We start from the raw sequence: 42694 nt of genomic DNA on the forward strand, positions 1-42694 counted from the left end.
TGTTCCTGCAGGGTCGTGGTGTCGGGCACGAACCAGGGCCTCGAGGCGATCTTCATCACATCGATCTTGGAAAAATCGTTGCCGACTTCATTGAGCGCGCGCAGCAGGTCCTTGGCGTGCAGCACACCGACGATGTTGTCGAGCGAGCCCTTCCACAGGGGCATGCGGGTGTGCGGGCTCTGCAGGATCTCGCGCACCACCGCTTCCGGCGGATTGTCGGCATTGACCGAACGCATGTTGGTGCGGTGCACCATGACGTCGGAGACTTCGAGCTCTTCGAGGTCGAACAGGCCACCGACACGGTCGCGATCCTCGCGCACCACCTGGCCGTCGCGGCGGAAATCGTCGACCGCGCCGCGCAACTCGTCCTGGCTCGACCGCTGCGGCTCGATGCGCAGCAGCTCGTAGCCGAACGCGGCGAGCAGGCGCGTGCGCAAGGCAACGGCCAGCAGGATGAGGACGGCAAGGACAGCAACGACGATCCAGCCGGTCCCGTTGTCCATCTCAGCCGGCTTTCCTGTTGCCCGGATGGTTCTCTTTCAGGAACAACAGCACCTCCGACGCCGGCACGTCCTTGGCAATGAACGCCTGGCCGATGCCGCGCGTCAGGATGAAGGTCAGCGCGCCGCGTGACACTTTCTTGTCCTGGGTGATGAAGGCAAGCAGCGCGTCGGCATCCGGCAGATCGCCCGGAATATCGGCCATCCGCCACGGCAGGCCGACGGCGCGCAGATGCGCCTCGACGCGCGCCGCGTCGTCGGGGCTGGCCAGATTGAGCCGCGACGAGAACCGATGCGCCAGCGCCATGCCGATGGCGACCCCTTCGCCATGGACGAGACGGGTTCCGTCATAATGCGTGGCGGCTTCCAGCGCGTGGCCGAACGTGTGGCCGAGATTGAGCAGCGCGCGGTCGCCGGTCTCGAACTCGTCGCGGGCGACCACGTCGGCCTTGGCGCGGCAGGCTTCGGCAACCGCCTGCGCCCTCTCCGGCCCGCCGGCGAACACCTTGCCCCAGTTCTGTTCCAGCCAGCCGAAGAACTCTGGCCGATCGATCAGCCCGTATTTGGCAAGCTCGGCATAGCCGGCGCGGAATTCGCGGATCGGCAGCGTGTCGAGCACCTCGGTATCGGCCAATACCAGCTTCGGCTGGTGGAAGACGCCGACGAGGTTCTTGCCGCGCGGACTGTTGATGCCGGTCTTGCCACCGACCGAGGAATCGACCTGCGCCAGCAGCGAGGTCGGAATCTGCACGAAATTCATGCCGCGCCGCACGATACCGGCGGCAAAGCCGGCAAGGTCGCCGATGACGCCGCCGCCCAGGGCGATGACGATGTCGCCGCGCTCCAGCCTGGCGGCCAGCACGCTGTCCACCACCTCTTCGAGATGGGCAAAGCTCTTGGTTTTCTCGCCGGCCGGCAGCGTGATGACGGCTGGCTGGATGCCGCTCTTTTCGAGACCTGCCTTCAGCGCGTCGAGATGCGCCGCCGCGACATTGGCGTCGGTGACGACGGCAGCGCGCGTGCCTGGCAGGCGGCGCGAAATCTCGGCACCGGCGCGCAACAGCAGCCCCGAGCCGATCAGGATGTCGTAGGTCCGGTCGCCAAGCCCGACCTCGACAACAACGGGTGCATCGGCGCTCACGATCGTACCTCGCCTGTCGCGGCAATTTCATCGATGCCGAAATGCCGGCCCAGCGCCTCGATCACCTCGGCGGCGATAACCTCCTTGCGGTCGTCGCGGGTCGGCACGGTGACGTCCGATGTCGCGTAGACCGGATAGCGCTCGCCCATCAGCCGTTCCAGCACGGCGCGGGGATCGGCGCTTTTCAACAGCGGCCGGTTCTGCTTCTTGGAGACGCGGTCCATCAAAAGGTCGAGCTCAGCCTTCAGCCATACCGACACGCCGTGGGCGGCGATGGCCTCGCGCGTCTGCGCGTTCATGAAGGCGCCGCCGCCCGTCGACAGCACCTGCGGGCCGTTTTCCAGCACGCGCAGGATGACGCGCTGCTCCAGGGCCCGGAACTCGGTCTCTCCATAGCGCTCGAACAGCTCCGGAACGGTCATCCGCGAGACACTTTCGATCTCCTGGTCGCTGTCGATGAACGGCAGCGCCAGCATCGTCGCCACCTTGCGGCCGATCGCCGTCTTGCCGGCGCCCATCAGCCCGACAAAGACGATGGAACGACCGCCCAGCCGGCCAAGCAGCGCGGCGTGGCTCTCGCCTGGAGGATTTGCCGGTAGCGCGTTCATCAGATGTTTCCACGGCCCTCTTTGCCGGCGTATCGACATGAAAAGCCCGTTTGCGTCAAGCTTGGCAAGCACCCGAGCCTGATATGGGCTGGCAAGGTCTGATCAGAAGTTGCTGACAGGCCTCAGCTTCTTCCTTGAATTGGCCGGATTGGCGTCCCATAAGGGGACAGGGTTTGGAAACGCAGAACAAGTAGACGGGCGAAAATTGATGCCGACACTGTTTCGCTTTGTCGTGACACTCGCGATTCTGGCTGGCATTGCCTATGGTACGATGTTCGCGCTGGTGATGTTCGTCGAGCCCAAGAAGGCGGAAATGAGCGTGCGCATCCCGCCGGAAAAGCTCAATCCCAAGAAAAGTTGACTGACAAGAAAAGCTGAATGAACAGCGCCGCCCGCATCGAAGCCTTCCTGGAAATGATGAGCGCCGAGCGGGGCGCTGCCGAAAACACGCTTTCCTCCTATCGCCGCGACCTCGAGGATGCTTCGAACGAGATCGCTGGCGGGCTCGCCGGCGCCGCCGTCGCCGATATCCGCGCCTATCTCGACGATATCGCCGCGCGCGGCTTTGCGCCAACCTCGCAGGCACGCAAGCTGTCGGCGATCCGTCAGTTCTTCAAATTCCTCTATGCCGAGGGCCTGCGCGGCGATGACCCGACCGGCACGCTGGACAGCCCGAAAAAAGGCCGGCCGCTGCCCAAGACGATGAGCGAGGCCGACACCGGCCGGCTGATCGACCGCGCCGCGACCGAAGCCGGCGATGCCGGGCTCGACGATAGCGACAGTCTGGCGGCACTGCGCCTGCATGCGCTGGTCGAGGTGCTCTACGCCACCGGCCTGCGCGTTTCCGAACTGGTTGGCCTGCCGGTGACGGTGGCGCAGCGCGACGACCGTTTCTTCATGGTGCGCGGCAAGGGCGACAAGGAGCGGATGGTGCCGCTGTCGGCCAAGGCGCGCACGGCGATGAAGTCCTGGCTTGCCGCCCGCTCCAGGGTGCCTGCCTTCGCCGACAGTCCGTTTCTGTTTCCGGCCGCCTCCGACAGCGGCTATCTCTCGCGCCAGGTCTTCGCCCGCGACCTGAAAGGGCTGGCCGCGAGGGCCGGCATCGCCTCGGCCAAGATATCGCCACACGTGCTGCGCCATGCTTTTGCCAGCCACCTGTTGCAGAACGGTGCCGATCTCAGGGCCGTGCAGCAACTGCTCGGCCATGCCGACATATCGACGACACAGATTTATACCCATGTGCTGGAGGAGCGGCTGGTGCGGCTGGTCAACGATCATCATCCGCTTGCCGACTAGGCCTCATATCGCTATGTGAGGACGACGTTTCACCGCCCGGAGCCTCGCATTTCACGGTTCCGTCAGCCATTGCCTTCCGACGTATCGGTCCGCTCAAGCATGTACAATTACCTCGATTTCGAAAAGCCGGTGCAGGACCTCGAGGGCAAGATCCTCGAGCTGAAGAAGCTTGCCGAGAACGGCGAGGCGGTCGATGTCGGCGACGAGATCAGCCGTCTCGAGAAGCGCTCTCGCGATGCGCTGCGCGACGCCTACAAGGCGCTGACGCCGTGGCAGAAGGTGCAGGTGGCGCGCCATCCCGACCGGCCGCATTGCGTCGACTACATCAAGGGCCTTTTCAACGATTTCACGCCGCTCGCCGGGGACCGCAATTTCGGCGAGGACCAGGCGATCGTCGGCGGTTTCGCCCGCTTTCGCGGCGAGCCGGTGGCGATCATCGGCCAGGAAAAGGGCTCCGACACGACCAGCCGGCTGAAGCACAATTTCGGTTCGGTGCGGCCGGAAGGCTACCGCAAGGCGGTGCGTCTCATGGAGCTTGCCGACCGGTTCAAGATTCCGTTGCTGACGCTGGTCGACACCGCCGGCGCCTATCCCGGTGTCGGCGCCGAGGAGCGCGGCCAGGCGGAAGCCATTGCCCGTTCGACCTCGGCCTGCCTCGGCCTCAAGGTGCCGTCGATCTCGGTGGTCATCGGCGAAGGCGGCTCGGGTGGCGCCATCGCGATCGCCACCGCCAACCGCGTCTACATGCTCGAACACGCCATCTATTCGGTGATTTCGCCGGAAGGCGCGGCCTCGATCCTGTGGCGCGACACGACGCGCTCCAAGGACGCGGCGACCAACATGAAGATCACCGCGCAGGATCTTCTGGAGCTGAAGATCATCGATGCCATCATCCCCGAGCCGCTCGGCGGCGCGCATCGTGGCGCCGAAACCGTGATCGCCGCGACCGGTGACCTCATCGCCAGGACGATGAAGGAATTTTCCGGCGCCAACACTGATTTCCGCGAGCAGCGCCGCGAGAAATACCTGGCAATGGGCCGCAGTCTCTGACCACAAGCGCCCTTGCCCGCCGCAATGTGGCGGCGCGGAGCATTTTTGCCACAAAAATGCCGCTGCATTCGGCTCAATGAGACTGCCGCATGGGGACGCATCGACACTTGTGGTAAGGAATTTTCAAGGTTAACGGGCTTAGGGTCCGTCCACGTTCAGTGCAGTAGCCGTGGCATGAATCGCCCTGGCGCCAGAGAAAAAGACGATATCCGCAGCCATGTTCGCAAAGCTTGCCCGCACCGGAATCCTGATCGCCGCCCTCGGCGTTGCCGGCTGCAACGATTCGTCGATGAAGGATTTCGCGCCCGAGGCCAACAAGCCGCTGCCCGACAAGATCCTCGCCGATATGAAGGCCAAGGGCATGGTCCGCACCTCGTCGGTGATGGCCCGCATCTTCAAGGAAGAGGGCAAGCTCGAAATCTGGAAGGCCAAGACCAACGGCCGCTACGACATGGTGGCCAGCTACGATATCTGCAAATGGTCGGGCAAGCTCGGGCCGAAATACACCGAAGGTGACCGTCAGGCGCCTGAAGGCTTCTACACGGTCCGCCCGTCGCAGATGAATCCGCGCTCGAACTACCATTTGTCTTTCAACATCGGCTTTCCCAATGCCTATGACCGGGCCAATGGTCGCACCGGCGCCAATCTGATGGTGCACGGCGCCTGTTCGTCGTCCGGCTGCTATTCGATGACCGACGCGCAGATCGAGCAGATTTATGCCTTCGGCCGAGACGCCTTCCAGGGTGGCCAGACCGAATTCCAGATCCAGGCCTTCCCGTTCCGCATGACTGCCGCCAACATGGCGCGCTACCGCAACGACCCGAATTACGACTTCTGGAAGATGCTCAAGGTCGGCTACGACAATTTCGAAATCACCAAGGTGCCGCCGAAAGTCGACGTCTGCGAAAAGCGCTATGTCTTCAATCAGGTTGCAGCCGACGGCCAGACGTTCGATCCGACGGGTCCCTGCCCGGCGACGACGCAGCCGGATTCGCTGAAAAGCGCCTACAACTCCTACATGAGCACCTATGACGCGGCGTTCAACGGCGCGATCAAGGCCAGCGTGCCCCCGCCCAAGCCGACCATCGCCGGCATCAAGGAAGCCAGCATCGTCTCCGACTGGTCGAAGCGCCGCGCTCGCGGCGAGCGCGTGCCGATCGATCCGCCGTCGCTCAATTCCGACGGTTCGGTGACCGAGACGGCGCGCATGGGCCGCATCGATTCGCCGGCCGGGCGCAAGATGGCGGCACTCGAGGCCGAGAAGGCCGCCAAGCAGAAGGCCGAGGAGCAGAGGCTGGCTGCCATAGAGGCTGCCAAGGCGGCCAAGGAAGCCGCTAAGGCACAGGCCTTGGCCGAGAAAGAAGCGGCCAAGGCCGCCAAGGAAGCCCCTGTCGCCACCGCTACCATTGCTGCCCCCACCGAGGCCGCGCCGGCAGCCGAAACGCAGGCTGCGAGTGCCGATGAGAGCAAGGTAACAAGGCTGAAGAACAAGCTGCTCGGCATGTTCGGCGGCTGAGTTCCCGCCGTGACCAAAAGCGATGCTGTCTATGACCTCAAAGGGCTGAACTGCCCCTTGCCTGTACTGAAAGCGAAGAAGCGGCTGGCCGGAATGCGCCCGGGCAGCCGGCTGTGGATCGAAACCACCGATCCGCTGGCCGTTATCGACATCCCCGCATTCTGTTCCGATAGCGGCCATCGCCTCGTCGAAACGGCGGCGCTCGCCGGCGGCCATCGCTTTCTGGTCGAGCGCGGCGAGCAACGATCTTAGAATTTAGAGCAATTCCAGGAAAAGTGTGAAACGGTTTTCCCGGGAGAAGCGCGTAGCGCTTTCCCTGGGGAATTGCGTCAAAACAAAGAGTTAGAGCGGTTAGCGCCCGGCGATCGCCAGCGGATTGTTTTCCAGCGCCGCGCGGTCGGGCGTGTCGATCGATGGCCGGTTGGTGAAGGCTGCGAACAGCCGGCGCACATAGTCTTCCGGCATGTCGAGCGTGATCAGCACCAGCCGCGTGCCGCGCTGGCCATCCGGCCAGGACGGCAATTGCACCGGCGGATGCAGGATCTTCTGCACGCCATGCACCACCAGCGGCCGTGACGGGTCTTCCTGCAATTCGATGACGCCCTTCATGCGCAAAAGGCGTTCGCCATGCGCCGAGCGCAAAAGGTCGAGAAACATCTCGATCGCTGAAAACGGCACCGGCCCATCATGGACCAGCGAATAGGAGCGCACGCGCTGATCGTGGCGATGGCCATGGTCATGGCCATGCGCGTGATCATGGCCGTTATGATGGTGATGGTCGTGATCATGCGCCGCTTCTTCGCCAAGCCAGCGCCGCACATCGGCGGATTTGGTCGCGGGATTGTAGAGGCCGCAGTCAAACAGCGCCGCCACGCCCGTCCCCGTGTCCGCGGCATCGAGCAACTCGGCGCCCGGATTGATTTGCCGCAAGCGCGCCCGCAGCGTTTCCAGTTCACGCGGATCCGTGACCAGATCGGCTTTGCTCAGCACGATGCGGTCGGCCACGGCGACCTGCTTGACCGCCTCGACATGCGCATCGAGCGTGGCATTGCCATTGACCGCGTCGACCAGCGTGATGACGCCGTCGAGCCGGAAGGCCTGCACCAGCGCCGGATGCGCCATGATCGACTGCAGCACCGGCGCCGGGTCGGCGAGGCCGGTGGTCTCGACGATGACACGGGCGAGACGGGCAATGCGGCCGGTCTGCAGCCGGTCGACAAGGTCGGCCAGCGTGTCGACCAGTTCGCCGCGCACCGTGCAGCACAGACAGCCGTCCGAAAGCTGGATAATGCCGTCGGAAGCCTGCTCGACCAGCAGATGGTCGATCGCCACCTCGCCGAACTCGTTGATGATGACGGCCGTGTCGGCCAGTGCCGGATCTTTCAAGAGCCGGTTGAGCAGCGTCGTCTTGCCGGCACCGAGGAAGCCGGTCAGCACCGAGACGGGGATCGGGAAGTCCGCCATTAGGCTCCGACTTTTTGCTTGAACATGATCTCTGGACGAACGGAACCGTTCGTCCGAGAAAACCGGAGTCCAAGTTTCGCTGGCGCGGACTTTCGGTTCGGGATCATGCTCTAATTCGCGACCTTGACCGGCTGGTCGCCCTGGGCCGCCGAGCCCGTCACAGTCGGATCGCCGCCGGCAGGTGCCGGCCGGTCGGGCCGCCAGCTCGGGATCGGCACGTCGGCATATTCCTGGCCGCCTTGGTCGAGCATGGCCTTCGGCGCCGGGCCGGTGGCGCCGCCGAGGCCGACGGCAACCAGCGTCGGCACATGGTCGAGCTTTTCCTGGTAGGGCGACTTCGGCACGTTTTTTGGAGCGGCAGCCGGAGGCGCCTCGGACTGCTCGTCCGGCGCCTTCTTCTTGCAGATCTCGTCATGCATGTCGTTGGGCGAGACGGTGTCGCCGTAAGGCGCCAGCGTGGCAATGGTCGCTGAGCCGGCAGCCGGCGTGTCAAACCCCTGGTCGAGCAGTTTCGCTGCCGTTTCAGCGCGGCTGACCGCCGATTTCTCGCCAAGCACCACCGCGACCAGCGTGCGCCCGTTGCGCGTCGCCGAGCCGATCATGTTGAAGCCGGAGGGACAGACGAAGCCCGTTTTCATGCCGTCGGCGCCCGGATAGCGGCCGATCAGCAGATTGTAGTTCGGGATCGCCTTCTTGCCGACGGCCAGACCCTCGATCGAGAACCATGGCGCATATTGCGGGAACTCCCGGCGGATCGCCATGACCAGCACGGCGAGATCGCGCGCCGTCGTGTACTGGTCGGGCGAATAGAGCCCGTTCGGATTGACGAAATGCGTGCCGGTCATGCCGAGCCGAGCCGCTTCGGCATTCATGCGGTCGGCGAAGGCGGCCTGCGAGCCGCCGACATTCTCGCCGACGGCCATGGCGATGTCATTGGCCGACTTGACCAGCATCATCTTCAGCGCATTGTCGAGCCGCATCACCGAGCCTGGCTTGAAGCCCATCTTGCTTGGCGGCTCGGCGGCGGAGTGTTTCGTCACCTTGATCGGCGAATCAAGCTGGACCTCGCCGGCCGCGAGCGCCCGGAAGGTCACATAGGCGGTCATCAGCTTGCTCAGCGAAGCCGGATACCAGCGCTTGAAGGCATCCTGCTGTTGCAGGATCTTGCCGCTGTTCAGGTCGAACAGAACCACTGGATTGGCCAGCGCCGGCCCGGCCACGGCGGAGAGCACGATTGCGCCAGCCGAGAATAGTTTGAGGAAATGCCTGTGCCGCATGATCAAATCCGAAATCGCCTCTTGCCGTAGTCGCCCCTGGCTCCGTAAGATTTCGTTACACGATCGCCAGCATAATGGGTCCGACCCTCAAAAACCGGACCGCATCGTTGCGGTGCTATTTACCCTATGTGACGCCAACATGGCAAAGTGCCTGACGATCACAATTGCAAGGTGGCGGGCAATACCCGCCTGCTCGAACAGCGAGATGGAACCATCATGCCAATCCTGAACCGTGCCGCCGAAATGCAGGACGAGGTCGCCGGCTGGCGCCAACATCTGCACCAGACGCCAGAACTGAACTTCGACGTCTTCAAGACCGCCGCCTTCGTCACCGAGAAACTGAAAGCCTTCGGTTGCGACGATGTGGTGACCGGCCTCGGCAAGACCGGCGTCGTCGGCATCATCCGCGGCCGCCAGGGCGAAGGCCCCACTATCGGGCTGCGCGCCGACATGGACGCGCTGCCGCTCAACGAGATCACCGGCAAGCCTTACGCTTCGACCATTCCCGGCAAGATGCATGCCTGCGGCCATGACGGCCACACGGCGATGCTGTTGGGTGCCGCAAAATACCTCGCCGAGACACGCAACTTCACCGGCTCGGTGGCGGTCATCTTCCAGCCGGCCGAGGAAGGTGGCGGCGGCGGCAACGAGATGGTCAAGGACGGCATGATGGAACGCTTCGACATCTCCAAGGTGTTCGGCATGCACAACATGCCGGGCTTGCCTGTCGGGCAATTCGCCATCCGCCCGGGTCCGATTATGGCGGCGACGGCCGAGTTCACCATCACCGTGAAAGGCAAGGGCGGCCACGCGGCGATGCCGCACGGCACGATCGACCCGATCGTCATCACCAGCCAGCTGGTCGGCGCCTTGCAGACGATCGCCTCGCGCAGCACCGATCCGGTCGAGGCCGTGGTGGTGTCGGTGACCAAGTTCCACGCCGGCGACGCCTACAACATCATCCCGGAATCGGCCGAAATCGCCGGCACGGTGCGCACCTTGAGGAAGGAAATCGCCAAGAAGGCGGAAGAACGCATCCGCGCCATTTGCGACGGGCTGGCGACCGCGTTTGGAGCCAAGATCGAGGTCGACTACCAGGCAAATTACCCCGTGACCTTCAACCATGCGGAAGAGACGGTGTTTGCCAGCGACGTTGCGGCGAACGTCGCCGGCGATGCCCATGTGCACCGCGGCATCCAGCCGGTGATGGGCGGCGAGGATTTCTCCTACATGCTGGAAGCCCGCCCGGGCGCCTTCATCTTCATCGGCAATGGCGACACCGCCGGTCTCCACCACCCGGCCTATGACTTCAACGACGAGGTCATCCCGCACGGCATGAGCTATTGGGTGAAACTGGCGGAAACCGCACTCGCGGCCTGATGCCATCCGCCGAAAGGGCTGGCCGATTTGCGTTCGGCCGGCTCTTGGCGAAACGATCCGAAGCGGCTATGTGTCGGGCCGCGTGGTCCCGTAGCTCAGTAGGATAGAGCGGCAGATTCCTAATCTGTAGGTCACAGGTTCGATTCCTGTCGGGATCACCAACGTTTTCAATTACTTAACGAATTGGTGCCGTACTTTTTTTGCGAAATAGGTGCGGTGAATTTCGTAGCTCTTCAAACTTGGGCACGGGTGCCCAAGAACGAAGCGGCCCAGATCCGCTGAGAAGCGGGACACTACGATGCCCAAAAATTGAGTAGTCGTCGGGTGTTCCCGATCACCACCCTTGCGTGCTTTTGACGAACCGGGACTAGGCCGTGAACCCATAAAACGTGAAATGACCGAGATCGGGCGACAACGGCCTGTCCGCTTCTGGCGATCAGGAGCAACAAGCCGCCGTCCAGCGGTACTATTTCAGCGGCAGGAACAGCTCCGCGACCGTCTCATGCTCCGGCACCTCCGGGAGGAAGGCGAGGCGTTGGCAGTAGAGAGGGAAATCCCTTGCTTCTTCGCCGCTGGCCGGCAGCCAGTCGCGATAGAGGTAGAGAGCGGCGGGCTCCAGATTGTCGGTATTGCCGACGACGCGCAGCACAGCGCAGCGCCCGCCGGGGATAAAGCCAGCCGACACGCCCTCGTCATTCGGTCCTATCGGGCAATCGGTGCCCGCACACAGGTCCATCCGGTATTCGGCTGGGGATGCGGGCCGCCGCTCGGAACGGAAGACGTTGAAGATTGGGCTGGTCTTTGGCGATGACAGGCCAGCGGCCTTTCGCCAGGCGATGAACCGCTGGATGGTATCGCCAATCGTCGCGGGGTCACCCCGATGCTCCATGATCGCCACCGGCGTCGGGGCCACATCGCGGATCGTCACATCTTCATGGCTAAAAGTCTTCTGCATGAGCTTGCTCCTGGCGTTGTCGAGAGGCCCGAGGGCCGCAAGCCACGGCTCCCATTCGGGAGACTTTCGGAACGACGAAGGCGATTGTCCGAACCGTTGCCGAAAGGCGCGGGCGAAGGCATCCGGTGCGTCGTAACCGGCATCCATCGCTATGTCCGTGACGCTTTGGGCGTCTCTGTAGGCCAGCCGGTACGAAGCGCGCTTCATGCGGGCGAGTTGGACATAGCGATGCACGGACAACCCAAAGGTGGACGTGAACTGCCGGTGAAAATGGTATTTCGAGAACGCCGCGACGCCGCTCAACGCTTCCAAGCCCAGATCGTCGTCCAGATGCTGGTCTATGTGGTCCAGCACCCGCTGCATCCGGACATGGTAGTTTTCAAGTGGCGCCTTCACCGTCTCTTCCTCCGTGGCGACACCAGCTAGGCCCTTCCGGATATGTCGCGCTCGACCGATCTTGCGATTTGGCAAGGATCGGCAGGTGACTGCCAGCAACGCAGCTGTTCACGCCATCGCCCACAATCCCCCCGCAACGATCACCGCATAGCGTGCGGCCTTGCCTATTGCGACAAGAGCGACGAACACACCGAGGTTCACGCGGGCCGCGCCCGCCGCAATGGTGAAAGCATCTCCGACGACCGGCAGCCAGGCAAACAGCAGTGTCCATTCGCCAAAGCGCCGGAAGATTCGGCTTGCCTGCTCATAGCGATCGGGAGTGACGGGGAACCAGCGCCTGTCCCGGAGCGATCCGATGCCACGCCCCAGAACCCAGTTCACCACGGAGCCGAGCGTGTTGCCGACCGTGGCGACCACAAGGAGCAGTCCCGGATCCCCGCGGCCCGCGACGATCAGGCCAGCGAGCACCGCCTCCGATGAGACCGGCAGGATGGTTGCGGCGAGGAACGCGCTGAGGAACAGCGCGCCATAGAGCGCCACCACGCCGGACTATGCCTGCACGTCGACAATGCCCATCATGCCGAGCTGCTCGTGCTCGAGGATATGGCAGTGATACATTCTCGGCCCCGGCCGGTCCTGCCGCAGCAGCAGCCGCACCGTCTCTCCGCGCGCGACGTTGACGGTGTCTTTCCAGGCGCGATAGGCCGGCTTCGATATCTCGCCGCCGCGCTCGTACTCGACCACCTGGAACTGCGTCCCATGCACATGGAATGGGTGATCCATGTCTGCCTTGTTGACGATCTCCCAGAGTTCGACCTGTCCAGCCTTGGCGACGATGTCGACGCGGCTCATGTCGAAAGCGGCGCCGTTGATCAGGAACCCCATCTCCATGCCGGTGACGTTCATGGTCATGGTTTCGGTGAAGACGAAGCGCCGGCTGACGGCAGGAGCGCCGAGTTGCGCGATCGGCCGCAGCCTGTCGGGCAATGGCGGGACCGGCTCGGCCGGCGTCTCCGAAACGTTGACCGTGAACAGCGTCAGCCCGGCATCGGCGGGACGTCCAGCACCCATCCAGCCGCGATCGTAGTCGAGCGTGGACAGCGTCGCGGGACCGGGCTTCTCGAAGGAGACAATCAGTTCAAGCCGTTCCGCCGGGCTTAGCAGGATATCGTCGGCCGCGACCGGCGCCTCCAGCAGACCGCCGTCCGTCCCGATGATCGTCATCGGCGCGCCGTCGAAGGAGAGCCGCAAGAAGCGCGCGTTGGTCGCATTGTAGAACCGGAAGCGCCGCTTCGTGCCGAAGGGGACCGTCAGCACCGGATTCTTCTGTCCATTGACCAGCACATGGTCGCCGACGCGCCCGTTCATCAGGTCCGTCATCGTGTTGTCGGGCAAGCTGCCATCGGCCGCAAGACGAAGGTCGGTGAACACCAGCACGGTGTCGCCATAGGCCGCCGGGATCGGATCGGCCTTCGGCTTGACCACGAACGCTCCGGCAAGGCCGCGATAGACCTGCTCGGCCGTCTTGCCGTGCGGATGCGGGTGATACCAGTAGGAGCCGGCGCTGCCTTCCGGCAGGTCGAAGCTGTAGGTGCGATCGGTGCCCGTCGCGACCGGGTCCATCGGATTGCCGTCCTGGTCGGCTGGCACCGGCATGCCGTGCCAATGGATGGTGCTCGCCTGGTCCGCAATCCGGTTGGCGAAGGTGATCTCGACCCGGTCGCCCTCGACCGCCTCGATCAGCGGCCCGGGGCTGGTGCCGTTGTAGCCGAGGATGGGGGTGTCCAGCCCTTCCGCAAAACGCGCCGTGGTGGACCCAGCCGTCAGCTTCGCCTTGAACAGGCCGGGCGTATCGGCTTCGTTGGCGAGGCGGGACAAGTCGCGAAGGGCTTCTCCTTCCGGCAGCACGACGGTGGCCTGCGGCGCAGCGCCCATATCCATGCCGGGCATGTCGTCCATCTTCATCTGGGCGATCGCACGCTTGCTCCCGAGAACCGTCGCAAGACCTGCCGCCAGAAAACCGCGTCGATGCATCTGTCGTCTCCTCGATCAGCCATTGAACGCCAAGCTTGATCCCAAGAAGACTGCCGATGCCCAGCCGGGTCAATGCGGCGTTTGGGCTGCTTGTTCGGCCCAGCGTCATGGCCGTTGGAAAGCTCTTCGATGACCAGGCAGTGCGGGCGACCATCGCGCCAAAAATCCGCTATGGGCGCCGACCATCAGCAGCCCATGCGAACAGGCCGTTTCAGCCAACCCGAACGACAAAATGCTTCGTCACCGGCTCGACGATCTTCCAGGTTCCCTTGAAATCGGCTTCCACCACGAAGGCGTCACCAGGACCCACCTCGACCGGTGCGCCGCCGTCGGGCGTGATGATGATGCGGCCGGCGATCATGTGCACGAACTCGTAGTCGGTGTAGGTCGCATGATAGGTGCCGGGCGTCGCCTTCCATGTGCCCGACATCACCTTGCCGTCTTCGGTCGTGTGCTGCACCGCGGTCTTCATGGTCGGCTTGCCCTCGACCACGACCCAGCCGGCCAGATCGCCGGCTTCCGCGTTCTCGACGGTGCCGAATTTGAGGATCGTCTCGTGTGTCATGCCCTGGGCTCCGTCATTGTGCTGGCATCATGTGCCTGGACGGTCAGATAGCCGATGCCCCTGCCGCGGGCAATGGCGCCGCCGTGTACCGCGCGGCGCTACATCCGGTTCGACGGCGGGTTACGGTTTATGTTGTGCCGAGACAAGCTCGGCCTTGCGACGCGCCGTCTCCAGTCCGAGGCCGATGAAGGCGCGCGCGTGCTTGGCGAGCGCCATGTTGTCGGTCCACAGATTGCGCCAGATGGCGGTTTTCTTCGACAGGTTCTCGTCGACGATTTCCGAGGAAAAGGATTCGAAGCTGAGGTCGTCGCTGTAGCCGATGGCCGTCAGCGCATCGAAGATCGCCGCGAAGTCGATGTTGCCGGTGCCGAGGAAGCCGCGATGGCTCTCGCCGATATGGACATAGCCGATCTTATCTGCGGCGTGGCGTATGGCCAGCCCGACATTGGCCTCCTCGATGTTCATATGGAAGGTGTCGAGATGCAGGAAGATGTTGTCCGAGCCGGTATCCTGGATGAAGGCCAGGCCTTGCGCGGCTGTGTTGAGCAGGTTGCTTTCGAAGCGGTTGACGATTTCGAGGTTGAGCGTGACGCCGGCCGCCTTGGCCGTATCGGCGACCTTCGCCAGCGCGGCAGCGCTGCGCTTCCATTGATCGCGCGTCGGTGCCTCGACCTGCAGTCCATGACTGGCCGAGAGGATACCGCCGACCTTCTGGCCGCCGAGATCGCGCGTCAGCGCGATGGTGTTGTTGAGGATGTCGACACCGTGCCCGGCAACCGCCTTGTCAGGGCTGGAAATGTCGCCGTCGGCCGGCAGGCCGATGCTGATCGCGACGCCGAGCCCGAGATCGGCGATCCGCCTGGCGAGCCTGCCGATATCGACATTGGCGGGATCGAGATAGGAGAATTCGATCAGGTCGAAGCCGGCCTCCCTGGTGTTGGCCAGCGTCCGTTCGAGCTCGGCCTGCGCCGAACTTGCCGACCAGACGAAAGAATGGATTCCGATGCGCGACATGATCGTCTCCGGTTTGCGGATGGGAACGGCGCGGCCGGGTCAAACCGGCCGCGCCCGTGTTGGACGGATCAGCGGGCCGCGGTCCAGCCCTTGTAGTCCTTCAGGTTCTCGGCGGTGATCAGCTTCGGGTCGAGCAGCACGGTTGCCTCGGCCGGTTTCTTGCCGGCCAGCAGGTCGGCCGCCATCGTCAGCGACTGGCCGGCCATCACATAGGGGTCCTGCGAGGCGGAGGCCTTGATCATCGACGTGCCGGAAGCGAGTTCCTTCTCGATATCCGGGGCGCCATCGACCGCGGTGAAGATGAACTCGGAGCGGTTGAGCTGCTTGGCGGCGAGCTGGGCGCCGATCGCCGTCGGATCGTTGATGGCAAACACGGCATCGATCTTGTCGAAGCGGGTGAGCAGCGACTGGAACACCTTCAGGCCGCCGTCGCGCGAGCCTTCGGCATTCTGGTCGTCGGAGAGGATCTTGATGTCCGGATGCTGCGAAAGCACGTTCTTGCAGCCCTTGACCCGCTCCAGGATCGACGACGATGCCGGGCCGTTGAGGATGACGTAGTCGCCCTTGCCGCCGGTGTGGTCGACCAGATACTGGCAGGCCTCTTCGCCGGCCTTGACGTTGTTGGTCATCACCGTGACATCGGCGCCCGGAGCCGAAACGTCGAAGGCGGCAACGATAATGCCGGCCGCCTGTGCCTTCTTCACCGCCGGCGCGATCGCCTTGGCATCGACGGCATTGAGCATGATCACGTCGACGCCGGCGGCGATGAACGAATCGACCTGCGAGACCTGCTTGTTGAGGTCATAGTCGGCTGACACCGACGTCACTTCGACCTTCGGATTGATCTTCTTGGCCGCGTCCTCGATGCCCTTGATGGTGGCGACGAAGAAGGGGTTGCCGAGCAGGCCGACCGAGATGCCGACCTTGTTCAGGTCCTTGGCCGAAGCAGGCGCGATGGCGACAGCCGCGAGTGCGACGCCGCAGAGCAGTTTGGCGATGGTCTTCATTTCTTTCCTCCGATTGCCCCGCGCCTCTCACGGTGCGTTACACACAAACCGGCTCGTTGACGCCGGCGACTAAGGTCAATCACGTTCTTGCTCCGGCCTGGAGCCTGTAGCGGTCGAGGGCGACTGCCACGATGATGACCAATCCCTTGATGATGTACTGCCAGATGTCCGAAACCCCGGCCAGGATGAGGCCGTTGGAGAGCACCGCGATGATCAGGCCGCCGATCAGCGTGCCCCAGATCGAACCGACGCCGCCGACGAAGCTGGTGCCGCCGAGGATGACGGCGGCAATGGCGTCGAGTTCGTAGGACTGGCCGAGTTGCAGCCCGTTGGCGGCATAGAGCCGGGCCGCCGACATGGCGCCGCCAAGGCCGGCCAGAAGACCGGAAACGCCATAGACGAAGAGCAGCACCAGCGGCACCTTGATGCCGGTCAGCCGCGCCGCCTCGGCATTGCCGCCGACGGCATAGATCCAGGTGCCGAGCACGGTGCGCTTGAGCACCAGCCAGGACAGCACGACGACCGACAGCGCGATGATGACCAGCCACGGAATGCCGAACAGCGAACCGTTGCCGATGAAGTCGAACGGCAGGTCCGAATTGAACACCGTCGTGTCCTGCCCGAGCAGGCGGGCGACGCCGCGCACCGCTGTCAGCGAACCCAGCGTGACGATGAAGGGGGGCAGCCTGATATAGGCGATGAGCAGCCCGTTGATGAGGCCGAAGCCGAGACCGACCAGAATGGCCGCCGGAACGCCGAGCAGTCCCCAGTCCGGCACCAGCGACACCATCACCGCCACCATCGCCGAAGCCGCCAGGATCGAGCCAACCGACAGGTCGATACCGCCGGTCAGGATGACGAAGGTCATGCCGGCCGCCAGCACGATGTTGATCGACGACTGCTGGGTAACGATCAACAGGTTGGTCTCGGTGAGGAAGCGCGGATTGAGGAACTGGAAGCCGGCCGCCAGCAGGATCAGGATCGGCAGCATGCCGAGCGCGGCGAAGGCGGTGCGCAGCCGCCGGCTTCGCCCGGCCGCCTGCTCACCCGCGCTCGTCGTCCCGATCGCCCCGGTCTCAATCGACTTGTCGGTCATCGCTGAGCTGCTCCCGTTGCAAATTCCATGATCGCTTCCTGGCTGAGCGGTCGGTCCTTCGATGCCGTCACCTCGCCGGCAATGGTGCCGTCGCGCATCACCAGCACGCGATCGGCAACGCCGATCACCTCCGGCAACTCGCTGGAGATCATCAGGATGGCGATGCCCTTCTTGGCGAGATTGTCGATCAGCCGGTAGATTTCCGACTTCGCCCCGACATCGACGCCACGGGTCGGCTCGTCGAGGATGACGACTTGCGGCTCGGTCTCGAGCAAGCGGGCGAGCAGCACCTTCTGCTGGTTGCCGCCCGACAGCGAGCCGGCATTGGCCTGTACGGACCGGGCGCGGATGGACAGGTCGGCGATGGCCCCGGCGGCCCGTCGCTGCGCGGCAGCGAAATCGCGCAGTCCCCCTGCCCGTGCGTCCCTGGCGAGCACGCCCATGCTGATGTTGTCCGAGATCGACATGTCGAGGAACAGGCCGAGTTCCTTGCGGTCCTCGGTGAGATAGGCAATGCCGGCATCCAGCGCCTCGCGCGGCGAACCGATCGAGATTGCCTTGCCGTCGAGTTCCAGCGTGCCCGATGTGCGCCTGTCGGCGCCGAAGATCAGCCGCGCAAGCTCGGTGCGACCAGAGCCAACCAGGCCTGCCAGCGCCAGCACCTCGCCCTTGTGCAGGTCGAAGGAACAGTTCTTCAGCAGACGTCCGTCGGACATGTCTCGGACCGACAGCGCCACCGCGCGCTTTTCGTCCGGCGGGCGATGGTCCTTCTTGTAGAAAGCCGACAGATCGCGGCCAACCATCATCGACACCAGGCGCGAGGCACTGAGATCGGCGCGCTCCAGCGTGCCGACATAAGCGCTGTCGCGCAGCACGCTGACGCGGTCGGCAAGCTGGTAGACCTCTTCCATGCGGTGGCTGATGTAGATGATGGCGATGCCTTGCGACTTCAGCGTCGCGATGACCTCGAACAGCCGGTCGGTCTCGCGCGAGGTCAGCGACGTGGTCGGCTCGTCCATGACGATGATGCGCGCATTGGTCGACAGCGCGCGGGCGATCTCGACCAGCTGGCGTTCGCCAAGCGACAGGCTGGAGACCGCATCGCGGGCCGAGAAGGAGACACCGAGCCGCGCGATGATGTCCTTGGCGCGCCGGTCGCACTGGTCGCGGTCGACGATGCCGAAGCGTCGCGGCTCGTTGCCGAGGAAGATGTTCTGCGCCACCGTCAAATTGGGCGCCAGCGACAGCTCCTGATAGATCACCGCGACGCCGCTGGCGCGCGCCTTGATCGGATCTCCGGTCGCGGCCGGCATGCCATCGATCAGGATCTCGCCACCGGCATCCGGCCGATAGGCGCCCGACAGCACCTTCATCAAGGTCGACTTGCCGGCACCGTTTTCGCCCATCAGCGCGTGGACTTCGCCGGCATGGACGCTGAGCGAGACGTCCTGCAAGGCGCGGATTGCGCCGAACGTCTTCGAGATGTGCCGCATTTCCAGCACCGGCTGGCGCGCCGTCTCGACCTTGGCGGCGGCGCTCATCGGGCGCCTCTCGCTGCCGCGCCGGCGATGCCGCGGTCCATGGCGAGAGCGCGCCAGTCATCCCGATAGCCAGCCAACCCCGTGAAACCCGAAGCGCGCACCGGCTCCGGCGCTTCGGCGGCGAATTCGCGCCCGACGCTCTCGAAGGCGAGCGCCGCGGCACCCGTGGCGCTGCCTTCCAGCGTGGCGCCCTGCAGGAAGGCTTGGCCGGGACGCAGTTGCGCCAGCAGGCTGGCGAGCAGGCCGCCATTGTTCAGCCCGCCATCGACGATGACGGTGTTTTGCGAATGGATGAGATCGAGCGACAGGTCGACCATCAGCGCCACGTAGAGCAGCGCCACGGCCGCCCGTTCCTCGGCGCTGGGCGGGCGGCCGATGATTTCGCCGGAATGGCCGGACATCGGTCCGCCCGGCGCAAAGCTCGGCAGCGCCATAGTGCCGGCGTCGATCATCCGCTGGATCGCGGACAGCGCGATCGCGCCTTGCCAGCCGCCGCTGATCACAGCGAATTCGCGTCCGCCCATGAAGCGGATGGTCGGCACCGGGCCGCCATCGACATCGACATTGACCAGCATGTCGCGGTCACGGTCGAGCGCGTCGAGCGGGCAATCGGGATTGAGCACGATGACCCAGGTGCCGGTCGAAACGACGGTGACCGGGCCAAGCTCTTGCCGGCGATAGGTATGCAGCGCCGCATTGCTGTCATGGACGCCATTATGGATGGCGATCGGTCGCGCCGTATCGCCGAGGCGCCGCTCGCCGATGACGGTACCGGCACGTTCGAAGGAAGGCATCCGGTCGCGCCATCCCTGGGCATCGACCAGCGAGGAGAAATCGCGTTTGCGTGGCGCCCACAAATGCGAATGGCAGCCGAGATAGGACACTTCCGAGACCGGCCGGCCGCCAAGGCGCCAGCTCCAGTATTGCGGATAGCCGAGGACCGCTTTCGCCGTCGCGAAAGCGTCGGGCTCGACCTCCTGCAGCCACAGCATGTGCCGGCCATAGTTGAAGCCGAGCGGCAGTTGCGGCGAGAAGGTTTCGGTGAAATCCGGAATGCGGCGATCGATCCGCGCGGCAATCTCGGCTGGCGGCTCCTGTTCGTAGTCGAGGATCGGATGCGTCAGCACCGTCTCGTCGACCAGGGCAAAGGTACAGCCATGGCCCGACACCATCAGCCCCTCCACCCCGTGGCTGTCGACCGCGTCGGCGACGGCACTGAGCGCCCAGTCGTGGAGCTCGGCCTCATCGAGCACGCTGAAGCCGCCTTGGCGCACCCATTTCGGCTGCGTCCGGCGCTCGTCGAGGATGCGTCCGTCCTGACCGAAGACAAACAGCTTCGAATTGGTCTTGCCGAAGTCGAGCACCGCCACGTTCACTGGAGTGCTCCCGAGGACGGAGCGATGCGCACCATCACACCGGCGTCCTCCAGCATGCGCGCATCGACGTCGGAGAGGCCGTCATCGGTGACCAGCGTGCCGATGCGGGAGAGCGGCAGCGCGACATTGCGGGCGTGGATCGAGAGTTTGCGGCTGTCGGCCAGCACCACGATCTGGTCGGCGCACAGGCTGAGCTCGACGATGGAGCGCACCAGCAGCGGATGCGATTCCAGCACGCCTTCCTGGCTGAGGCCTTGCGCGCCGAGAAAGAATTTCGAGGCATAGAAGGGGGTGGCCTGTGTGAGCGAGTGGATGATGCCGGGTTCGCGATGCAGCTCGCCGCCGGCAACCGTCAGGCTGCAATGGCCGTGGTCGCTCAGATAGGCCGCGAGCGGCATCGAGTTGGTATAGAGGCGGATGTTGCGCTCGGCGAGCTTGACCCCAAGGTGGAAGCAGGTCGAGCCGCCATGGACGATGACGGCGTCGCCATCGCGCACCATGGTCGCGGCAAGGGCGGCGATCTGCCGCTTGGCCTCCACCGCGAGATCGCGGTTCTCATCATAGGGCTTTGCGTAGGCGACGCCGGCCTGTGAAGCGCCATCAAGCGCCGAGATGCCGCCATAAACCTTCCGCGCTTCGCCGGCCTCGTCGATCTTGTCGATGTCGCGCCTGACCGTCGCGGCCGAAACGCCAAGCCGCTCCTGCAGCTCGCGCACCGAGGCGAACGGGCGATCCCGCAGCAGTTCGACGATCTGACGCTGGCGGCCGGACTCGCTCAACTCTTTCCTCCCAGATGCCATTTTCCACGGCAATTGGCGCAACTTACTCAACATTAGTCAGATTGCAAGCCAGTTTTGATGATAGTAGATCACAGTTGACGTAGATCGCTCGTATCTGCGATATCAGCGCCGACATCGATCCCGGTGACGGGATTTCGTGCGAGACACGACCTGGCCGTTGGAGGAAAGGCACCATGGCGACCCAAGCTGATGCGCAGGAACTGGCTGCCTTGCGGACGCTTTCGGCCAGCATCGGTCGGAGCCCGCACCTGACCCAGGCTGCGGGCGGCAACACCTCGCTGAAGGCCGACGACACTCTGTGGATCAAGGCCTCCGGCACCTGGTTGAAGGACGCGCTCACCGAGGACATCATGGTGCCGGTGGCAATGCCGCCGCTGCTCCAGGCCGTCGAACGACGCGACCGCGCCGCCGACCAGCCGCAGGCCTTCACCATTGCTGCGCTCAACCCGCGCGGGCTGCGCCCGTCGATCGAGACCACGGTGCACGCCTTGATGCCACAGCGCGTCGTTTTGCATGTCCACTGTGTCGCCACGATCTCGCTTGCCGTACAGGCCAACGGCGAGTCCGAGGTTGCCAGGCGGCTCGCCGGCATCGAATGGGCCTATGTCCCCTATTTCCGGCCGGGCCTGCCGCTTGCGCGCGGCATTGCCGAAAAACTTCGGCCTGGTGTCGACGTGCTGATCCTTGGCAATCACGGGCTGGTCGTCGCCGCCGAAACCGTCGCCGAAGCGGAGTTTCTGCTGCGCCGCGTCCGGTCGCTGCTGGCACGGCCGGCGCGCGCGACTGCCGAGCCCGACATTGCCGCCTTGACGGCGCTTGCCGGCGACAGAGGTTACCGATTGCCGGCGGATGCCGAAGCGCACGCCGTTGCACTCGATCCGGAAAGCCGTCGCATGGCGGAGGCCGGCAGCCTCTATCCCGACCACGTCATCTTCCTCGGCCAGGGCTCCGTCGTGGCAAGGCCTGGCGAGGATGTGGCGCGCGTTGTCGCGCGGCTGGGCGCGGCGCCAGCGGCGATCCTGTTTCCCGGCGCCGGCGTCCTGATGCGCGGCGACGCCAGTGCCGGCGCCGACGCCATGCAACGCTGCCTTGCCGACGTGACGGCGCGGGTCGATGTTACAGCGACGTTGAACTATCTCACCGACGCGGAGAACGACGAGCTGGTCAACTGGGATGCCGAGCAGTATCGCCAGAAACTGAATGCCGCAGGCGGCTAGCAAAGGACAGATGACATGATGCCACTTGTCATCGGCATCGATATCGGCACGTCGGGCGCGCGCGCCGTCGCCATGCATCCGGATTTTTCCATTGCCGCGCGTTCCGCCGTTCCGCTCGACAGGTTCGGCCAGAACCCCCGCGATCCTGCAGTCTGGTGGGCAGCAGTTGGCGCCGTGCTGACGGAGCTGCTTTCAACCATCGACCGCTCCACGGTCCGCGCGATCGCCGTCGATGGCACGTCCGGCACGCTGCTGCCGGTCGACGGTGCCGGGCGGCCCCTTGCCGAACCGCTGATGTACAATGACAAGGTCGCCGATGACGCCATCCTTGCCGTGATCGCCCGCGAGGCGCCGGCCGCGAGCGCCGCACACGGAGCGACATCAGGCCTCGCCAAGGCCCTGCGGTTCCAGCAGCTACCCGGCATTGCGGCGGTGCTGCACCAGGCCGACTGGATCGCCGGAAACCTTTCCGGCCGTTTCGATGTCAGCGACGAGAACAATGCGCTGAAGACAGGCTATGACGTCGAAGCCCGCCGCTGGCCGGACTGGATCGCGGCGACCGGAATGCGCATGGAATTGCTGCCGCGCGTCGTCGAGCCGGGTGACGTCACCAGCGCCCTCACCGCGGCCGTCGCGGACCTGTTCGGCTTGCCGCACGATGTGATCGTGGTCGCCGGCACCACGGATGGCTGCGCCTCGTTCCTGGCGACGGGTGCTGCGACAGCCGGCGACGGCGTCACCGCGCTGGGCTCCTCGCTGACCATCAAGATCCTGTCCGACCGGCCGATCTCGGCGCCGCGCTACGGCATCTACAGCCATCGGCTCGGCAACGCCTGGCTGGCCGGTGGCGCATCGAATTCCGGCGGCAAGGTTCTGGCACAGCACTTTCCGCTGGCGCGGATCATCGAACTCAGCGCCGCGATCGACCCCACGACGGAAACCGGCCTCGACTACTATCCGCTCAGCACGACCGGCGAGCGTTTTCCGATCGCCGATCCGACGCTGCCGCCACGCCTGGTGCCGCGGCCAGCGGATGACGCCGACTATCTCAAGGCGATGTTCGAGGGTATCGCCGCGATCGAAGCGCTTGGCTATCACAGGCTTGCCGAACTCGGCGCGCCTGCGCTGACATCAGTCAGGAGCGTCGGCGGCGGCGCGGCGAACCCGGCCTGGACGGCGATCCGTCAGCGCAAGCTCGGTGTCGATTTCCTGGCAGCACTTTCCGATGAAGCCGCGGCCGGCACGGCGCGGCTGGCGTTGATCGGCGCAAGCAAGGCGGGGCTCCTATGAGCGCTAAAAAGGTCGTGCGTCTCGATGACATCGGGCCGCTGGCGGAGCGCTACGAGGTTTTCCTGCTCGACCAGTTCGGCGTGCTGCATGACGGCTCGGCCCCTTATCCAGGCGCGGTTGCGGCGTTGTCGGCGCTGAAGGACGCCGGCAAGACCGTGGTTTTGATTTCCAATTCCGGCAAGCGTGCCAGGCCCAATGAGGACCGCCTTCTGAAGCTCGGCTTCGCAGCCGGAAGCTGGGACCATTTCGTCTCCTCCGGCGAGGTGGCGTGGCGATCCTTCCAAGAAATGGCAGCAACCGGAGCGTTGCCTCCCGGCACGAACTGCCTGCTGATCAGCCGCGACGACGACCGCTCGGCGATCGATGGCCTGCCTTTTGTCCTGACCGGCGCCGGCGACAAGGCCGAACTGGTGCTGATCTCGGCTAGCGAAGGCGACCGCTATGACCTCGACCATTATCGCCGGCTGCTTGCCCCGGCGGCGGCGCGGCAGGTGCCGTGCTTCTGCACCAATCCCGACAGGATCATGCTGACGGCGGTCGGACCTCGCTTCGGTGCTGGCGAGATCGCCGATCTCTACGAAAACCTCGGCGGCACCGTCACCCGCATCGGCAAGCCCTACAAGGCGATATACGACGCGGCACTTGTGCTGGCCGGCAAGCCGGATCGCGGCACCGTGGTCTGCGTCGGCGACAGCGTCGAGCACGACATAGCAGGGGGAAATGGCGCCGGCATCGCCACGGCGCTGGTGCTGAGTGGAATATTGGCGGACACGCCCGATCTCTCCGTCGTTTTCGACGAAGAGAAGGCCTGGCCGGACTATATCACGACTTCCTTCAGCCTGCGCTGACCGCCTCGAGCATGCGCTTGGCGCTTTCCTCGTCGGTGATCAGGATCGTCGGCGCGACGAGGGTCATGGCGCCGAGCAGCGCTTCGATCTTCTCCTCGCCGCCGGAGGTCAGGATTCGGATCGGCGCCTTGCGTAGCCGATCGACATCCACCGACATCACCAGGCTGTTGATCGGATGGTCGACCAGGTCGCCATTGCGGTCGAAGAAATGGAACAGAAGGTCGCCGACGGCGCCACGCGCAAGCAGGGCTTCCCGGTCGGCTTCCTTGAGAAAGCCGCCGCGCGAGAAGGTCGTGGCCGAAGCGATGCCGCCGACGCTCAGCAGAACGGCATCGAGCACGTTGGCCATTTCAAAAACCTCCTGCAGGCCGCAACGCTCGACCAACGCGATCTTGGTTTCGACGCTATCGACGACGGCCGGCGTCGGGATTAGATAGCCGTCGCCCTGAAAGATTTGGGCGAAGCGCCAGGCGAACTCGGCCGGGTTGAATCGGCGCACGACGCCGACACCGCCAAGCAGCGAAATGACCTTGAAGTCGGTGAGCGATTTGGCGCTGATGAAGGGCAGGCTCGAGAACAGCGTTCGGCCCCAGCCGACGCCGACGCGCATATCGGATTTCATCATGTCGGACAGAAAACTGCCGGTTTTGGCACTGATTGCCAGTAGCGGATCGGCGTCGGGTGCGGAAAGCGGCGCCACCAGCGCCTGCTGCAGCCCGAACGTCTTTTCGAGCGCCCGCTCCAGCCGCACGATTTCCGACAATTCGCTTTCGATGCTGATCTTCACCTCGTTGCGCGAGCGGGCCTCCGCCAGCATGCGCACGATGGTGACGCGGCCGACGCCGAGCACGTCGGCGATCTCGTTTTGCGTCATCTGCTCGACGAAATACATCCAGGCAGCGCGAATCCTGAGGCGATCCGTCCGGCTTTCGTTGACAACCTGCTCGGTCGCCCCGGTTCCTGCCCGACCGTCGTCGCTTTCGCTCTGTCGCCGCCTGGCCAAATCCAACCCTCCCCCGCGGCGATGGACGAGCCCGCCGTCGCCGATTCTGCCTGCTGGTCTAATATCCCCTATTGATCTACCAATCGATAGGAACAATGTAGAGTAGGTGACTGGCCTCCTGCTGGCGGCCATTCGCATGAATTCGAGGCGATCCGCGATGCTCCGACAAATCTCCGAAGATGTCCGCGTCAACCTGAAGGACCGGTTGCGGGAAGTCCGCGATGTCATCCGTCAGAGCCGTCACGATGGCACTGGCGACGCCAGTGTCTTGCGCGAAGCAACCAGCCATCTGCCGCCGTTTCCGGGCAAGGGCATCGAAGACCTGCTCAGCCATGCCGCGAGCGCCGTCGACGAGGCGCTGTCGATTGCCGAATCGTTTGTTCCGCATGAGCGTCCGACAAAGGTGGACGGCACGACCGCAAAAGGCCTCGGCACCTATTTCCCGGTCGGCAACGAGGACCGCCAGCTGAGCGCGGAGCGGCTGTTCCGGCGCGATATGTATTATCTGACCAAGGCGGTCCTTGCCGGCCTGAACATCGACAATGCCCGCATTCACGAAGCCGACTTTGCCGCCGTCCATGCCACGATGCGCAAGCGCCACGGCGATCTGCTGGTTGCACTGACCGCGCCGGGCGCCGGGCTGCAGGCGATTGCGGCCACCTGTTCGGCGCTGCTGGTCGAGTGCCTCAACCAGCGCCCTGTCCGTTTTACCGAAACCGCATTGGAACCACCGGCGGCGATGAGTGGCCGGGCGCTCGACATCAGCTGCCTGGCGCCGCTCGTTCTGGCCTGCGGCCTGGCGACCACCAGCCGGGACGGTTCGCCCGAGCCGGACATGCTGGAGATCGCGATCCTGGCGGCCGATATCCGTCACGATCGCATTGCTCAGGCCTGCGCCAAGGCGAATGCCATCGATGAACTGACCTCCGTCTTCACCACCTTGCTCGCGCACTTGCCGTAAGCTCAGCCAGCGGCGAGGAGTCAGTCCTCGCCCGCCATCGCCATGATCGTCTTCTTGGCGCGCTGGATCGAGGCCGGGCTCATGCTGAGCTCGGTCAGCCCCATCTTGACGAATGTTGCAATGAGATCGGGCCGACCGGCGGCCTCACCACACATGCCGACCATGATGCCGGCGGCGACGCCCGCTTTGGCCGTCATTTCGATCGCCGACATGACAGCCGGATTGGTGACGTCGTTGAGCTTGGCCACGGTCGGGTTGAGTCGGTCGGCGGCCATGATGTACTGGGTCAGGTCGTTGGTCCCGATCGAGAAGAACGACACCTCTTTTGCCAGCGCCGGGGCGATCAGAACGGCGGCCGGGGTTTCGATCATCACGCCGAGATCGAATGTCGCATGCGGCACGCCTTCGGCTTTCAGATCCGCCGCGCATTCCTCGACCAGGCCGCGTGTCCGCCTCACTTCCGATATGTCGGACACCATCGGCAGCATCACCTTGATGTTGCCATGGACGGCCGCCCTCAGCAGTGCCCGCAACTGCTGCTTGAAGATGTCGGGCCGGTCGAGACACATGCGAATGCCGCGCCAGCCGAGGAAGGGGTTTTCCTCATCGGGAAACTCGATGCCGGCAATAGGCTTGTCACCGCCGATATCGAGCGTGCGCACGATGACCGGGTATGGGGCGAATGCCTTGGCCAGCGCCGCGTAGGTTTCCGCCTGCATGTCCTCCGAGGGAAGGTGCATATGGCGCATGAACAGAAGCTCGGTGCGGAACAGGCCAACGCCCATGGCGCCGGCTTCCTGTGCCGCCTCGATTTCCTCCAGCGAGCCGATGTTGGCGGCGACTTCGATGATCGTGCCATCGGCGAGCTTCGGCGTCACCGTCTTGAAGACGGTCAGCCCGGCGCGCTCCTTTGCCGCCGCTTCAACGCGGTTGGCGAAATCGGATCGGGTTGCCGCATCGGGGTCGATGATCACATGGCCGGCATTGCCGTCGAGTGCCACTTCGCGCGCCGTGCGCAAGGCATTGACCTGGTCGCCGAGGCCAAGCACCGCCGGAATGCCGTGCGAGCGGGCGATGATGGCGATGTGCGAGGTGGCGCCGCCATGGCCGCACACCACGCCGCCGATGCGTTTCAGCGGCGCACGCGCCAGATCCCAGGCGCCGATGTCGTCGGCGATCAGGATGGCCCCTTCGGGGATGTTTTCGAGGCTGACGTCGTCCTGCCCGAGCAGCACGAGGCAGATCTGGCGCCCGACCGCATGGACGTCGTCCGCCCGCGCATTGAGATAGTGATCGTCGACGGCGCTGAAATCGGCGGCGATGGTGGAGGCGGCGGTGATGACGGCCGAGACCGCGTCGTTGCCGCCCTTGACCAGTTCCTCGGCCTCGCTGGTCAGGCTGTCGTCGGCGGCAATATCCCTGAGTGCCGCGATGATGCCGCGGTCTCCCGCCGACAATGTGTCCTGCGCCAACGCCCGGTCCATGCGCGCCTGGACGGCGGCGACGGCGGCGCGGAACCTGTCGACCTCGCCCGTGATTTCTTCAGCCCGCAACATGCGGCCTTGTCCGGCGATATCCGGCGGGAAATGCGCGAAGGCCGGCCCGATGGCGAACCCTTCGCTTGCCGCCACGCCGCGTAAGCCGCTTGCTCCAGCAGGTGCCGCCGGCGCGGTTTCGGACACTGGTGCGGGTGCCGTTTTCTGCCCGGCATCATTCGCCGGGCTCGACGACTCGGCTTCATCGTCGAGGCCCGCCTTCGGATTCTCGAGATAGCCGATCAGCGCCTCGATGGCCTCGATGGCGTCGGCGCCGTTCGCCCGCACCGTGACCTCCTGGTTTTCCTTGACCGCCAGCAGCATCAGCTTGACGGAGCTTTTGGCGCTGACCGCCTTGCCGTCCTTGACCAGTTCGACATCGGATTCGAAACCCTTGGCGAGCTTGACGAACCGCGTCGCGGGACGGGCGTGCAAACCTTCATGCACTCTGACGATGGTCGAGCGTTCCATGGCAATACTCTGGTTTTGGGCGCCGCTCCCAACATAGGCCGCGGCGCGAATGCTGTCAGGCGGCGATGGTGATGATCGCGCCCGTCTTCAGGGCGGCCACGAGCGCTTGGCTGTCGACTTGCGATGCGCAGATCTCGCCCGGCCTCTCGGCCTCGGTGGCGCCGTTGAACGAGATGACGACATGGCCCATGTCGAGCACCTTGCTCCAGGCGCTGGAGCCGACCGCCGTGATGGTTGCGGAAACCGGTCCAAGGGTGATCGACGCGCCCTTGGCGGGCGCGCCGTCGCTGGGTCCGTGCTCCGTCTTGTGGAGCACGGAAACCTCGGCAAGCTCCGGCGGCGAGCCATCCGCGAACAGGATGACCACGCCCCCTTCGGCAAGGTCCGCCACTTCGGGCCCGATGGCAGTGACCCGTGTTCTCAATAGAACCGTCATATGGCGAACCTCATTTCGTGCTTTTCTCTAGAAAACGATCAGGCTGACGACCCAGGCGATCAGCACCGAGATCGGGCCCATGATCTGGCGGCTGATGAGCACCGCCGGAACGCCGATCTCGATCGTCTTCGGCTTGGCCTCACCGAGCGCCAGACCGACGGGAACGAAGTCGCAGCCCACCTGGGTATTGTAGGCAAACAGCGCCGGCAGCGCCATCGCCGGCGAAATCGTGCCATTGGCGATCTGCGGACCGATGATGGCCACGCCGATGACCTGCGCGATGACCGCGCCCGGTCCCAATATGGGCGACAGGAACGGCAGGCCGCAAATGGCCGAGATGATCAGCAGGCCGACGATGTTGTTGGCCAGCGGACCCATCGGCTGTGCCAGCACATCGCCGATGCCGGTGTACAGGATCAGACCGATGAGCATGGTCACGAAGGCCATGAACGGCAGCACGTTGCGCACGACCTGGTCGATGGTGCGGCGGCCGGCATTGAAGAAGATGCCGACGACACGACCCATGACGCGGCCGATCGAGCTGATCAGCCCGATCACGCCGCCCTCGCTTGGCAGCGCCTGCGGCGCCGTGGGCGCATTGTTGTTGCTTGAACTCATCGATGCTGCTCCCCCCGCAGTGGTGACCGCCTCGGATCCGTCCGCCATTGTGACGTTGGCCGGCTTCACGCCCGAAACGTAGATGTCCTCGGTGATGAACTGGGCGAGCGGCCCAGCCTGTCCGACCGGCGTCAGATTGACGGTCGGGATGCGTTTGCGCGGATAGACGCCGCATCGTGCGGTGCCGCCGCAGTCGACGACGACCACCGCCATCTCGCTTTCGATCGGCGGCGCCCTGAAGCCGTCGACGGCTTCGGCGCCGGTCATGTCGGCGATGAGCTGCGCTACCGGGTGAATGCCACCCCCGGTGACGGACACGACCTTGCTGCGCTGTTCGGTCGGCTCGATGACGAGCGGACCGCCCCAGCCTGTGTTGCCCCTGGAGATACGGACGGCTTTGTATGTCTTGGCCATGATGTCCTCCCCGCCCTTACAGCTCGACGCCCTGGCGGCGTGCCATGATGGCAGTAATGCGCTCGGTCAGCATGCCCTTGAGCAGGATGACGACGAGACCGACGATGGCGTACCAGATCGCCACCTTGACGTGGTAACCGGCGACGACGGCGCCCTTCTTTTCCAGCTCCAGCAGAGCGACGAGAATGCCGCCCCAGACGAAGTACTCGCCGGGGTTGATGTGCGGGAACAGGCCGAGCGGCGGGTGGACGTAGGACACGGCCGCGTCATAGAAGGCCGGCTTGTGCTTTTCTTCCAGGAACGATCCGAACGTGTAGGCCATCGGGTTGGTGAGGAAGAACACCGCCAGCAGCGGCAGCAGCGTATAGCGCGTCAGCGCGATCCGGCCGGCGCCGCGCGCCAGACCGTGGACACGCTCCTCGCCGACCAGTTCGGTGACAGCATAGAAGGCCGTCATCAGCACCACCAGCGTCGGAATGATGCCGGTGACAAAGCCGGCGAAGACCTCGCCGCCCTTCTGGAAAATGCCGATGAAGTACTTGCCGATGGCGGTCAGCCAGCCGAGCTGCTCTTCCTGCTGGACCTCTTTCAGCTTTTCCTTGAACTGATCGACGGTGATCGGTCCGCTGTCCGCTTGCGCCAGGACAACGAGATGGTCAGAGGCATGCTCTACGGCGAGCTTGCCATGCAATGCGGCATCCGAGACCATGGTACCTGCAACATGCAGATTGTGCACGGCCATGTCGGCATGCTGCGCCAACAACGAAAATACAGACATTTCTCCTCCTTATGCCGTCCCGCCGGTTATCCCAGTCGGCGCACGGCGTCCTCTAGGCCCTTGCTACGTTCAAGCCGGACAGGCCCGGCCTCTTCCCCGGCTCCGACCGTGCTTTGTCGATCTGTTCGATCGCCCGCTTCACGGCCTCGGCCACACCGGGTTCCCCCTCTCCCATGATTGCAGGATTGGACCGGAGTCTATCGAGGGGAACGCCCTCGAATTCTTGATGTCGTTTGAACTTGGTGAAGACGGACCGGCCGCTCATCACCATCAGGCGACGCACGATCAGGTCAGGCGTCACCACGACCAGCGCGATGGTTCCCTTGGCAAATCGACCGCGAAAATTGCCGGCGCCGACGAAGCCGTCCTTGTATTGATCGGTTACGCCGCGGAAGACGTCCGAATAGTGCCGCATCTGCAGCCAGACGCCGAGCGATTGCAGCGCCCACACAATAACCAGCAGAAGCAGTCCCCACTGCCAAATCGCCATTCGGTCTCCTCCCGAAGCCTCCGTCGCACCGCACCTTGGCCCGGCGCGTGACAACAGCAAAGTGAGAACATTTGTTTCCGAGAATGTCAATATGTATGATATTAGCGTTTGCTGTCGTCATCCACAGGGGACGCTGATCGATTTCGGCGGCGACGCTGTTGTGCTAGTCTGGCCGGGAAACAGGAAACGAGGAACATGGATCTGCCCTTCAGGGACGAACTGGCCCTTATGCCCGACCTTCGCCACCGGTTGCGGCAGTTGCGCTGGTTCCGCGCCACCTTTCGCGGCAGCGCCAAAGTGGTATCCGACACGTTCGGCGTGCGCTTTGAAATCGATGAGGCCAAGCTCACCAGGGCCTTTCTCGACTGGGTCGAGATCATGGAGGCGCAGAAACGCTTCGCCGCGATCGACCGCGCCGACTTCATCGTCTTTGCCGCCGGCCTGGTGCTGCGCGAACTGATAAGACAGGCCCCAGCCAGGGAGGTCTCCGGCCTTACCCAGCTGATTGAAACGGATTCGAATGCCGGCACGCTGGAAATCGTCCGCTTCTGGCCGGAAGGATTCCTCTACACCAACTACTGCGTGTCGGTGATTTCGGCGATTTACGAGCAGGAGTTCGGCAGCGCGCCGAGCATCGACAAATGCGCCGACGACCTGCGCACCTGGTGGTCCTATCGCGAGAATGTGACCGAGATGCCGGCCTATGCGGTGGCTTTCCTCGACCGCTTCCTTGGCGCGGAGCCGAACTGGATCACGCCGGACCGCGCGCAGTCCCGGCAAGCCATGCAAAGGGCGCTTGGTTCGTCGCGTGCGAGCGATGCGCTGCGCCAGCTTTGAGTCTCGCCGGTTTCGCTCCACCGAAACACCGCGCTATTGAACATTTGATTTTTTCTCGATAGCGATGTGCGAAATTGACTCCGGGGAGATCCGCGTGGCGCGATCAAGGCCTATCATTTTCGATTGCGACGGCGTTCTCGTCGACAGCGAGCCCCTGGCCGCCAGGGCCTATGAACGTGTCTATGAAAAGCATGGCATGCCCGGCGTTCATGGCGGCATCATCGCCCAGTGCATCGGCATGAAGCAGTCCGACATCATCGTCAGGATCAGGGAATTGACCGGCCATCAGTTTCCGCCGGCGGCGGGCAGCGACATCTGGGCCGAGACCAAGATCCTGTTCTCAGAGGAACTGAAGCCGACGCCCGGGATCACCGCATTTCTGGAGACACTTGCCGGCGACCGCTGCGTTGCCTCGTCATCCTCCGTCGAGCGCATAAACCACAGCCTTGCCGTCACCGGACTGGCGCGCTTCTTCGGCGACGCGATCTACAGCTCCTCCATGGTCAAGAACGGCAAGCCGGCGCCCGACATCTTCCTGTTCGCAGCCGACAAGATGGGCGCAAATCCCGCCGACTGCATTGTCATCGAGGATTCGCCCTTCGGCATCCAGGGTGCGGTTGCCGCCGGCATGACGGCCATCGGCTACACCGGTGGCGGGCATACCTATGCCGAGCATGGAGCGCGACTGACAGCGGCCGGTGCCGATTTCGTCTGTGCCGACTGGCATGAAGTTAGCCGGCAACTGGCCGGGCTCGGCGTGCCGGCCTAGACTGGCAGGCTAAAGAGGCCGCGGCCATTCGCTGCGTGGAATCTCAGCGCCGACACGGAAATCGAACGACAAGACCCTCGTCGCATCGGTGTCGACCTCGCACCGGAAGCTCAGATGGTACCATGCGGTTGTCGTGCTGAAGGCGGTATCCGAGCCGTCAACAATGTTGCCCGCTTTCAGCGGAATAGATGGCACCCATTTGGGAAGATAAGAGGCATCCAGCAACTGCTGCTGCAACGCGTTGGCGCAAAGCATGGCAGCACGCTGACCGCGACGCACCCCGTCCATCGCGGTCGTGGCCAGTGCATCGCTGGTAGCGCCTTGCGAGAACAGCCTGCGAACACCCGGAAGGCTCGAATGGTTCCGCGATGCAGACTTCGAGACCTTTGAAGGGCCGGGCTTCGGCGCATTTGCCGGTTTGGGCTTCGGCGCTTCCGCCGACGTGGGAAGCTCGATCTCGCCCACGTCGCCGACGGTAGCTGGTGACGTGGGAGCAGCGGCTGTTTGCTCGTCGGCGTCGTGCGCTTCCGCCGCCGCCGAGGACTTATCCTCCGCGGGCTTCGGCGCAACAGGCGGCTTCGAATTGTCATCCTTGGCCGGCGCTGGCGAACTGTCCTGAGCGCTGGCCCCATCCAGGGATTTCCTCGGGCCGGTATCCTTGTCGCCGAACTGAAAGACAGGCTTCAGGCCGTCGACCGGCGGGGGGTTCTGTGCCTGCTTTTGCGGCGGAGGCGGCTTTTCAACCTTCTGTTCGGGTGGTTTTTCAACCTTCGGCTCCGGGGGCTTAGAAGGCGGCACCGGAGCAGGTTTTGGTTTCGGCTGATCGGGCGGCGGCACGAGCGCGACGTTGACCGGCTGCTCCTCCTGCGGTTGTTGGGGCGGCACGGGCAGGCCAAAGACCAAGAGCACCGCGACAAGCACGTGCATGATCAGCGATGCGGGGATACCCCACAACAGATTCCGACGCCGTTCTCGTGCCTCGTCCTTCATCCCGACCGATGTGGAATGAAATAGCGGCGGCTTCAAGCATAGGCATTGGATTTGCGCAATCTAGCCGCTGACAGCTTGTCGATTTGGATCACCACACCCAAGGGCAGCCCGACCAAGACGCTGGGGCGGCTCAACGAGCGGCTGCCCACGATCAGGCAGTTCGCCGCCGCCAGGACGGGTCCCAATCCGGCGTACTGGCCTAATTTAGCGGATACTTAGTGAATCCGCGGCTGGCCCATTCGCCAGGCGGGACTAATGATCCCACACGGAAGTTGAAGGATAGGACCCTCGTCGCATCGGGGTCGACTTCACATCGGAAGTTTAGATTGTACCAGGTGTTTCTGGTGCTGAAGGCTGCCTGAGCAGGATTGAGAACATTGCCTTTGTCCAGCGTAATGGTTGGCACCCATTTGATCGAATAGTCGGCTGTTTGCAATTCCTGGCTCAGAACGTTGCCGCAAAGGTTGGCCACGCGTTGACCGCGCGGTACGTTGTCCATGGAGCTTGTGGCGAACGCATTGCCGGTTGCGCCCTGCGAGTAAAGCTTTCTGACGCCCGGAAGGCCGGAATAGATCGGCGATCCTGCAACGTCATTGTTGGTGGGATTTGACCTTCCAGCATTCCCGATCGGCGCTTTGAAGGCTCTTACGGGTTTGAATGTCATTGTCTTGGCAGGTTTGGGCTTTGCCTTTCCAGTTGAGGCTGGAGGCGCCGGCTTGTCACCGGTCTCGGCCGCCAACGGCTTCGGCGTCACAACCGCTTGCTTTTCGGCGGGTTGCGGTGCCGGCTCCTGTTTATCCGGCTGCTGTTTGTCAGTGTCCTCGGTCGCCTGCTTCTCCTCGCTTTGCTCGGGCTTTTCCTCTGGCGCAACGGTGGCCGGTTTCTCGTCAGGCTTGCTGGGCTCTGCCTTCTGCTGTGGCGTTGCAGCCGGGGCGGGCTGGGCCGGCGCGGGTGTCGGCGTTATAGCCGGCTTCGCCGCCTCATCCTTGGCCGGCAACGGCGTGTTGGGTTTGGCGCTGCTTCCGTCGAGCGATTTCTCCGGCCCGGTATCTTTCTGGCCGTACTGGAAAACGCGCTTCAGAACCTGGTCGTCTGGCGGTTTGGGCGGTTCCGGAGGCGGCTTTTGTTCAGGCGGCTTTTCAGCCTTCTTTTCAGGTGTCGGCTCGGGTGGCTTTGGCGCAGGTTTCGGCTTAGGCTTCTCGGGCGGCGGCATGATCGCGACATTGACCGGTTGCTCCTCCTGCGGCTGTTGGGGAGACCGCGGCAGGCCGTAGATCACGAATGCTGCTACTACAAGCGCATGCAGGATCAGCGATGCGGGGATGCCCCACAACAGATTCTGACGCCGTTCTCCTGTCTCGCCCTTCATCCCAGTCGATGTGGAATGAAATAGCGGCGGCTTCAAGCATAAGCACAGGATTGGCGCAATTTGGCAGCTGACAGCTTGGTGATCTGGATGATCCCGCGCAGAAGCTCAGCCCAGAATCCCGTCCATAAACCGTTCGTCCAGCCGCGATTCGCCAAACCAGTTCAGCCGGTTGATGCTGACGAAGCCGGCATCGATCGCTTCGTTTTCATCCCCCGGCTCACTGGCATGAGCCCGCCCGCGCGGCACGGTGATGACGGTGCGATCGTCAACGCTTTCCACGATTTCGGCCGTGCGGCCGATCTTGTCACGGCCGATGCGCGGCTGCCGGATCTCGGCTGGCAACGCGGTCGGCAGGTTGACGCTCAGCCAGTGGCCTTCCGTCGCCCAGTCCCCGCGGGATTGCCACAATGAGGCGATCAGTGCGCCCAGCCACGCGTCGTCGCCATTAGTGAAGTCCGGGTTTTTCACCCGCGAAAAGCCGATCGCCGGCACGCCCCAGAAGCTCGCCTCCCGGGCAATGCCAAGCGTGCCGGAATAGGCGAGGTCCTCGGCAACATTGCGACCGTCATTGACGCCCGACAGCACGAGGTCCGGCTTCTGCGCGTCGGCGAACAGCCATGTCATCGCGCTCACCACGCAATCGGCCGGCGTGCCGGAACAGGAATACCAGTTCCCCTTGACGCGCCGCATCGTCAACGGCCTGGCGATCGTCAGCGACGAGCCGGCGGCGGTGCGCTTGCCATCGGGCGCCACGACCCACACATCGTCGCTCAAACCGCGGGCGGCGTTGACCAGCCGGGCAAGGCCCGGCGCTTCGATGCCGTCGTCGTTGCAGATCAGGATTCTCATGTTTTTCTCACCTCCGGCACCGTGATGCGCTGGCCGGTGCGGCATTGCGTGCGCAGCGACGGAATGTGGTTTTGCAGGTCACCCAGAAGATCGCTCGCGCAGGAATGACCGAGCGCTGCGGGTCGCCCCGCTTTCTCCCAGATATCGACATTGCCCGACAGCGTCGGATGTGTCGGCATGCGCACCCAATCCGCCCGGCCGGCTTTGTGCAAGAGATCACCTGGGGAACCCGATGGCAGATGCCCGGTGAGCAGCACCGGAAAACCGGCCTGGCCGGCGCGCGGCAGAAGGCGCGATGACGGGCCGGCCTCACCCATGCCGTCATCGGCCAGCAATGGCATCGGCGGCAGCGGGTCGGCATCGGTCCAGTCGGCTGCGTCCAGCAAGCGGCGCCACAGCAGTTCGGAAACACCTGGCAACAAGGCCGCAGTGGCGCCGACCTGCGTTTCGAGGGATGAACGCATGCCGGCATGGATGGCAAACGGCCCCGGCAAGGCCGCGATCAGCTCCAGCGACCGGCCCGACAGCGGCGTTGGCAACAGGCATCCGTTTGAATGTCTCGCCACCCACTGCGAAATTTCTCGCGCCCGCGCCGCCCCAGATACGGGATCGGCGCCGTAGGAAGCATCGAGTACAAGCAGATCGCAGTACGGAATCGTGTCCATGACAAACACGTTGCTGTCCGGCACGACGTCGGCCGAATAGGCAACACGGCTTTTCCCGTCCTCCACGGCAAACCAGACGCCGCCCACGACATGCCCAGACCGCCCCGTCCTGATCGCGAGACTGCCGCTTTTCAGCGTGTCGCCGGGTTCGAAAAGCGTGATGCGGTCGCTCGGAAAGGGGAACTTACTGAGGTCCCCGGGATCGGCATAGGCGGCAAGCGTGGCCGGGGCCTCGTCGTAGGTCTCGGCGGTCATGAAGATCGGTCCATCATATCCGCGAGACAACAGCCAGCTCAGCGCGCCGACATGATCCTCATGGGCATGCGAAACAAAGAGCGCGTCAATGTCGGCGAGCGAACCATTCAGCGCCGGATAGTATTCCGTCCCTGAGGCGCCCACCTTGATGCCGACGTCGAGCAGGATGCGGTCGTTGCCGCTGCTGACGGCGAGGCTGGTGCGGCCCTTTTCCCCAAAGCCGCCAAGCAAATCGAGCATCATCACGGGGCCGCTCCCATCGCCGGGATGAGCCAGCCCGATCGTATCCGCAGGCGCGCCTGCGCTCCGCTCTCCAGCACGACCGGGTCGGCCTGTTCGAAATGCAAGGTGAGATTGGGCGCGTTGGAAGGCGCGAATTCGATGCGCGCCGCGCCGCCCTGGTAGATTACCCTCTTGACCAGGCCGTCGAAGCCGGGTCCGTCGGGCGACATATCTAGATCCGCTGACCGGCAGCAGACTTTTGCACCGGTCCGTGGCCGCTCGCCTGGCCGGCAACGGACGACCAGCTCGGTCCCGAGAACCCTGACCCTGCAGTGACCGGCCTCCTCCGCGCTGAGCACATCGGCCGGGAGAAGAATGCCTTGCGAAATGAAGGAGGCCACCATTTCATTTGCCGGCTCATGATAGAGCTCGCGCGGCGTCGCCAACTGCGCCAGGCGACCGCCATCCATCACCGCGATCCTGTCGGCCAGCGCCATCGCTTCGGCCTGGTCATGGGTGATGTAGACGATGGTTGTGCCCGTGCGCTTGTGAAAGGACGCGAATTCATCCTCCATCGAGGCTCTCAGATGCACGTCCAGATTGGCCAGCGGCTCGTCGAACAGCACCAGCGAAGGCGCCGCGACAAGGCAGCGCGCCAGCGCCACGCGCTGGCGCTGGCCGCCGGACAGATTGGCCGGCCTGCGGTCACCCAGCCCCTGCAGATTGACCAGGGCCAGTGCGTCCTCAACCTTCTGGCGCGCGACGGCCCTGTCCAGCTTGGCCACCTTCAGCGAATAGCCGATGTTCTCGGCGACCGTCATGTGCGGCCACAGTGCATAGTTCTGGAAGACTATGCCGACGCGCCGCTTTTCCGGCGCGACACTGCCGCCCTTGCTCGACACGGTCTCGCTGCCGATGCGGATCTCGCCTGATGTCACCTTCTCGAATCCGGCAACCAGCCGCAGCAACGTCGTCTTGCCGCAACCGGAGGGCCCAAGCACCGCCAGGAATTCGCCGTCGGCGACATCGATCGACACGTCCTTCACCGCGTCGAAGTTGGCGAAGCTCTTGGTCACATGGTCCAGGCTCAATCGCGCCATGGCAGCACTCCGCTGGGAAGGTAGGGGGCAAGCAGATTGGTCACCAGCATCAGCACGAAGGTGACCGCCACGGTGATGACGGACATCGCCGCCGCGTAGTTGGAATCGCCGCCCTGCTCGAAGGAAAACATCACCACGCCGATCGTTTCCGACCCCGACGACCACAACAGCGCCGAAACGGTCAGCTCGCTGAGCGCCGTCATGAAGATCAGCAGGCCGCCGGCGATTGCCGCCGGTGCGACCAGGGGAAAGATGATGGTGCGCATGCGCATGAACAGGCCGGCGCCCGCCACCTGCGCTGCCTCCTCCAGTGCCCTGTCGATCTGGTGATAGCCGCTGATGGTCGGCCGCAGCGCCAGCACCAGGAAGCGGGCGAGGTAGGCATAGAGGATGATCCAGACGGTGTTGTAGAGCTGGATGCCGGTCAGCGGGATCGGCCTCAGGAACAATAGCAGCGAGGCGATCGCCAGCACCACGCCGGGCAAGGCATAGGGCAGTTCGACCGACAGGTTGAGCAGCCGCACCCAGCGCTGCTTGCCCCAGGCGATCAGATAGCCGATCGGCACGGCGACCAGGACCGCGAAGAAGGCGGCCGCGATCGACAGCCAGAAACTGTTGAAGAAGGCGCGGCTGGCCGCGTCATGCTCGAACAGCACGAAGCGATAATTGTCGAGCGTTGCCGTCCTGGCGTTGAGCGCAATGCCGTAACCCGGCACCAGCGACGTCAGCACCAGCCCGAACAGCGGCAGGAACAGCACCAGGACGATCAGCAGCCACATACCGGCCTGGACCGCGGGCCGCCACCGGCCGAGTTCGTAGGGCTCGGCGGGCAGCGATGTCGAGCTGATGCGATAGTCGCGGCGGCGGCTCATGACCTCCTGGGCGAAAATGCCGGCCATGGCGATGATGCCGATCAGCACCGACAGGAACGCGGTTTCGCCGAGCACGGCCGGACCGCCGCCGGCCAATCGCTGGTAGATCAGGGTCGGCAGCACGAGGTAGTTGGCGGGAATGCCGAGGAAAGCGGGAATGCCGAAATTGCCGACGCAGGACACGAAGGCGAGTGCTGCGGCCGCCATGATAGACGGCGTCATCAGCGGCAACACTATGGTGACCAGCACGGTGAACCAGCCGGCGCCACCGGCGCGCGCCGCCTCGACCAGTTCGCGCGGCAGCTTGCGCAGGCCGGCGCGCACCAGCAGGAAGACCAGCGGGCCATACTGCACGCCGAGCAGCAGGATGATGCCTGACGTGGAATAAAGCGGGTTCTTCGTGCCGAGTGGGGGTGCCGCGCCGAACAGCTTGAGGAACGGGCTTGCCGGGCCGAACAATTGCAGCCAGGCCAGCGCCGTCACCTGCGGCGCGATCATCAGCGGCATGACGTAGCAGAGCACCAGGGCGCTGCGGCCGCGAATGTCGGTCAGTGTGATGAGGACGGCCACCAGCGTCCCCGACAGAACCGCAAGGATGGTGCCGCCGATGCCGACCACCAGCGTGTGCCAGGTCGCGATCCAGGTCGCCGGACTGGCGATCCCGGCCTTTATCGCTGCAGTCGACAGCGTGCCGCCAGGCGCTACGATCTCCTTGATGAGCCGCAGCATCGGCAGCAAGGAAAGCAGCACGATGACGACGGCCACCGCCGCCGTCAGGGCCATCTCCTGGCCCCGACTCTCCCTGATCGATGTTGACATGATTGCTTTTCCTGAGATCGATCAGCCGCTGCGATCGAGTTTCGCCCGAAGCGGCCGGGATGCCGGTGAGAAAGCATCCCGCCGCTATTGCCGGCTCAGCCGCCGAACAGTTCCGAGAATTTCGCCTTGTCTGCGTCGGTCCTGGCAACGATCGCCTTGGTGTCGAACGGCATCACCTTGACCTTGACGCCTTCCGGCAACCATTCGGGGCGGCCAACCGAGGCCCGCGCCGGCAGGTAACCCATGGAAAGCGCCAGCTTCTGGCCTTCGTCCGAAAGAATGAAGTCGACGAACTTCTTGGCGCCATCGACATTCTTGGCGGTCTTCATGATGGCGACCGGTTCGGTCACCGCCGGCACGCCTTCGCTGGGGAACACGAATTCGACCGGCGAGCCCTTCTTCTTGGCGTTCATCGCCATGAAGTCGACCAGGACGCCATAGGGCTTCTCACCCGATGCCACCGACTTCAGCACGGCACCATTGCCGCGCACGCTGACGGTGTTGTTGGTCTTCAGCTTCTGGAAGAAATCCCAGCCATAGTCGGCATCGCCGACGAAGCCCGAGAGCAGGTAGGCGGCCGCGCCCGAATAGAGCGGGCTCGGCATGACCAGGCCGTCGGCATAGGCCGGCTTGGCGAGATCGGCCCAATGCTCCGGCTTTTGCGCCGCGGCGGTGTTGTAGACGATGCCGGTGGTGATCAGCTTGCTGCCGAAATAGGTCTTGTCGGCGTCATAGGCATCCGCCTCGATGCCGTCGAGCTTGGCCTCGGGATAAGGCAGCAGCCGGTCGTCCTTCTTCAGCAACTCCATCGAGACCGCGTCGGCGATCAAGAGCACGTCGGGCTGCGGGCTGCCGGCGGCGAACTCGGCTGCCATCTTGGTGAGGATGTCGCTGGTTCCGGAGCGATAGATGGTCACGTCGATGCCGGGCTGCGCCTTCTTGAAGGCATCCACGGTCTTGGCCGCGTCGGCTTCGGGCTGGGATGTATAGAGCGTCAGTGTTTCGGCGCCGGCTGAGCCGGCAAACAAAGTTGCCGCGAGCGCAATCTGGCTGGCCAGCAGCTTGATGAATAGCGTCTTCATGAGACCTCCTGTCTTGTCTGTGCACGACCGGTCCGGCCCCTGGCCAGTTCCCCGTCTCTTCCTCCCTGCACGGCGCATATGACTGGTGGATGACATTGCGCGTGAAACACACAAAATATGTTCATATGTTCATTGTCAATTACAAATGAACAGGACTGTGCGACAATCGACGTGCCGATGATCCGGCATCAGTTGACATCCGGCCGGCGTTTCTCCGAAGAGGGCGATGCGGCCAGGCCATGGCTCATGAGGGACGAGAACCGATGCCCACGGAAAAACCCAGACCAGCGAGCCTGCCGATGGTGTCGTCGGACCTCAACGTCAAGACGGCCTGGCTCTACTATGTCGAAGGGTTCACGCAGGAGCAGATCGCCGAAAAGCTCGATGTCAGCCGGGTGAAGGTCATGCGCACCCTGGCCGCCTGCACCGCCGAAGGCATCGTCGTCACCATGATCAACGCGCCGACCGCCGAGCAGGTGGCGCTCGAACGGGCATTGGAGAAGCGCTGGAACCTCAACGCCGCCGTCGTCATCCCGACGCCTTCCGCGCATGAGCATCTGGAGAAGGCGATCGGCCATGCCGTCGCGGCCTATCTCGGCGAGCAGATGCGGGACGGCATGACGCTGGCGATCGGTGGTGGCGCGACGCTGCATGCCAGCCTCGGCTTCCTCGCCCGCCGGCAACTGAAGCGCGCTTCGGTGGTGGCGCTGGTCGGCAGCCTGCCGCATTCGCAATGGATAAATCCGTCGATCGTCGCCGCCAAGGTCGCCGATGTCTTCGAGGTCGACAGCTATCAGATCACCGCGCCGGTGACGGTCGACAATTCCTCGCTTCGCGATCTCCTCTGGGCACAGCCGACCTTGCAGGACGTGCGCCGGCGAGCGGCCGCGGCCGACATCGCGCTGCTGACGGTTGGCGACATGTCACCCGACGCCACCATCTTCCGGCACGGCATCGTGCCTTCATCGCTGATCCCCTCGCTGAAGGCGAAGGGCGCGGTCGCCAACATCCTGTGCTATTTCGTCGACGCCGCCGGCAGGCTGGTCGATCACGAGGTCAACGGGCGCATCATGGCCATCGATCTCGATGTCGTCGGCCAGGTGCCGAATGTGGTGCTGGCCGCGGGCGGCAAGCGCAAGATCGCGGCGATCCTCGCAGCGCTGAAAGCCGTCAGCACCAATGTACTGATCACCGACAGCGATACGGCCGCGGCGCTGCTGGCCAAGGCTGGCTGAGACTCGGCGGTGTGGTCAGATCAGGCCGCGCTCGCGCAAGAAATCCTCGACGCCGACATGGGTCATGGATTCGAATTCGGCGATCGCCTCGGCCACCCGCTTGCGCTGGGCCGCCAGCAGCGTGAACACCTGCTTCATCTCGCCGGAAACGCCAAAACGGCTCCACCGCTCGGCGATATGCGCCGGCAGGCCGATATCGGCACAGAACGCATCCAGGCTGGCATAGCCGAGGCTGACGACAAGCTGCCTGGTTTCCTCCGCCGACATGCGCGGCTCGAAGGCGTGATCGTGCAGGCGCTGCGCCACCAGCTTGATGTCGGACGGCGACGCGCCCATGACCTTGCTGAACAATGCTCTGACATCAGATGGGTCGAATGCGGGCATGTTTGACCTCCCTGGATCGCAATTCACCTGGAAGATGGGTCAAGGGTTCGCACCTGACAAGTCGTTCCCGTTGTAAGCCGACGCATCATTTGGCGTCGGCTCTCGACAGGAGGCCCTACACCAGCATGCCCATCGGGTTCTCGATCAGCCGCTTGAAGGCGACCAGCAG

42 protein-coding genes and 1 tRNA gene (1 of these 43 cut by a window edge) are annotated in these 42694 nt (G+C 64.2%); 14 read left to right on the top strand and 29 right to left on the bottom strand.

What is annotated here, in order from left to right; translation table 11 throughout:
- The 3 genes in view from NR193_RS16320 to NR193_RS16330 are tightly spaced (at most 1 nt apart) and all read right to left on the bottom strand, a layout consistent with a single transcriptional unit that may run on beyond the window.
- Window positions 1-503, bottom strand: partial view of an HlyC/CorC family transporter gene (locus tag NR193_RS16320; RefSeq protein WP_256751809.1) — the 5' portion only. It extends 400 nt beyond the left edge of the window; 503 of the gene's 903 nt are visible here — the first part of the coding sequence; the start codon lies at window positions 501-503; its stop codon lies off the left edge, out of view.
- A gap of 1 nt (window position 504) precedes the next feature.
- Window positions 505-1641, bottom strand: coding sequence for a 3-dehydroquinate synthase (gene aroB / locus NR193_RS16325; protein WP_256751810.1), 1137 nt, complete (start codon window positions 1639-1641; stop codon window positions 505-507).
- Complete coding sequence (locus tag NR193_RS16330; protein ID WP_256751811.1) at window positions 1638-2249, bottom strand: shikimate kinase; 612 nt, start codon at window positions 2247-2249, stop codon at window positions 1638-1640. Before NR193_RS16330 ends, aroB begins: the two co-directional genes overlap by 4 nt.
- A gap of 208 nt (window positions 2250-2457) precedes the next feature.
- Between NR193_RS16330 and NR193_RS16335 the strand changes: the two genes are divergently transcribed.
- The 5 genes from NR193_RS16335 to NR193_RS16355 all read left to right on the top strand — a co-directional run bounded on the left by NR193_RS16335 (window position 2458) and on the right by NR193_RS16355 (window position 6363).
- Window positions 2458-2610 carry a histidine kinase gene (locus NR193_RS16335; RefSeq protein WP_256751812.1) on the top strand — a complete coding sequence of 51 codons (153 nt, stop codon included), beginning with the start codon at window positions 2458-2460 and terminating at the stop codon, window positions 2608-2610.
- A gap of 17 nt (window positions 2611-2627) precedes the next feature.
- Entirely contained in the window at window positions 2628-3545 is a 918-nt protein-coding gene (locus tag NR193_RS16340; RefSeq protein ID WP_256751813.1) for a site-specific tyrosine recombinase XerD, read from the top strand.
- Window positions 3546-3644: 99 nt separating this feature from the next.
- The gene (locus NR193_RS16345) at window positions 3645-4595 is read left to right on the top strand and encodes an acetyl-CoA carboxylase carboxyltransferase subunit alpha (RefSeq protein WP_256751814.1); all 951 of its coding nucleotides are present in this window, start codon (window positions 3645-3647) and stop codon (window positions 4593-4595) included.
- Window positions 4596-4812: 217 nt separating this feature from the next.
- Window positions 4813-6111: a murein L,D-transpeptidase family protein gene (locus tag NR193_RS16350; protein ID WP_256751815.1), complete on the top strand. Its 1299-nt coding sequence runs from the start codon at window positions 4813-4815 to the stop codon at window positions 6109-6111.
- A gap of 9 nt (window positions 6112-6120) precedes the next feature.
- Complete coding sequence (locus NR193_RS16355) at window positions 6121-6363, top strand: sulfurtransferase TusA family protein (protein ID WP_256751816.1); 243 nt, start codon at window positions 6121-6123, stop codon at window positions 6361-6363.
- Window positions 6364-6462: 99 nt separating this feature from the next.
- Here NR193_RS16355 and NR193_RS16360 read toward each other — a convergent pair whose 3' ends face one another.
- Window positions 6463-7575, bottom strand: a complete 1113-nt coding sequence (locus NR193_RS16360) for a GTP-binding protein (RefSeq protein WP_256751817.1) — start codon at window positions 7573-7575, stop codon at window positions 6463-6465.
- A gap of 110 nt (window positions 7576-7685) precedes the next feature.
- On the bottom strand, window positions 7686-8852 hold the full coding sequence (locus NR193_RS16365) for a D-alanyl-D-alanine carboxypeptidase family protein (RefSeq protein WP_256751818.1): 1167 nt from the start codon (window positions 8850-8852) through the stop codon (window positions 7686-7688).
- Between the two features lie 216 nt (window positions 8853-9068).
- Between NR193_RS16365 and NR193_RS16370 the strand changes: the two genes are divergently transcribed.
- A complete protein-coding gene (locus tag NR193_RS16370; protein ID WP_256751819.1) occupies window positions 9069-10232 on the top strand; it encodes a M20 aminoacylase family protein in 1164 nt (387 codons plus the stop codon).
- Window positions 10233-10316: 84 nt separating this feature from the next.
- Window positions 10317-10393, top strand: a tRNA-Arg gene (locus tag NR193_RS16375).
- A 305-nt stretch (window positions 10394-10698) separates the two neighbouring features.
- On the opposite strand, the gene NR193_RS16380 is transcribed toward NR193_RS16375, so the two are convergent.
- From NR193_RS16380 to NR193_RS16425, 10 genes are all read right to left on the bottom strand, one after another.
- On the bottom strand, window positions 10699-11583 hold the full coding sequence (locus tag NR193_RS16380; RefSeq protein WP_256751820.1) for an AraC family transcriptional regulator: 885 nt from the start codon (window positions 11581-11583) through the stop codon (window positions 10699-10701).
- 108 nt (window positions 11584-11691) lie between these two features.
- Complete coding sequence (locus NR193_RS16385; RefSeq protein ID WP_256751821.1) at window positions 11692-12126, bottom strand: YqaA family protein; 435 nt, start codon at window positions 12124-12126, stop codon at window positions 11692-11694.
- Between the two features lie 6 nt (window positions 12127-12132).
- Window positions 12133-13617: a multicopper oxidase family protein gene (locus tag NR193_RS16390; protein ID WP_256751822.1), complete on the bottom strand. Its 1485-nt coding sequence runs from the start codon at window positions 13615-13617 to the stop codon at window positions 12133-12135.
- 211 nt (window positions 13618-13828) lie between these two features.
- The gene (locus NR193_RS16395) at window positions 13829-14182 is read right to left on the bottom strand and encodes a cupin domain-containing protein (RefSeq protein WP_256751823.1); all 354 of its coding nucleotides are present in this window, start codon (window positions 14180-14182) and stop codon (window positions 13829-13831) included.
- A 120-nt stretch (window positions 14183-14302) separates the two neighbouring features.
- A complete protein-coding gene (locus NR193_RS16400) occupies window positions 14303-15196 on the bottom strand; it encodes a sugar phosphate isomerase/epimerase (protein WP_256751824.1) in 894 nt (297 codons plus the stop codon).
- 68 nt (window positions 15197-15264) lie between these two features.
- A complete protein-coding gene (locus tag NR193_RS16405) occupies window positions 15265-16203 on the bottom strand; it encodes an ABC transporter substrate-binding protein (protein WP_256751825.1) in 939 nt (312 codons plus the stop codon).
- A 79-nt stretch (window positions 16204-16282) separates the two neighbouring features.
- Complete coding sequence (locus NR193_RS16410; protein WP_256751826.1) at window positions 16283-17299, bottom strand: ribose ABC transporter permease; 1017 nt, start codon at window positions 17297-17299, stop codon at window positions 16283-16285.
- Entirely contained in the window at window positions 17296-18840 is a 1545-nt protein-coding gene (locus NR193_RS16415) for a sugar ABC transporter ATP-binding protein (protein ID WP_256751827.1), read from the bottom strand. The genes NR193_RS16410 and NR193_RS16415 overlap by 4 nt, the downstream gene beginning before the upstream one ends.
- Window positions 18837-20216, bottom strand: coding sequence for an FGGY-family carbohydrate kinase (locus NR193_RS16420; protein ID WP_256751828.1), 1380 nt, complete (start codon window positions 20214-20216; stop codon window positions 18837-18839). The genes NR193_RS16415 and NR193_RS16420 overlap by 4 nt, the downstream gene beginning before the upstream one ends.
- Window positions 20213-20995 carry a DeoR/GlpR family DNA-binding transcription regulator gene (locus NR193_RS16425; RefSeq protein WP_256751829.1) on the bottom strand — a complete coding sequence of 261 codons (783 nt, stop codon included), beginning with the start codon at window positions 20993-20995 and terminating at the stop codon, window positions 20213-20215. The genes NR193_RS16420 and NR193_RS16425 overlap by 4 nt, the downstream gene beginning before the upstream one ends.
- Before the next feature lie 194 nt (window positions 20996-21189).
- Here NR193_RS16425 and NR193_RS16430 point away from each other — a divergent pair, with 194 nt between their 5' ends.
- From NR193_RS16430 to NR193_RS16440, 3 genes are read left to right on the top strand one after another with little or no spacing between them, the layout of a single operon-like run.
- Window positions 21190-22233, top strand: a complete 1044-nt coding sequence (locus NR193_RS16430; protein ID WP_256751830.1) for a class II aldolase/adducin family protein — start codon at window positions 21190-21192, stop codon at window positions 22231-22233.
- Between the two features lie 15 nt (window positions 22234-22248).
- Window positions 22249-23523 carry an FGGY-family carbohydrate kinase gene (locus NR193_RS16435; RefSeq protein WP_256751831.1) on the top strand — a complete coding sequence of 425 codons (1275 nt, stop codon included), beginning with the start codon at window positions 22249-22251 and terminating at the stop codon, window positions 23521-23523.
- The gene (locus tag NR193_RS16440) at window positions 23520-24371 is read left to right on the top strand and encodes a TIGR01459 family HAD-type hydrolase (RefSeq protein ID WP_256751832.1); all 852 of its coding nucleotides are present in this window, start codon (window positions 23520-23522) and stop codon (window positions 24369-24371) included. The genes NR193_RS16435 and NR193_RS16440 overlap by 4 nt, the downstream gene beginning before the upstream one ends.
- Here NR193_RS16440 and NR193_RS16445 read toward each other — a convergent pair.
- Window positions 24358-25374, bottom strand: a complete 1017-nt coding sequence (locus NR193_RS16445; RefSeq protein WP_256751833.1) for a sugar-binding transcriptional regulator — start codon at window positions 25372-25374, stop codon at window positions 24358-24360. The genes NR193_RS16440 and NR193_RS16445 overlap by 14 nt on opposite strands.
- Window positions 25375-25531: 157 nt before the next feature.
- On the opposite strand from NR193_RS16445, the gene NR193_RS16450 reads away from it, so the two are divergent.
- Window positions 25532-26335: a hypothetical protein gene (locus NR193_RS16450; RefSeq protein ID WP_256751834.1), complete on the top strand. Its 804-nt coding sequence runs from the start codon at window positions 25532-25534 to the stop codon at window positions 26333-26335.
- A 20-nt stretch (window positions 26336-26355) separates the two neighbouring features.
- Here the strand turns inward: NR193_RS16450 and ptsP are convergent, their stop codons facing one another.
- From ptsP to NR193_RS16475, 5 genes are read right to left on the bottom strand one after another with little or no spacing between them, the layout of a single operon-like run.
- Window positions 26356-28341: a phosphoenolpyruvate--protein phosphotransferase gene (gene ptsP, locus NR193_RS16455; protein ID WP_256751835.1), complete on the bottom strand. Its 1986-nt coding sequence runs from the start codon at window positions 28339-28341 to the stop codon at window positions 26356-26358.
- A 55-nt stretch (window positions 28342-28396) separates the two neighbouring features.
- The gene (locus tag NR193_RS16460) at window positions 28397-28777 is read right to left on the bottom strand and encodes a PTS glucitol/sorbitol transporter subunit IIA (RefSeq protein WP_256751836.1); all 381 of its coding nucleotides are present in this window, start codon (window positions 28775-28777) and stop codon (window positions 28397-28399) included.
- 27 nt (window positions 28778-28804) lie between these two features.
- The gene (locus NR193_RS16465; protein WP_256751837.1) at window positions 28805-29809 is read right to left on the bottom strand and encodes a PTS glucitol/sorbitol transporter subunit IIB; all 1005 of its coding nucleotides are present in this window, start codon (window positions 29807-29809) and stop codon (window positions 28805-28807) included.
- A 16-nt stretch (window positions 29810-29825) separates the two neighbouring features.
- Entirely contained in the window at window positions 29826-30587 is a 762-nt protein-coding gene (locus NR193_RS16470) for a PTS glucitol/sorbitol transporter subunit IIC (RefSeq protein WP_091584736.1), read from the bottom strand.
- Window positions 30588-30639: 52 nt separating this feature from the next.
- Complete coding sequence (locus tag NR193_RS16475; RefSeq protein WP_091584733.1) at window positions 30640-31077, bottom strand: transcriptional regulator GutM; 438 nt, start codon at window positions 31075-31077, stop codon at window positions 30640-30642.
- A 195-nt stretch (window positions 31078-31272) separates the two neighbouring features.
- On the opposite strand from NR193_RS16475, the gene NR193_RS16480 reads away from it, so the two are divergent.
- The gene (locus NR193_RS16480) at window positions 31273-31914 is read left to right on the top strand and encodes a hypothetical protein (RefSeq protein WP_091584731.1); all 642 of its coding nucleotides are present in this window, start codon (window positions 31273-31275) and stop codon (window positions 31912-31914) included.
- Between the two features lie 94 nt (window positions 31915-32008).
- Window positions 32009-32683, top strand: a complete 675-nt coding sequence (locus NR193_RS16485; protein ID WP_256751838.1) for an HAD family phosphatase — start codon at window positions 32009-32011, stop codon at window positions 32681-32683.
- A 9-nt stretch (window positions 32684-32692) separates the two neighbouring features.
- Here the strand turns inward: NR193_RS16485 and NR193_RS16490 are convergent, their stop codons facing one another.
- The 7 genes from NR193_RS16490 to NR193_RS16520 form a co-directional block, all read right to left on the bottom strand.
- Entirely contained in the window at window positions 32693-33673 is a 981-nt protein-coding gene (locus NR193_RS16490; RefSeq protein WP_256751839.1) for a DUF930 domain-containing protein, read from the bottom strand.
- A gap of 199 nt (window positions 33674-33872) precedes the next feature.
- The gene (locus NR193_RS16495) at window positions 33873-35042 is read right to left on the bottom strand and encodes a DUF930 domain-containing protein (RefSeq protein ID WP_256751840.1); all 1170 of its coding nucleotides are present in this window, start codon (window positions 35040-35042) and stop codon (window positions 33873-33875) included.
- 105 nt (window positions 35043-35147) lie between these two features.
- Complete coding sequence (locus NR193_RS16500) at window positions 35148-35891, bottom strand: 5'/3'-nucleotidase SurE (protein WP_256751841.1); 744 nt, start codon at window positions 35889-35891, stop codon at window positions 35148-35150.
- Window positions 35888-37054, bottom strand: a complete 1167-nt coding sequence (locus NR193_RS16505; protein WP_256751853.1) for an MBL fold metallo-hydrolase — start codon at window positions 37052-37054, stop codon at window positions 35888-35890. The genes NR193_RS16500 and NR193_RS16505 overlap by 4 nt, the downstream gene beginning before the upstream one ends.
- Window positions 37054-38133, bottom strand: a complete 1080-nt coding sequence (locus NR193_RS16510; RefSeq protein ID WP_256751842.1) for an ABC transporter ATP-binding protein — start codon at window positions 38131-38133, stop codon at window positions 37054-37056. The genes NR193_RS16505 and NR193_RS16510 overlap by 1 nt, the downstream gene beginning before the upstream one ends.
- Window positions 38121-39824 (bottom strand): iron ABC transporter permease, encoded by a 1704-nt coding sequence (locus NR193_RS16515; RefSeq protein ID WP_256751843.1) that lies wholly within the window; start codon window positions 39822-39824, stop codon window positions 38121-38123. The genes NR193_RS16510 and NR193_RS16515 overlap by 13 nt, the downstream gene beginning before the upstream one ends.
- A 95-nt stretch (window positions 39825-39919) precedes the next feature.
- Window positions 39920-40906 (bottom strand): ABC transporter substrate-binding protein, encoded by a 987-nt coding sequence (locus NR193_RS16520; protein WP_256751844.1) that lies wholly within the window; start codon window positions 40904-40906, stop codon window positions 39920-39922.
- A gap of 263 nt (window positions 40907-41169) precedes the next feature.
- Here NR193_RS16520 and NR193_RS16525 point away from each other — a divergent pair, with 263 nt between their 5' ends.
- Window positions 41170-42141: a sugar-binding transcriptional regulator gene (locus NR193_RS16525; protein WP_256751845.1), complete on the top strand. Its 972-nt coding sequence runs from the start codon at window positions 41170-41172 to the stop codon at window positions 42139-42141.
- A 15-nt stretch (window positions 42142-42156) separates the two neighbouring features.
- Here the strand turns inward: NR193_RS16525 and NR193_RS16530 are convergent, their stop codons facing one another.
- A complete protein-coding gene (locus tag NR193_RS16530) occupies window positions 42157-42525 on the bottom strand; it encodes a hypothetical protein (RefSeq protein WP_256751846.1) in 369 nt (122 codons plus the stop codon).
- Window positions 42526-42694 lie beyond the last annotated feature (169 nt).

It is taken from the genome of Mesorhizobium sp. Mes31 (genome assembly GCF_024519675.1).
Lineage (GTDB): Bacteria > Pseudomonadota > Alphaproteobacteria > Rhizobiales > Rhizobiaceae > Mesorhizobium.

Bases quoted from the DNA above. Each gene is read 5' to 3' on its own strand.
- NR193_RS16330 (WP_256751811.1), bottom strand. From the start codon at position 2,249: ATGAACGCGCTACCGGCAAATCCTCCAGGCGAGAGCCACGCCGCGCTG.
- NR193_RS16335 (WP_256751812.1), top strand. From the start codon at position 2,458: ATGCCGACACTGTTTCGCTTTGTCGTGACACTCGCGATTCTGGCTGGC.
- NR193_RS16340 (WP_256751813.1), top strand. From the start codon at position 2,628: ATGAACAGCGCCGCCCGCATCGAAGCCTTCCTGGAAATGATGAGCGCC.
- NR193_RS16345 (WP_256751814.1), top strand. From the start codon at position 3,645: ATGTACAATTACCTCGATTTCGAAAAGCCGGTGCAGGACCTCGAGGGC.
- NR193_RS16350 (WP_256751815.1), top strand. From the start codon at position 4,813: ATGTTCGCAAAGCTTGCCCGCACCGGAATCCTGATCGCCGCCCTCGGC.
- NR193_RS16360 (WP_256751817.1), bottom strand. From the start codon at position 7,575: ATGGCGGACTTCCCGATCCCCGTCTCGGTGCTGACCGGCTTCCTCGGT.
- NR193_RS16365 (WP_256751818.1), bottom strand. From the start codon at position 8,852: ATGCGGCACAGGCATTTCCTCAAACTATTCTCGGCTGGCGCAATCGTG.
- NR193_RS16370 (WP_256751819.1), top strand. From the start codon at position 9,069: ATGCCAATCCTGAACCGTGCCGCCGAAATGCAGGACGAGGTCGCCGGC.
- NR193_RS16390 (WP_256751822.1), bottom strand. From the start codon at position 13,617: ATGCATCGACGCGGTTTTCTGGCGGCAGGTCTTGCGACGGTTCTCGGG.
- NR193_RS16395 (WP_256751823.1), bottom strand. From the start codon at position 14,182: ATGACACACGAGACGATCCTCAAATTCGGCACCGTCGAGAACGCGGAA.
- NR193_RS16400 (WP_256751824.1), bottom strand. From the start codon at position 15,196: ATGTCGCGCATCGGAATCCATTCTTTCGTCTGGTCGGCAAGTTCGGCG.
- NR193_RS16405 (WP_256751825.1), bottom strand. From the start codon at position 16,203: ATGAAGACCATCGCCAAACTGCTCTGCGGCGTCGCACTCGCGGCTGTC.
- NR193_RS16410 (WP_256751826.1), bottom strand. From the start codon at position 17,299: ATGACCGACAAGTCGATTGAGACCGGGGCGATCGGGACGACGAGCGCG.
- NR193_RS16415 (WP_256751827.1), bottom strand. From the start codon at position 18,840: ATGAGCGCCGCCGCCAAGGTCGAGACGGCGCGCCAGCCGGTGCTGGAA.
- NR193_RS16430 (WP_256751830.1), top strand. From the start codon at position 21,190: ATGGCGACCCAAGCTGATGCGCAGGAACTGGCTGCCTTGCGGACGCTT.
- NR193_RS16435 (WP_256751831.1), top strand. From the start codon at position 22,249: ATGATGCCACTTGTCATCGGCATCGATATCGGCACGTCGGGCGCGCGC.
- NR193_RS16440 (WP_256751832.1), top strand. From the start codon at position 23,520: ATGAGCGCTAAAAAGGTCGTGCGTCTCGATGACATCGGGCCGCTGGCG.
- NR193_RS16450 (WP_256751834.1), top strand. From the start codon at position 25,532: ATGCTCCGACAAATCTCCGAAGATGTCCGCGTCAACCTGAAGGACCGG.
- ptsP (WP_256751835.1), bottom strand. From the start codon at position 28,341: ATGGAACGCTCGACCATCGTCAGAGTGCATGAAGGTTTGCACGCCCGT.
- NR193_RS16460 (WP_256751836.1), bottom strand. From the start codon at position 28,777: ATGACGGTTCTATTGAGAACACGGGTCACTGCCATCGGGCCCGAAGTG.
- NR193_RS16465 (WP_256751837.1), bottom strand. From the start codon at position 29,809: ATGGCCAAGACATACAAAGCCGTCCGTATCTCCAGGGGCAACACAGGC.
- NR193_RS16470 (WP_091584736.1), bottom strand. From the start codon at position 30,587: ATGTCTGTATTTTCGTTGTTGGCGCAGCATGCCGACATGGCCGTGCAC.
- NR193_RS16475 (WP_091584733.1), bottom strand. From the start codon at position 31,077: ATGGCGATTTGGCAGTGGGGACTGCTTCTGCTGGTTATTGTGTGGGCG.
- NR193_RS16480 (WP_091584731.1), top strand. From the start codon at position 31,273: ATGGATCTGCCCTTCAGGGACGAACTGGCCCTTATGCCCGACCTTCGC.
- NR193_RS16490 (WP_256751839.1), bottom strand. From the start codon at position 33,673: ATGAAGGACGAGGCACGAGAACGGCGTCGGAATCTGTTGTGGGGTATC.
- NR193_RS16495 (WP_256751840.1), bottom strand. From the start codon at position 35,042: ATGAAGGGCGAGACAGGAGAACGGCGTCAGAATCTGTTGTGGGGCATC.
- NR193_RS16500 (WP_256751841.1), bottom strand. From the start codon at position 35,891: ATGAGAATCCTGATCTGCAACGACGACGGCATCGAAGCGCCGGGCCTT.
- NR193_RS16505 (WP_256751853.1), bottom strand. From the start codon at position 37,054: ATGATGCTCGATTTGCTTGGCGGCTTTGGGGAAAAGGGCCGCACCAGC.
- NR193_RS16510 (WP_256751842.1), bottom strand. From the start codon at position 38,133: ATGGCGCGATTGAGCCTGGACCATGTGACCAAGAGCTTCGCCAACTTC.
- NR193_RS16515 (WP_256751843.1), bottom strand. From the start codon at position 39,824: ATGTCAACATCGATCAGGGAGAGTCGGGGCCAGGAGATGGCCCTGACG.
- NR193_RS16520 (WP_256751844.1), bottom strand. From the start codon at position 40,906: ATGAAGACGCTATTCATCAAGCTGCTGGCCAGCCAGATTGCGCTCGCG.
- NR193_RS16525 (WP_256751845.1), top strand. From the start codon at position 41,170: ATGCCCACGGAAAAACCCAGACCAGCGAGCCTGCCGATGGTGTCGTCG.
- NR193_RS16530 (WP_256751846.1), bottom strand. From the start codon at position 42,525: ATGCCCGCATTCGACCCATCTGATGTCAGAGCATTGTTCAGCAAGGTC.